Origin of the sequence: Streptomyces sp. NPDC093065 (genome assembly GCF_044754585.1) — a bacterium.
In the GTDB taxonomy this organism is placed as follows: Bacteria; Actinomycetota; Actinomycetes; order Streptomycetales; family Streptomycetaceae; genus Streptomyces.
The window spans coordinates 1-57671 of record NZ_JBIVPJ010000006.1 but is presented as its reverse complement, the minus strand read 5'-3'; the positions used below and the strand labels follow the sequence as shown (position 1 = coordinate 57671).

The 57671-nt window shown below is 70.8% G+C and carries 35 protein-coding genes and 2 pseudogenes; 21 read left to right on the top strand and 16 right to left on the bottom strand.

Translation table 11 applies throughout. The features are described from left to right. Positions 1–132 precede the first annotated feature (132 nt). Both ACIQFU_RS12805 and ACIQFU_RS12800 read left to right on the top strand, forming a co-directional pair. Positions 133–1407 carry a PQQ-binding-like beta-propeller repeat protein gene (locus tag ACIQFU_RS12805; protein WP_402550988.1) on the top strand — a complete coding sequence of 425 codons (1275 nt, stop codon included), beginning with the start codon at positions 133–135 and terminating at the stop codon, positions 1405–1407. Positions 1408–1683: 276 nt separating this feature from the next. Next, on the top strand, positions 1684–3309 hold the full coding sequence (locus tag ACIQFU_RS12800) for a class I SAM-dependent DNA methyltransferase (protein ID WP_402551390.1): 1626 nt from the start codon (positions 1684–1686) through the stop codon (positions 3307–3309). Positions 3310–3316: 7 nt separating this feature from the next. Here ACIQFU_RS12800 and ACIQFU_RS12795 read toward each other — a convergent pair whose 3' ends face one another. The 5 genes from ACIQFU_RS12795 to ACIQFU_RS12775 all read right to left on the bottom strand — a co-directional run bounded on the left by ACIQFU_RS12795 (position 3317) and on the right by ACIQFU_RS12775 (position 10721). After that, positions 3317–5455, bottom strand: coding sequence for a UvrD-helicase domain-containing protein (locus ACIQFU_RS12795; RefSeq protein WP_402550987.1), 2139 nt, complete (start codon positions 5453–5455; stop codon positions 3317–3319). Positions 5456–5536: 81 nt separating this feature from the next. Then, complete coding sequence (locus ACIQFU_RS12790; protein WP_402550985.1) at positions 5537–6793, bottom strand: McrC family protein; 1257 nt, start codon at positions 6791–6793, stop codon at positions 5537–5539. Next, entirely contained in the window at positions 6790–8586 is a 1797-nt protein-coding gene (locus ACIQFU_RS12785; RefSeq protein ID WP_402550984.1) for a DUF4357 domain-containing protein, read from the bottom strand. Before ACIQFU_RS12785 ends, ACIQFU_RS12790 begins: the two co-directional genes overlap by 4 nt. Positions 8587–8805: 219 nt before the next feature. Then, positions 8806–10095, bottom strand: a complete 1290-nt coding sequence (locus tag ACIQFU_RS12780) for a PIN-like domain-containing protein (protein WP_402550982.1) — start codon at positions 10093–10095, stop codon at positions 8806–8808. 119 nt (positions 10096–10214) lie between these two features. Continuing rightward, on the bottom strand, positions 10215–10721 hold the full coding sequence (locus tag ACIQFU_RS12775; protein WP_402550980.1) for an ATP-binding protein: 507 nt from the start codon (positions 10719–10721) through the stop codon (positions 10215–10217). 320 nt (positions 10722–11041) lie between these two features. Between ACIQFU_RS12775 and tgmA the strand changes: the two genes are divergently transcribed. Genes tgmA through tgmC form a run of 3 tightly spaced genes read left to right on the top strand, consistent with a single transcriptional unit; the run spans position 11042 to position 13391 of the window. After that, entirely contained in the window at positions 11042–11293 is a 252-nt protein-coding gene (gene tgmA, locus ACIQFU_RS12770; protein WP_402550978.1) for a putative ATP-grasp-modified RiPP, read from the top strand. Next, the gene (gene tgmB / locus ACIQFU_RS12765; RefSeq protein WP_402550976.1) at positions 11290–12261 is read left to right on the top strand and encodes an ATP-grasp ribosomal peptide maturase; all 972 of its coding nucleotides are present in this window, start codon (positions 11290–11292) and stop codon (positions 12259–12261) included. The genes tgmA and tgmB overlap by 4 nt, the downstream gene beginning before the upstream one ends. Next, positions 12258–13391 (top strand): ATP-grasp peptide maturase system methyltransferase, encoded by a 1134-nt coding sequence (gene tgmC, locus ACIQFU_RS12760; RefSeq protein WP_402550974.1) that lies wholly within the window; start codon positions 12258–12260, stop codon positions 13389–13391. Before tgmB ends, tgmC begins: the two co-directional genes overlap by 4 nt. 345 nt (positions 13392–13736) lie before the next feature. Here the strand turns inward: tgmC and ACIQFU_RS12755 are convergent, their stop codons facing one another. Continuing rightward, positions 13737–14828, bottom strand: coding sequence for a PASTA domain-containing protein (locus tag ACIQFU_RS12755; RefSeq protein WP_402550972.1), 1092 nt, complete (start codon positions 14826–14828; stop codon positions 13737–13739). A 235-nt stretch (positions 14829–15063) separates the two neighbouring features. Here ACIQFU_RS12755 and ACIQFU_RS12750 point away from each other — a divergent pair, with 235 nt between their 5' ends. Next, on the top strand, positions 15064–15927 hold the full coding sequence (locus ACIQFU_RS12750) for a Scr1 family TA system antitoxin-like transcriptional regulator (RefSeq protein WP_402550971.1): 864 nt from the start codon (positions 15064–15066) through the stop codon (positions 15925–15927). Continuing rightward, positions 15924–16109, top strand: a complete 186-nt coding sequence (locus ACIQFU_RS12745) for a DUF397 domain-containing protein (RefSeq protein WP_402550969.1) — start codon at positions 15924–15926, stop codon at positions 16107–16109. Before ACIQFU_RS12750 ends, ACIQFU_RS12745 begins: the two co-directional genes overlap by 4 nt. 52 nt (positions 16110–16161) lie before the next feature. On the opposite strand, the gene ACIQFU_RS12740 is transcribed toward ACIQFU_RS12745, so the two are convergent. From ACIQFU_RS12740 to ACIQFU_RS12725, 4 genes are read right to left on the bottom strand one after another with little or no spacing between them, the layout of a single operon-like run. Continuing rightward, positions 16162–17295, bottom strand: coding sequence for an EcsC family protein (locus ACIQFU_RS12740; RefSeq protein ID WP_402550967.1), 1134 nt, complete (start codon positions 17293–17295; stop codon positions 16162–16164). 44 nt (positions 17296–17339) lie between these two features. Then, positions 17340–21437, bottom strand: a complete 4098-nt coding sequence (locus tag ACIQFU_RS12735; RefSeq protein WP_402550966.1) for an Eco57I restriction-modification methylase domain-containing protein — start codon at positions 21435–21437, stop codon at positions 17340–17342. Beyond that, a complete protein-coding gene (locus ACIQFU_RS12730; protein WP_402550964.1) occupies positions 21437–24385 on the bottom strand; it encodes a DEAD/DEAH box helicase in 2949 nt (982 codons plus the stop codon). Before ACIQFU_RS12730 ends, ACIQFU_RS12735 begins: the two co-directional genes overlap by 1 nt. A 38-nt stretch (positions 24386–24423) precedes the next feature. Further along, complete coding sequence (locus ACIQFU_RS12725; protein ID WP_402550963.1) at positions 24424–30756, bottom strand: protein kinase; 6333 nt, start codon at positions 30754–30756, stop codon at positions 24424–24426. 243 nt (positions 30757–30999) lie between these two features. On the opposite strand from ACIQFU_RS12725, the gene ACIQFU_RS12720 reads away from it, so the two are divergent. From ACIQFU_RS12720 to ACIQFU_RS12685, 8 genes are all read left to right on the top strand, one after another. Further along, the gene (locus ACIQFU_RS12720) at positions 31000–34647 is read left to right on the top strand and encodes a sigma-70 family RNA polymerase sigma factor (RefSeq protein ID WP_402550962.1); all 3648 of its coding nucleotides are present in this window, start codon (positions 31000–31002) and stop codon (positions 34645–34647) included. 65 nt (positions 34648–34712) lie between these two features. Then, positions 34713–37850, top strand: coding sequence for a helicase-related protein (locus ACIQFU_RS12715; protein ID WP_402550961.1), 3138 nt, complete (start codon positions 34713–34715; stop codon positions 37848–37850). Then, the gene (gene drmB / locus ACIQFU_RS12710; RefSeq protein WP_402550960.1) at positions 37847–39709 is read left to right on the top strand and encodes a DrmB family protein; all 1863 of its coding nucleotides are present in this window, start codon (positions 37847–37849) and stop codon (positions 39707–39709) included. Before ACIQFU_RS12715 ends, drmB begins: the two co-directional genes overlap by 4 nt. Beyond that, on the top strand, positions 39706–40791 hold the full coding sequence (locus ACIQFU_RS12705) for a DNA helicase (RefSeq protein ID WP_402550959.1): 1086 nt from the start codon (positions 39706–39708) through the stop codon (positions 40789–40791). Before drmB ends, ACIQFU_RS12705 begins: the two co-directional genes overlap by 4 nt. A gap of 68 nt (positions 40792–40859) precedes the next feature. Next, positions 40860–41396 carry a GNAT family N-acetyltransferase gene (locus ACIQFU_RS12700; protein ID WP_402550957.1) on the top strand — a complete coding sequence of 179 codons (537 nt, stop codon included), beginning with the start codon at positions 40860–40862 and terminating at the stop codon, positions 41394–41396. Between the two features lie 110 nt (positions 41397–41506). Further along, complete coding sequence (locus ACIQFU_RS12695; protein WP_402550955.1) at positions 41507–43021, top strand: ABC transporter substrate-binding protein; 1515 nt, start codon at positions 41507–41509, stop codon at positions 43019–43021. A 3-nt stretch (positions 43022–43024) separates the two neighbouring features. Next, positions 43025–44836: an ABC transporter permease subunit gene (locus tag ACIQFU_RS12690; protein ID WP_402550953.1), complete on the top strand. Its 1812-nt coding sequence runs from the start codon at positions 43025–43027 to the stop codon at positions 44834–44836. Position 44837: 1 nt separating this feature from the next. Further along, entirely contained in the window at positions 44838–46124 is a 1287-nt protein-coding gene (locus tag ACIQFU_RS12685; protein WP_402550952.1) for an MDR family MFS transporter, read from the top strand. Between the two features lie 241 nt (positions 46125–46365). On the opposite strand, the gene ACIQFU_RS12680 is transcribed toward ACIQFU_RS12685, so the two are convergent. Then, entirely contained in the window at positions 46366–47160 is a 795-nt protein-coding gene (locus tag ACIQFU_RS12680; protein WP_402550950.1) for a CDP-alcohol phosphatidyltransferase family protein, read from the bottom strand. 107 nt (positions 47161–47267) lie between these two features. Between ACIQFU_RS12680 and ACIQFU_RS12675 the strand changes: the two genes are divergently transcribed. From ACIQFU_RS12675 to ACIQFU_RS12655, 5 genes and pseudogenes are all read left to right on the top strand, one after another. After that, on the top strand, positions 47268–48278 hold the full coding sequence (locus ACIQFU_RS12675; protein WP_402550948.1) for a zinc-binding alcohol dehydrogenase: 1011 nt from the start codon (positions 47268–47270) through the stop codon (positions 48276–48278). A 115-nt stretch (positions 48279–48393) separates the two neighbouring features. After that, entirely contained in the window at positions 48394–48792 is a 399-nt protein-coding gene (locus ACIQFU_RS12670; RefSeq protein ID WP_402550946.1) for a 6-pyruvoyl trahydropterin synthase family protein, read from the top strand. Beyond that, positions 48789–50012 (top strand): glycosyltransferase family 4 protein, encoded by a 1224-nt coding sequence (locus tag ACIQFU_RS12665; protein WP_402550945.1) that lies wholly within the window; start codon positions 48789–48791, stop codon positions 50010–50012. The genes ACIQFU_RS12670 and ACIQFU_RS12665 overlap by 4 nt, the downstream gene beginning before the upstream one ends. Beyond that, the gene (locus tag ACIQFU_RS12660) at positions 50009–51076 is read left to right on the top strand and encodes a trans-aconitate methyltransferase (protein ID WP_402550944.1); all 1068 of its coding nucleotides are present in this window, start codon (positions 50009–50011) and stop codon (positions 51074–51076) included. Before ACIQFU_RS12665 ends, ACIQFU_RS12660 begins: the two co-directional genes overlap by 4 nt. Beyond that, positions 51049–51930: pseudogene (locus ACIQFU_RS12655) on the top strand (lysylphosphatidylglycerol synthase transmembrane domain-containing protein); the annotation flags it as partial. The gene ACIQFU_RS12660 and the pseudogene ACIQFU_RS12655, both read left to right, overlap by 28 nt. Positions 51931–52031: 101 nt before the next feature. Here ACIQFU_RS12655 and ACIQFU_RS12650 read toward each other — a convergent pair. Then, complete coding sequence (locus ACIQFU_RS12650) at positions 52032–52787, bottom strand: creatininase family protein (RefSeq protein WP_402550943.1); 756 nt, start codon at positions 52785–52787, stop codon at positions 52032–52034. A gap of 53 nt (positions 52788–52840) precedes the next feature. Between ACIQFU_RS12650 and ribA the strand changes: the two genes are divergently transcribed. Next, positions 52841–53503, top strand: coding sequence for a GTP cyclohydrolase II (gene ribA / locus ACIQFU_RS12645; RefSeq protein ID WP_402550941.1), 663 nt, complete (start codon positions 52841–52843; stop codon positions 53501–53503). 18 nt (positions 53504–53521) lie between these two features. Here ribA and ACIQFU_RS12640 read toward each other — a convergent pair whose 3' ends face one another. The 4 genes and pseudogenes from ACIQFU_RS12640 to ACIQFU_RS12625 all read right to left on the bottom strand — a co-directional run. Beyond that, positions 53522–54751: a serine hydrolase domain-containing protein gene (locus tag ACIQFU_RS12640; RefSeq protein ID WP_402551388.1), complete on the bottom strand. Its 1230-nt coding sequence runs from the start codon at positions 54749–54751 to the stop codon at positions 53522–53524. Positions 54752–54915: 164 nt separating this feature from the next. Next, positions 54916–56376 (bottom strand): membrane-associated oxidoreductase, encoded by a 1461-nt coding sequence (locus ACIQFU_RS12635; RefSeq protein WP_402550939.1) that lies wholly within the window; start codon positions 56374–56376, stop codon positions 54916–54918. A gap of 56 nt (positions 56377–56432) precedes the next feature. Beyond that, a complete protein-coding gene (gene gnd / locus ACIQFU_RS12630) occupies positions 56433–57314 on the bottom strand; it encodes a phosphogluconate dehydrogenase (NAD(+)-dependent, decarboxylating) (RefSeq protein WP_402550938.1) in 882 nt (293 codons plus the stop codon). A gap of 1 nt (position 57315) precedes the next feature. Continuing rightward, positions 57316–57671: pseudogene (locus ACIQFU_RS12625) on the bottom strand (glucose-6-phosphate isomerase); the annotation flags it as partial.

Sequence of the window (57671 nt, the reverse complement as noted above, 5' to 3'; positions counted from 1 at the left end):
GCGATCCGGCGGTGTGGGCGTCACGGGAGTCCGGCTAACGTTCCTGGTCGCAGAGGCGTACGTGCGTGTGTTCGGTACGGCGTGGGCCTCCTGCTCGGGTTCCTGCACCGACGAATCACGGGGGTACGGCACATGACCATGCGGGACAGCACGTCGGACGACAGAACACCTGAGGCGGTCCCCTCTTCGTCCCGACGGCGTGTACTGCGGTGGGCCGGCGGCGGTCTCGCACTGGTGGCGCTGACCGCCGGTACGGTCGGCTGCGAAGACGACGCCGTGGACGTCGAGGAACCGGGAAGCGCCGGCGGTGACGAGCCGAAGGGCGACGGCAAGGGCTCCGACGACGGTGGCGGCACCGGCAAGAAGGGCCAGGCTCCCGAACCTCTGTGGACGAAGTCGACCTCGGCCGAAACCTACGGGGACAACGACGAACTGGTGGCCGCGGGCGGCGTCGTGATCGCCAGTGGCAGTCCGCTGGCCGCCCTCGACGCCGCGACCGGCGGGCAGAAGTGGTCCCTGCCGGGCGGTGCGGTCCCCGGCGCACCCCTGCTGCTCAGCGCGGACACCCTGTACCTGGCCAGCAGCGAGTACGACGGCTCCGTCATCGGATACGCCCCGGCCTCCGGCAAGGAGACCTGGCGCAGCCGGCTGGGCAAGGAGTACCGGCAGCCGCGGCCGATCGCGGTGGACGGCGAGCAGGTGTACGTGATCGCCGAGATCCTGGAGGACGACGGTTCGTCCAGGACCAACGTCATCGCCGCCCTCAACAGCACCACCGGCAGGGTCGCCTGGAAGGAGCAGCGCGATCTCGGCACCGAGCAGAACGGCATCCACGCCGCCGTCCGGGGCCGCCACCTCGTCTACACCGACTTCAAGAAGAACCTCACCGTGCGCGACACCGCGAGCGGCGGGCAGGTGTGGACACACAAGACGACCAAGACGAACTACGGCTTCTTCACCGTCCACCAGGACCTGGTCATCGTCCCCCAGGGGAACGCACTCCAGGCATTCGACCTGGCCGACGGCAAGGAGAAGTGGTCCCTGGACGCGTCGGACGGGTCCCTCTTCAGGGAACCGGCGGTACTGGAGGACGTCCTCTACATCGCCGACAGCGCCAGAACCATGTGGGCCGTCGACCCACGGACCGGCAAACAGCTCTGGAAGTCCGAAGCCCTGGCGGACGCGGGGCTCCAGGTACCGCGCCAGTACGTCAAGGCGGGCGACACCCTCTACGGCGCAACGGACCTGGACAAGCAGGGCGGCATCATCGCCATGGACGCGAAAACCGGTGCGGTGCGCTGGACGTTCAACGACAAGACGGGCGACTATCACGCCTGGCTGGTGGCGACCGACGGCAGGCGCGTCTTCGCCCTGCACGGGAAGAAGCTGCATGCGCTGCCGGTGTGACGCGGGTCGAGCGGCAGCGGAACAGTGGCGGACGCCAGGCCCCGCCCGTAACGGCCACCGTGCGCTGTGGGGATGCATCGACTCGATGCCTGAGTCTCGAAGCGAACGGGCTAGCATCCCAATCGTTCCGCTGCCTGTGCAGTCCGGCACGTGTTTTACGAGTGGATCGCCCCAATGTGCCGTTAGCGCAGTCAACGAAAGGTTCATTGAATCGGCGGTAGGCGGTGTGTACGGTTACGGACTATGGTAGACACTCCCGCGGTCCCGGACGCCCCCATGGTCACCGGCTCCGAGATCGCTCGGCTCGCAGGCGTCACCCGTGCCGCGGTCTCCAATTGGAGGCGGCGGTACGAGGACTTTCCCGCGCCTGCCGGTGGAAGTGTGAACAGCCCGCTCTTCGCTCTGGCTGATGTGCAGACGTGGTTGAGCAAGCAGCGGAAGGGCCAGGACGTATCCGAGGAGGTACAGCTCTGGCAGGCGTTGCGGGCGACGTACGGCGAGGACATGGTCCAGGGACTCGCGGCGGTTGCGCAGGTTCTCGCCGAGGGGAAGGCGCCGGAATCGTGCGAGCTGCCGGCAGAAGCCGTTCGCCTGGCGCATGTCCTCGCCGAGAGGGGACCGGCAAGCGACGTGGCGGAGGCTCTGGCGGAGCGCTTCACGGACTCCGTACGCAGGGCCGGGTCGGACCAGGTCACCTCGCCGCGCATCGTCCGGGCCCTGCGCCACTTCGCGGGCGAGGTGGCCTCCGACGCCACCGTCCTCGATCCGGCGTGCGGCATCGGTACTCTGCTGCTCGCCGTCGGTCCGGACCGCGGGCCGCGACGGCGAGGCCAGGAGAGTGAGCCCCACAGTGCTCGGTTCGCCCAGTTGCGCGCGGATCTCACGGGACGTACCGACGTGGACGTCGTTGCCGGAGACTCCCTGCGCGACGACAAGTGGCCGAGCCTCAAGGCGGACCTCGTTGTCTGCGACCCCCCGGTGGGAGACGCAGACTGGGGTCGGGAGGAACTGCTTCTCGACTCCCGCTGGGAGCTCGGAACACCCTCGCGCGCCGAAGGCGAGCTCGCCTGGCTCCAGCACGCGTACGCCCACACCGCCCTCGGTGGTCGGGTCGTCGTGGTCATGCCCGCGTCGGTCGCATACCGCAAGGCGGGCCGGCGCATCCGCGCCGAGCTGGTACGCCGCGGCGTCCTCACCCAGGTGGTCTCCCTGCCGGCGGGCAGCGCGGCCTCGCACGCCCTCCCCGTGCACCTGTGGCACCTGCGCCGCCCATCGACCGTCGGCGACGCCGCGACGAGCGTGCGCATGATCGACCTGACCGCCAACGACCCGGACGGAGATCTGGAGCCGGCACCCGAGCAGATCGCGGACGTCCCGCTCATCGATCTCCTCGACGACACGGTCGACCTCACGCCCGGCCGCTATGTGGAGGAGTCGCACCGCGACTACGCGACCGAGTACGGGGCCATTAGGCAGGAACTGAGTGAGCAGGTGCGCCTGCTGGCCGAGTTGCTGCCGGAGCTGATCGCGGGCGAGGGCCCCGGTGCTCTGGACGGCTCCTCCGTGAGCGTGTCCGACCTGGCCCGCGCCGGTCTCGTCGAGTACGGCGGCCTGGAGCCCGTCTCGACCAGCGACCAGCTCGACACGGACTTCCTACGGGGTTTCCTGCGCAGCACGTCCAACACCCGGCGTTCCACGAGCGCCAGCGGGACCTTCCGGCTTGACGGAAAGGGAGCCCGCATTCCGCAGATGGACATTGCCGAGCAGCGCCATTACGGAACCGCGTTCCGCAGGCTGCAGGAGTTCGAGGAACGGGCGCGCCGGGTTGCCGAGCTGAGCAGGCAGGCCGCCGAACTGGCCCGCGACGGCATCGGCAACGGCGCGCTCCAACCGCGAGGGTGATGCCCCGTCACGACCTGCTGTCCGGTACGAACTGACTCCCGGCCCCGCTCCACGAGACCGCCAGCGCCTCACGCGCCCTGGTGCAGGCGACGAACAGAAGGCAGCGTTCCCGCAGCAGGTCGGAGTCGTGCTGCAACGCGTCCACGGCCGCGGGAGTCACCTCGCGGGCGAACGGCACTGCTCCCGCGGTCACTCCGAGCACGGCGACACAGCGGAACTCCAGCCCCTTCATGGCGTGCATCGTGGCCAGGCGCACCCCGTCCGCGCCGGGCGCCGGCTGGTCCTTGACCCGAACCACGGGAACGCCGGCCGCCGTCAGCTTGTCGTAGGCCTTGTCCAGGAGCACGTTGAACCGGGCGCACACGCCGATCTCGGAGGGCTTGATGCCCTGTGCGATCCACCTGCGGACCTGCTCGACGAGCGCCGCGATCTCCGCGTGCTCCGAGCCGTGCCCTCCGACCTGTGGCCTGCGCCCGTGCAGCAGCGAACGGTAGCCAGCGAGCGTGTCGCTGCCCTCACCGCCCAGGTCGTCGACGGAGACAGGGCTGAGGATGCCCGTGGACCAGGCCAGGATCTCCTCGGTGCTGCGGTAGTTGATACGCAGCCGGTGGGTGCGTCCCGCCACCGCGATGCCGAGCGAACCGAGCGAGACCCTCGAATCGTAGATCCGCTGATGCGGGTCCCCGGTGAGGAACAGATCGTCACTGCCCGGTGCCACCGCGCCACGCAGCACACGCCACTGAGCCGGATGCAGGTCCTGCGCCTCGTCGACCACCACGTGGTCGTGCGTCGGCGCCGACGCCGCGAGCAGTTCGGCCGCCCGGGCACACACTTTGAGATGCGTCGTCGCCCTCTGGTCGCGCAACATCGATTCGAACATCTCGACGGCGGGCCACAATTGCTCCCTGCGGATCGGCGACAGCGCACTGCCACGACCACGGCGGGAGGCGGCTCGGTACGCGTCCAGAGTGCGCAGGTCCTGGGCGAGGACGACATGCCGGTACTCCTGCGCCAGGAACTGCCCCGTCCACGGAAGCCCGAGCTTCTTGACGACCCGCTGCCACACCTGCCGCTCCTCCCGGTCACCGATGGGGGAGGGCACCTTGCCGTCGTGACGGGCCACCACACCGTGCGCGTACGCGTTGACGGTCGTGACCTCGACCCGGCCGAGCAACGACTCGTCACCGTCCAGGAGGAGGGCCAGGTTCTCGCGCAGCGAGGCGGCCAGCGCGTTGGTGTACGTGGTGAGCAGGACCCGGGTGTCGGGCGACCGGGTCAGCAGGTGCTTGACCCGATGCAGGGCGGCGACGGTCTTGCCGGTCCCGGGACCGCCGGTGACCTGCACCGGACCGCCGTAGGACACCCGGTAGGCGACCCGGCGCTGTGAGGGATGCAGGAACACCCGCCAGGCCGCGAACGGCTTCTCCAGAATGTCGGCAAGTTCGTCCGGCCCGCTGACCAGCGTGATCCGGCTGGTCGTGTTCACGATGGCAGCGGCGAGGGTCTCGTCCGGGTCGGGCCCGGCGTCGACGGGACGACGTACGGCGACCACGTCCCGGTACACCTCCTCGGGCGGGAACCCCTCGGCGAGGTACTGCAACGCCTCGAACTGGTCCTCCGGCAGTAGCGTCCCGAACGCCTCCAGCTGAGCCTTGTCGACAATCGTCCGCACCGCCCGCAGCACCTGATCGTCGATGCCCAGCTCGCGCAACACGGTGTCCGAGTACTTGGCGAACAGCAGCGACTCGGCCGCGGCGGCCGCCTTCTCGAGCTGTGGGGTCAGTTGCTCGATCGCCCTCACGTTGCGGACTTCCAGGGCCCGCGTCGCGGAGTTCGTCGTGTACAGCCGCTTGGCCGCCCATGTGTAGGCGTCGTCGTGCGCCACCACGTTGACCAGCAGGAAAACATCACTGCCGTCGTCAGGGGCAAGTACGACGCCCCGCCAGAAGTCGTTGATGCGGATGGTGCGCATGCGGCGGTCGGCGGCCTTCTCGACCGACTCCAGGTGCAGTCCCTTGTCCTGCTGCAACTCAGGAACGGTGAGTTGCTGGAACTTCTGCATCGCCTTGCGCACGCCATTCCTGACCGGCTTCTCGAGAGCGTCGTAGCTCTCCCAGAAACTGTTGGCAAACGCAAGCTGCGGCACGATGCGCACTCCCCACCCCGGACTGACACTGCGTGGTCGATCATACGGGCGCTGTGGCGGCGGGGACCCGGCGCGGTTGCGTCAGCCGGCCCCCATCCGCCGTGCGACACCAGCGATGTCTTCGAGCAGTCCCGCCGGGCTCTGGTCCAGGTCGAGCGCGTGCTGGTGGATCAGGATGCCGGCGTGACGCACCCGGTGGGCGGCGTGCGAGGCGTTGCCCTTCGCGTAGACCAGGTGCCCCTCACCCAAGCCGAGCGCGGTGCAGTAGGCCAGCATCTGGTAGAGGTCGGCATCCGGGTAGCCACCCCGCTTCTCCACCTTGTACTTGGCGTCCGCCACCGCACACGGGGCGCCGTCCGGCCCGTACAGCACGAAGTCCGGCCGCATGCGGATGGCCGAGGCCTCGTCGAGGTGGTGGCTGTCCTGGAGCCGGCCCAACCGGCCCGAACCACGCAGGGCCTCGCGCAGCGCGACGGTCACGAAGTCCTCGAAGAGCTGGTTCATGTCGAACAGGAACCCGTCGACGCGCAGCCCGCCGGGAGCGTGCTCGACCGAAGCACCGCCGAGGAGGACCCCGGCGAGACGCAGGGCGCTCTGATACCGGGCGTTGAGCCGGGTCGGCTGCCAGCCGGGCATGGGCTGCCCCCGTACGACGGGCGTGACCTCGGCGAGCCGGGCACGCTGGTGCAGCAGCCGGCGCCGCACCTCGCGCGGGACACCGGGCAGCCGGAGCAACCGCTCGACGGCCGTGCGCAGGATGCGGTTCTCGGCGATGTCGGTGGTGAACTCGTCGTGCGCCACCTCCACCGGCAGCATCGCACCGAACCGCCGCCGGATCTGCTCCGCCTCCCTGATCCGGCCGCGGACGACCAGGGAGCTCTCCTCGGCAGCCCGGTACCCTTGAAGCAGCCCCCGGCGCAGTGCACGGTCGACCCGTCGCTCCACGGCATGGGCGAGGGCGGGCACCACGTCCCGGTGCTCGGCCACGTCCACTTCCCTGTCACGCCATCCGCCCGTGGGGTCGAGGCTGTAGCCGAGCAGGAAGAAGAGCCGGGCGATGGGCACCTTGGATCTCACTCGTACGGTGAAGGGTTCCCGCATGCCCGGCAGGGCGATGTTCACAGCCCCGACCTTGCTGCCGGCCCGCACCGTCCAGCGGCCGGGCGTGTACGGGTCGGGCGCCGCGTCGACGACGTCTCCGGCGGCCAGCACCTGCCCCACACCGTCGGGCAGGGCGAGGCCGGCCGCAGCAACGTACTCGACCAGCTCGACGCTGGACAGCACCTCCGCTGTCGCGGGTTCCGCTTCCGCGCGAGCACCGTCTCCGGCGGTCGTCATGCCAGTGACTCTCGCAACGCGGCCAGCCCGTACCGCGCCTCGACGTCCACACCCTCGCCGTAGTGGTGCTCCTCCAGCAGCGGAAGGATCTTCGTCCGCCAGGTCCGCTCCAGGCCGCCTTCCCGGAAGACGCCCTTCTTCATCAGATACGAGGGCCCGATGCGGAAGTCGAGCTCGTCGATACGGGAGTTGAGCGCTTCGAGCAGATCGGCGGGCTCAGGCTCCCTGCCCTCCCGCTCCAGCCAGCGACGCAGCAGCCCACTCGTCGGCTCGGTACGCGGCGACAACTCCACGAACGCGAACCGTCGTCGCATGGCCGCGTCGACGAGGGCGATCGAGCGGTCCGCGGTGTTCATCGTGCCGATGACGAACAGGTTGGGCGGCAGCGAGAAGTCGTCCCCGGAGTACGTCAGGCGTACCGACTTTTTGCGGTACTCCAGGAGGAAGTACAGCTCGCCGAAGACCTTGGCCAGGTTGGCGCGGTTGATCTCGTCGATGATCAGGAAGTGCGGGATGTGCCCGTTGCCCTCGCGGGAGGCGAGGTCGGCGAGTTCGCGCAGGGGGCCGGCGGTCAGCCGGAAGGCCACCTGCCGGGTCTCCGTGTCCTCCTGCGGCCGGAACCCTTCGAAGAAGTCCTCGTAGGCGTACGACGGATGGAACTGCACCAGCTTGACCTGCTCCGGGCCGCCCCCCAGAAACTCGGCGAGCTTCAGTGCGAGGTAGGTCTTGCCGGTGCCTGGAGGTCCGTAGAACACCAACTGCCGCTCGTCGGCGAGCAGGTCACGCACCTCACGCAGCCACGCCGTATCGTGGACGAGCAGTTCGGTGGCCAGTTCGTCCGTGGGCTCGGGCAATTCCGGGTCACGGCGGGCGACGATCGCCGGTACCTCCGTGGTGGGGTCCCGGTCTTCGGCCTCGGCCTCCTCGGCCAGCTCCTCGTCGCTTCGCCCGAGCCCGTCGATGAGGGGAAGCACGGTGGTGAGGTCCACGACGTCATGTTGCACGGACAGCTTCTGCTGGAGGGCCTCCGGCAACTCGTCGTAGGGCACATCACGCAGCCAGGTCACCTTCCGGCGCAGATTGGTGAGCCCGCCCTCGGACTCGACCTGCTCGGCCGTGCTGTCGACGAGTCCGACGTGGAGGCGTCCGCCGGAGATGGTGCAGACGGTGTCGCCGGTACGCATCTGGGTGAGGAAGTAGTGCAGTTCGTCGACCATCACCTGCTTCTGACTGTAGGAGGCGCTGGCGTCGTAGCCCTCTTGCACGTATCGGCGCAGGGCACTCTTGGTGGGGTCGTCCTCGCCGACCGGCGGCAGGTGTGTCGCCGCGAGCGTGACCAGCCCGTCGGGCAGCCACAGCCGTCTCACCAGGTCGCGCCCCGCCACGTTCGATCCGCGCACCAGCCACGCCTTGCGGGGCAGACGCCACGAATGCCCCAGATAGTCGACGAGCGGGAAGTCCTCCTCCGTACGCCACTCGGTGAGAGCGTCCGAGCCACGCCCGGCCACGATCGATGCCGCGGCCGACGGCGAGTTGCACTCGATGTCCCGGCCGGTCTCCAGATGGCCGGGCCACCGCTCCGACTCCCGGATGGCCCCTTCCTCGATCAAAGCCTCCCGCTGCGCCGTCGCGTACGGCCCCGCGCCCGGTAGGACCTCCCGGCGTACCGGCGAACCGGCCAGCACCAGAAACTTCGGACTCCCGTTCATCCCCTTCGAGGGCAACACACGCCCCCGCGCGTAGGGCCCGCCGTTCGGCAGCCGCAGCCGGAACTCGGGATACTCGTCGGCCATGTGCCCCTCACCTGCTGATCCGATCCTTCTCGCAGCGTACTGGCAGGCACCGACAGCGAGCTCCGAAACTCTTGTCCCCGTCCGCGACGGGCCTGGCCCCTGACAGTGCCAGTGCGGCGTCGGGGGCCAGGGGGATTGGAACCACTGCGGCGTCCATACGACGAGGCGGGCGCCGCAAATCGGTGGGGGCCGGTGTCGGCCTGATACAAGGAACCAGAGTCACACCTCTTCGTCGGTGTCCGTGAGACCTTGGATAACAGGGACGAGAAGTGGATGGACCTTGAATCCGGTGGCGCGGCCCGGGCCGTTCTCGTATTCGGCTTTGAGGACAGGGACTGCTGTGTCCGGGACGACTCCCTGTTCCATCAACTTCCTACTGATCCGCGTGATCGGCTTTGTGAAGCCCCGCAGGCTGCGGTCGTCGTCGTAGTCGCAGATTTCGTACACCGACGTCGCTTCGACGGGCCCGTCCATGTCGGCCGCGAAGCGAATGACGTCCACGCGATTGCCGTAACCCTCGTAGGCAAGTCCGTTGAAGAGGGCTTCGAGCGCCGCAGCGGTCCAGCCGCCGTTGGAAGAGTCGGCCTCTATGCGATCCACCCGCTCGATGTCCTCGACGGAACCGGCCTGGACGTTGAGTTGCAGAATCGGCGCGGCGACCTTCAGGAAGTCGTTGGGGGAGAGTAGGAACAGGCGCCCCCCTCCTCGTACGCGGAGTTCCCCCGTCAGCTCCGGGCGAGGACCGCGGTTCAGACCGCGTTCCTTGCGCCACCAGTCTTCCTTCGCGTCTGCGGTCACGAAAAGCACGTCGCATTGCCGGCCGGTAGCTTCGCGGAGCAACTGCTCCCAGACGAGGAAGTCACCGACCGCTCCATCGCCGTCCTTCTTGGCATCCATGTAACCCGGTGGCACGCGGTCTTTGACACGCTGCTGCCCGCGTGCGACGAGTTGGACGAGTTCTTCGGCGTCGAAGGGCGTGCCTACACGACCGGCCAGTGCGGTCTCCAAAGCGGCGATCACCGGGTCGGCGTTGGTGTCAGGAGTGATCTGTTGCCACTCGCCCTGACCGACTTCGTTGATCTTCTTCTCCACCTCGCCGAAAACCTCCGTCAGGCGATGGCGGAGGTCTTCGACTGCCTCTTCGCTCAGGGCCACACGGTTGCTCCAGGTTCGCAACGTCCTGACGGCGGAATCGGCGTGCTTGCTCATGTCTTGGGCCGCGCTCTCGCTGGTCGACCGAGCATCGCCGATGACACCCTCGCGGTTACGCCAGAACTCCTCGAGCACCTGATGGGGGACCCAGAGGCGTTCCCCGAGTGCGCTGAGCGCTCCGAGGAGGTCGGTGCGTGCCTGCTCGGTGTAACGGTAGAGGTTGAGCAGCACGTTCGCGTCAGGGGAGACGAGACCCCTCGCAAGCACGGAGGCGTAATCCGCTCTCGTCGGGGTCCGGAAGGCCCCGAAGTCATCAAAGAGCCCTCGCCCGCCCTCGGAGATCGGCACACTGCTCATCACGGCCCCCAGCCCCTCCGCCCGAGCTCTATCGCCAAGGCGCCCGGTTGTGACCCTAGCGTTACGTGTGGAGCGGCGGAGGCGAATGTCGGAGGTTACTTGCGTCCTATGTCGGTTGCTCATTCCGGCATGTTTCGCAGGGCGCCTGTGACGAACACCGTGGGATGCGACAGCACGGTGCTCGCCGACCGGTGGGACACCTCTGCCCAGACGGTCTTGCCGCCGGGTGGATACGGTTCCGTACCCCAGCTGTCGGCGAGGGCGGCGACGATGAGCAGGCCGCGGCCCGACTCGTTGTGGAGGGGAGTGACAAAGTCCGTCACAGGAGAGGGAAGCACGTCCCCGCGGGCGTCGGTCACGGCGATGCGGAGAACGCTGGCGGCGGCCAGGTCGTGAGTGAGGGAGAGGCGGAAGTCCCGCCCTTGGACCCGGCCGTGCAGAGCCGCGTTGGCCGCGAGCTCCGCCACGATCTGCTCCGCACGGTCAGCGACGTCGGGTGACATCTGCCAGGTACACAGCTGCTCGTAGGTGAGCAGCCGGGCGAGGCGGGCGCCGCGACGAGTGGACGAGAACTGCTGCGTGAATGTCCGCACGGTGGCAGGAGACTGGGGCGTGGTTGCGCTCATGGGGCCACGATGACCGGCGAGCGGGGGCGCAATCCAGGAGTGCGGACCGTACGCAGAGTAAGCGTACGCGCGGAATTTGTAGGCGGTACGCGGGCCGGGCGTCACGCTGGGTACAGATCAGCGGCCGCTGCGGGCACGGATCGCGGCCTCGCAGAGACGTCCACGTACGGTGCGTCACCGTACGGGCACTTTCGGTGGACTACGCGGGTTCGCATCGGTGACGCTGGGTGCCGGCGATCGCTGGGAGACGGGGCGGGCACGAGGTGTGCTTTTGCGCCCACGGTGGTTGCCGCAGTGTTCCCATGAAAGGGGTGCTCTTGATGACGACGCCGATTCCGAGGCCGTGGGGCCTGACCCGGATGAAGCCGTTTCCCGTGACGGCCCTACTGGCCGCGGCGACGGCCGTACTGGACGCGGACCGCCAGGTCGGGCGGTGGATCGGACCGGACGGCCTGGACGTTCCGGCTCTGGACCGGCACAAGCGCAGCGAGACCTCCAAGGAGACGAAGACGAAGACGTCCATGGACGGCACGCAGGACGAGGGAAGCGACCAGTCGGGAGACAGCGATTGAGCGCGGCATCGCCCGTCCTCGTCGTCACGCGGCTGGACGACGCGACGGCGGACGTCGTCGTCGAGGAACTGGGCAGGCGTTCGGTGCCGGTCGTCCGACTCGCCCCGGGCGACTTCCCGGCGACGACGACCGTGGCGGCGCGCGCGGAAGGCCCGCGGCTCACCGGTGAGGTGCTGACGGGAACCCGGAGCGTGGCGCTGGACGCAGTCCGATCCGTGTACTGGCGCCGTCCGCGCCCCTACTCCGCGCCCGACGGCCTGAAGGGACCGGACGCAGACTGGTGCGCACAGCAGGCACACCACGGCCTCGGCGGGATTCTGACCACTCTTCCGGGAGCGCACTACGTCAACCACCCGTGGCGCAATCGGGCTGCCGAGTACAAGCCGGCTCAGCTCACGGTCGCCGCACGGTGCGGGCTGCACGTACCGCCGACACTGCTCACCAACGATGTCGAGCGGGCACGGCAGTTCATCCGTGATCACGGCCCGGCCATCTACAAGCCGCTGTACAACGGCGAATACGTCGGCCCGGACGGTCAGGGCCTGACGGTGTGGGTCGAAGAAGTCGCGATGGCCGACGTCGACACGGGTGTCGCCCACACGATGCACCTCTTCCAGACCCGCGTGGACAAAGTCGTCGACGTACGGCTCACAGCGGTGGGGAACCAGCTGTTCGCCGTGCGGATCGACGGGTCCCCGGGACTGGACTGGCGCCGCCACTACGACGACCTTCACTACAGCCTCATCGACACGCCGCCCGACGTGGCGAAGGGCGTACACGAGTACCTTGCCGCGTTCGGCCTGGCTTATGGCGCCTTCGACTTCGGGCTCGACGCTGCCGGGCGGTGGCACTGGTACGAGTGCAATCCCAACGGGCAGTTCGCATGGTTCCCTGACCCCATCACGGGCCGGATCACCGCAGCGCTCGCCGACCAGCTTCAGTACTCCTCAGACCGGGACGGCCGATGACCAGCACAACCCATCTCCGCCACGGCCTCGCCCGCGAACTCGCCGCACGCGGCCTGCTCACTGACCCGGCACGGCGCGCCGCCGTCGAGGCGGTGCCCCGCGAACTGTTCCTGGGAGACGCCGTATTCCGCTCCAACGGCACCCACTGGGAGCCTGCACGTCGTGAGCAACTCGGCGAGGACGAGTGGCTCAGGATGGTCTGCTCGGACACCACCTGGGTGACGCAGGTCGACGGCATCAGCGCCCAGGAAGCCGCAGGCCCCGTCTCAGGGCGGCCGACCTCCTCCAGCACGCTTCCGTCGCTCGTCGTGCGGATGCTCGAACTCGCTGATGTCCGCGAGGGCGACATGGTCCTTGAGATCGGCACGGGAACGGGCTACTCCACCGCCGTCCTCTGCCACCTCCTCGGAGACGGGACGGTGTACTCCGTCGAGTACGACCAGGAGCTGGCAGCCACTGCCGCGCAGCACCTGCGAGCCGCCGGCCGCTCCCCGCATCTCGTCGTCGGTGAGGGCCTGGGCGGTCACCAGGACGGCGCCGACTACGACGCGGTGATCGCGACGTGTGCTGTGCGCACCATCCCTCCGTCGTGGCTGTGGCAGCTCCGCGACGGGGGCAGCATCACCACCACGATCAGCGGCTGGATCCTCGGCTCGGGCCTGATCCGCCTCGTCCTCGACGAAGAGGGCGTCGCACGCGGTCGCTTCGCCGCCGACCCGGTGTCGTACATGCTCGCCCGTCCGCACGAGCGGCCGCCCCGCCCCACCTTCTACGCCCACCCGGGCAGTAGGCGAAAGGCTCGGGTGAGCCCGGACCTGCTGGACGACTGGACCGGCCTCTTCGTCGCGCAGCTCGGCGCGCCGTCCGCCGAGTTGGTTCGTACGGAGGCCGGTCCCGCCCTGGTCGACGCGGCGACCGGCTCCCAGGCCTGGGCCGAGCCGGACGGCAACGGTTGGACGGTGCACCAGGACGGGCCGCTGAGGCTGTGGGACCAGGTCGAGGACGCGCTTGACGCGTGGCAGCAGGCGGGGGCGCCTGATCAGACGGCGTTCGGTATGACCGTCACGGAGTGGGACCAGGTTGTCTGGCTGGGCGACCCGGAGGGCCCCTGCTGGCGGCTGCCGGTCTGAAGGGCCCCCGATCACGTGCCTGGTCGTCGGCGCTGGGGAGCGACCTCGCCGCCGAATGTGCGGTTCCCGAACCCGGAGAGGGCGACGTACCACCGGGCGATGGTTCGGTTCACCGAGTCGGTTGCCCACCGCGTGTAAGGCCCTCGACGAGCCCTGCATTCAGAGGGGGAGCCTTGTCGCCGGACCCGGTTGGCGAACCCTTCGCCGGTCAATGATTGCGCAGTTTGTCCCGGGAGAGACGCTGCGCGGGCGGCGTTTCGCCGGGACAAGCTGTCCAATCCTGTTGCCGGGCTCAACGGCGCGGTGGTGTCCGGCCGTCGCGGTGGCGTTTGCGGGTCCCACGGTTCACGAGTGCCAGCGGTCGCGGCCGTCACGGCCGGGTCCGCAGACCATCGGGGTGCCCTTCTTGGTCACACCGGTCGCGCCGGGCGGGGAGCAGAACGAGCCGGGATGCACGACTCCGACGCCGCCGCCACCGGTGGAGCCACCTGACGACGTGGAGGAATCGCCGCCGGTGGTGCTGTTGTCGTCGCTGTCACTGTGGCCCTCGTAGTTGGGGTCGCCGGCGGGGATTTTGTATGTCGTGTCTTTCTTCGACGGGCACTTCTGGACGACATCGGCGTCGGTCCACTCGCCCAGGTCGAGGTGAACCGTGGTGGTGGGGGTGACTTCGCTGTTCTCGTCGGGGCGTTGGAAACACACGCGCCACTCGTCGCCTTCCTCGGCGGCCTCGTCGGCCGTGGGCGCGTCGAGGTCCAGGTAGACGTCGTCGAGTGTGACGCTGTCGAGGTCGATGCCGGCCCGGTCCAGCGCCTTGACGGCCGTGTTGTAGGTGTCACCGACGACATCCGGCATCGTCGGCCAGGGGAGCGGGGCGCCGTCCTTCGTGGGGCAGGGCTCGCCGTCCTTCACGGCGGCGAAGACGACGGACTTTGCAGCGGTGTCGGTCGTCTGGAAACACACCGTCCACGCCGACCGTACGACGATCGCGCGGTCTTCCGGGGACGCGTCATGCCGGCCGGGTGTGAAGTCGGCCGCACGGGCGCCCTTCTCCGCCTCGGCGAGTGACTTGCCCGTGTAGTCGGTGAGCTCAGGGACCTTCGCCTGGGTCGGGGAAGGTGTGGCTCCGACGGCCTTGTCGTCCGTGTCCTGTGGGCCGGCCACGGACTTGTCCGGCCCACTGTCGTCGAGTTGCCCGCTGACGCCCGCGCTGATCAGCATCAGGAAGAAGGCACCGAACGTGGCGCCGAGTTTGGCGTACCAGCGCCATGCGGGCAGCACCCACACGGCCACCATGGCGCCGATCATCACGAGGAAGCCGAGCGGGAAGCTCACCGCACTGAGCAGGGCCACGAGGGCCAGGAGGCCGAGCAGGGCGGGGGTGGTCTTCCACCAGGGCCGGGAGGACGGGGGTGGAGTGGTGTTGTACGGGTTCACGGGTGTTCTCTTGCTCCGGTGTTCAATCTGGGTCGGGTGGACCTTGACTCACGTCAGGGGCAAGGCGTTCAACAGCCGTGGCCGCGTTGTTGTTACGCGAGCAACCTGATCCGTACGCTACGTAAGCGTACGGGCACATTGCGTGGACGGTACGTCGTCGGATCCGTCAAGCTGGGCTTCTGTCGATCGTGGGGGCCGACGGGCGACGTACAGAGGCAAGCGGAGGTGGGCGCGTATGGCAGCTGGCGCGGGTGTGGGCGGCGAGACGGCGGCCTGCGAGGCGGAACGGGAGCCGGACCCGTCGGACAGTCTCCGGACGTTCGGGGCCGTCGTCCAGGCGCTGCGCGAGCACGCGGGGCTGAGCAGGGCGCAGTTCGGGGACCTGGTGCGGTTCTCCAAGCACACGGTCGAGTCGGTGGAGTTGGGGCGGCGGATGCCGGATGCGTCCTTCGTGGAGCGGGCGGAGGAGGCGTTGGGGAACACGGGGGCGCTGCGGCATTCGGCGCGGTTTCTGACGCGGGGGGAGGCGGGGCTGGCGGCTTGGTTTCGGAGGTGGGCTCGGCTGGAGCGGGAGGCGGTGAGTCTCGCCACCTATGAGTGCCGGTTGGTGCCGGGGCTGTTGCAGTCGGAGGGCTATGCGCGGGCGGCCTTCGAAACCCGCATTCCACCCCTCTGTGACGAACAGATGGAGGCTCAGGTGGCGGCCCGGATGGAAAGGCAGGGGCTCATCCGGGAATTGCCCAACACCAGCTTCAGCTTCGTGATGGAGGAGAGCATCGTGCAGCGCCCTCTTGGAGGTGAGCGCGTGCTGCGCGACCAGTTGGACCACACCTTGGATCTCGCCAGGCTCCGCAATGTATCCGTGCAGGTCATGCCTACCCGCACTGTGTCTCATGCGGGTCTGGATGGCCCTCTGGCCTTGCTGGAGACCCCGGAGGGGAGACTCTTGGCATACTCCGAAGGGCAGGAGAGCGGCCGATTGATTGCTGATCCGAAGCAGGCTGCCGTCCTCCACCGGAGGTATGCGACACTCCGCGCACAGGCCCTCAGCCCACACGACTCCGTGGGCCTGCTGGAGCGGATCAGAGGAGAACTATGAGCGGCACGCAACTGGCCTGGTTCAAGTCCAGTTACAGCGGTACGTCTGGTGACAACTGTGTTGAGGTTGCTGTCACCGAACAGACCATTCACGTGCGGGACTCCAAGGATGTGACACGACGCCCGTTCGCCGTGAGGCGCGAATGCTGGTCATACTTCGTTGGCTTCGCAGTGGAGTCTTGAGCCACCCCGTCCCGGCGGTTGCATAGGTAGCGCTCACCGCCGGGACACCAGGTCAGCGGAGGTCGGGGCCGCCTGCCTCGGCGAGCTGGTCGAGCACGCTGATCTCCTCGTCGGCGTCGTCCGCGGCGTCCGTGCTGGTGTCAGTGAACGCTTCGGGCGCCTCCTCGTCGGCGAGATGCGGGTACTTCTCCAGAAGGAACCGGCGCCGGTACGCCATCTCGGCCGCGTCGACGACTCCCTCCAACGTGGCCCAGTTCAGGGTGCCGCCCATGACGATCCCAAGGGCGGGTACAGCCTTGCCGAGCCCCTTCTTGGTCAGACGGAAGTGGAACGCCTTCGCGAACTGGGAGGAGACCTTGGCGAGAAGCGTCTCGTTCAGCACCTCCCACGTCTTGCCCTTGAAGAGTGCTTGCGTGAGCTTCGAGAGGTCGGCCATCGCAGCGTTCTTGGCGGTGGCCGAACTGGCCGTACCGACGTTGACGACTGACATCACGAAGAGCTTCTCGGCAGGGTCTTCGGGGTCGTAACCGTAGGCCAGCGAGACTTGGCCAACGGCGCGGGACGCGAGTCCTAGGACGAGTGCGGCATCGGCGAGGAAGGCACCGGCGATCGCCCCTCCAGTTGGCGCAGCCGCGGCCCCGGCGGAGGCGGCGATGACCAACTCTCCTCCGGAGATCGCGAATGCCGAGCCCGCTCCGGAGAGCGCGGCGGCGGCAGGGTAGTACCAGCTCGCCGCCCGGCCGTGGACCGTGTCGACCTGTTCGAGGTCTAGGCGGCGCAGGTCGGAGAGCGAGGTGACGTCATGCCCGCGCTTGTTGTGGAGCGCCACCACTCGCTTGGGAGAGAGCCCCGCTCGCGATACTCGTCCCACGGTCTTCCGTACGGACTGCACGGCGGTGCGGCCCCAGTCCGGCATGGCATCGGCGGCAACGCGCGCGCCGGCGCCGATCTTGGAAGCGCCCTTTGCGGCGAATTCCTGTCCACGTGCAACCGCAGCCGCAGCCCGCGGCCGCTTCTCCAGTTGCTTCGCGGCACGCTTCCCGAGTTGTGCGGCGCCGTTCGCCATTCGCTCGCCGGCGTTCTGCATGCCTTGTGACAGCGGGCGGCCCTTGAACTGCTGGATGGACTTCCATGCCGCGAGTTCGTACTCCGACGGAAGCGGATTGGGCGGCTCCGGCTTGCTCATGTTTCCCCCTGAGGTGTGGATGGTGATGCGCGAGTGGTGGCTTGTCATGTCGTCGAGGGCTGCAGAGCGGGGTGACGGGGGCCGTGGCCAGGGGCCGGGGTGAGGCTGGAGGTGTAGTTCTCGCCGTCGACGAGGGGATTCTCCAGGGTGAGGCCGGTGGCTGTCATGCGGTCGTACTCGGCGAGGATCAGTTCCTTGGTGCGGTACGTGTTGTACTTGGCCTCGTCCTTGCGGCGGACGATGAGGAAGGTATCGAGGATGTAGTCGACGTCGTCACGGGAGATTCCGTAGAGGTGGAAGAAGAGGGCGTCGAGTTCGGCGCGGATTTGCCTGCGGCGGTCCGGGCTCCAGCGGAAGGGTGCGCCGGTGTCGCCGAGGTGCTCGGCAAAACCGTTCATGTCATTGGCCGTGTAAGCGAGTTCCAGGATGCGAGGAGTGATGAAGGGGGCGTGAGCTGAAAGCTGGACAGGTGTGGGGGTGGGGAGCTGCTTGACGATGAAGAAGCTCATCGACGTGCCGCCAATGCTCTGCCGTGCCGCGTAATCAAAGGCGAACGACGACCACACGGCCCCCAAAAGCTCGGGAAGCTGGCACATAGCCAGAAGAAATTTGTGGCCGACGCCGACTGCGGGGAGCCATGAGCTGATCATACTTCGCTCATCGGTTGCTCGACAGATGTCCCGCCAGCCGAGGAGGAAGCTATGCGGCCAGTCCTTGTCGGCCAAACGCTTTCGGATTCCCGGAATGGGAATGTCCTCGCCATGCTTATCGAGCTTGCCCGACGGCGTGTCCTCCTCGGCAACCCAGTACTGGGGCACCACGAGCGTGTTGGGGTTGTTCTTGTCTGCGGGCGACAGGGAGTGGGCGCTACCCGCGTCGTCGTACGTGGCCCATCGGTGGTCGTAGTGGTGAAGCATCTTTGCCTCGTACAAGGGGAGCATTCGCTTCCCGTTCCTGGTGAAGATGTTCTCTTCCAGGGTCCAGCCGGTTTCCTCAAGTTCCTTGCGTGGATGCATGAGAGCCGAGTTGTGTCCCATGTTGAGAAGCCCTTGTGAGAACGACACCCGCCACGGATTGCCATCAGGGTCACCTTCTCTCCATAGAACCGAAAGCCGTCGATACATACCGAGCGTGATCTCCGCATCCTGCCTCGACCTAAACACGGGGAGCGTGCCTGTGTTCGGGTTTAGCAGTGCGATCTCTTCCGGCGTCAGCGTGAATGTCTTGTCCGCGTCGTCCAGTTCAGCGGGGTCGTGCAAGAAGAAGGCGAATTGGGCTTCTGGTTCGCGCAGGGATGGGCCGACCAAGGACAGAATGCTGAACTTGAATGAGCGGTGAACTCCAGGAAAGAGAGGCGCTGCGTTCTCGAAATCGTACAGCGCCGCAATCGCCCCACTCCGCACCAGATCCCCGGAGAAATGCTGCGTGCGCGCGTCCGTCGCGATCCCCGTTGGGACGATCACGCCCGCCCGGCCCTTCGGTCCGAGCAGTATCCGGTCCGTCTCCGTGAACACCGCGTAGGTGTTGAGGTTGCCTTGCCCGGTCAACGGGACCCGCCCTGAGCGTCGCAGGAAGTGGCTTTCCGCGTACACTCTCCGCTTGCCTGCCTCGAACTCCTTATACAGGGGAAGTGTGTCCGGGGAGCCCTTGAGCGCGTCGATCATCCTCTTGCGCACCGCCGTGCGGGACGCCTCCGCGATCTCCGGGGCCCGCTGTGCGAAGAACTCCTGCTCGCGGAAGTCCACGCTGTCCCACGGCGGATTCCCCACCACGCAGTCGAAGCCCCCGGCCCACCCGGTCGCCGCCGACACGTCCTGGTCGTCCTCGGGCACGGAGAACACCTCGGGGAACTCCAAGTGCCAGTGGAAGAAGGAGAACCGCATCCGTAGCTTGCTGATTTCGGCCTCGGTCTCCGCTGGCACGTTCTGGGCGTCCGGGTCCTCCAGGGCCTTGAACAGGGCGTGCGTCACCGGTCGCGGTGCTTCCGGCGTCTTCAGCCATACGAACGCGGCGCACCAGGCGTCCGCGACGAGCTGAGCACGCTGGTAGTCGGAGGACGTCGTCCAGGCCCCGTACGCATCCTCCTGTCGGCGTACGTCGGTGAGTTCCCCGGCCTCGACGAGCGTGATGGACCGCAGACGCTTGGCGAACGTCGTGTTGGCGACCTTGACCGACTCGCTGCCCAGGTCGAACAGGCTGCCCTGGCCGACCCGCTCCTGCTGGTTGATCTTCTCCAGGGCCTTCGCGTGCTTTTTGTCGTCGCCCTCGGTCGGGATGAACGCCTCGTCGGGGATGCCGCCCTGGAGCAGCTTGGGCGTGGTTCCGATCAGACCGTTGCCCTGCTTTACATGTGCGTCCAGGAAGCTCAGTGGTTTGCCCGGCTCCAACGCCTCAAGCCACAGAGAGACCTTGGCCAGGTCCACTGCCATCGGGTTGAGATCTACTCCGTAGATGCACCGGGCCACAACCTCGTGCAGCGCGTGGCGGACCGCGTCGAGCGTCGGCTCGGGGTTGCGTTCCCGTACCGCCGCCACCTTCTTGGCGATACGACGAGCCGCAGCCACCAGGAAGTGTCCGGATCCGCACGCCGGGTCGCAGACCGTCAGCGAGAGCAACTCGTTCACGATTGCGTCCGCCGGATCGGCAGCGCCCGCTTGCGCACCCGCCTCTTCACCGCGCTTCACCGCATCCTCGATCACCGGGTCCAGGCTGGAGTTCAGCAGACACTCGATGAGCGACGACGGGGTGTAATAGCTGCCTGTCGTCTTACGGGTGTTGCCCGCGACCTCGACGAGTGCGAAGGTGCGGTCGGCCGCACTGTGTTTCGGTTCCAGCTCAAGCAGGGACTCGTACACCGACCCCAGCTCCTCGGCGTCGAGGTGCCGGTAGTCCACCGCACGCCAGCGGCCCGAGCTGCCGTCCCGTACCTGGGACAGGTGGCGTACGGCCGTCAGCAGGGCCTCGTTGGAGAGCTTCAGGTCGTGCAGAGGGGCGTCTGTGTCTGTGTCGTTGAACAGGCCGCCGAGCCCGGGGAGGGCCAATTCGGGGCGGCCCTTCTCGTCGCCGAGGGCTGCCAGGACGATGCGCAGGGCCTCGTACAGGTCACCGTGGGCCGTTCCGCGCCGCTTCCGGGCGTGGGCGCGGAGCCGGGCCGACGAGAAGTAGTTCGCGTACCGCTCGCGCGCGATCCCGTCAGCACCCGGCGACAGCAGCGCGTCCCGGTCCTCTGCCACGAAGACGAACAGGAGCCGGTACACCAAGCGCAGCAGCGCCTTCTGCAAGGGCTTCGGACGGACGTCCTCGCGGAGTGATCCGTTCTCCGGATGCCGCAGGAAACCCGTGCCCAGCGCCGTGATGGCCTCCTGCACCCCCTTCCGCAACTGGTCCAGGGCACGCGTCCCGGACGCGATAGCCTCCCTGCGCCACTTCTCCAGCCAGCACGAAGACGGCGCCGCCCCCTCCGTCACCTCGACCCGCGACACATGCAGCAGCCGGTACAGCAGCACGAACTCGCTGAACAGTTCCCCGTCGAAGATCGCCTCCAGGTCGAACTCGACGTACGACGCCGTGGCCAGCGCGCTGGAGTCGCGCAGGAGGCGGACCTGGCGGCCGTTCGTCAGGACGCCCCACAAGTGGGTCTCCGTCCGGTTCAGGCACTCCTGGAGCATTGACTGGGGCGGGACCGTGCCCGCGCCGCCCGGGCGCTTGTCCAGCTCGGCGTTCCACGGCGTCTGGTGGATCAGGACGTGGCCCCAGCGGTGTGAGACCGGGAACTTCTTCTCCGCGTCCGAGTCGGCCGTGATGCCCGCGGGGCCCACCGGCGTCAGCCGGCCGAAGCCCAGTTCCTGCCACAGTGGCGCCAGCCAGTCGGTGTCGGCGCGGCCGGTCGGGTCGCTGGCCGGGACGCCCGTCTCCGGGTTCTCGGGCAGGTGCTTGCGCAGGTCGCGCCAGAGGGGCTTCAGGTACTCCCAGCTGCGCTCGGCCTCGTCCCGTACCGAGCGCGACGACGGCATGCCGTAGTCGGCGGGCTTGGAGCCGGGGACGTCCTTGCCCTCGGAGATGCGGACCAGCATGTCGGCCGGCAGTAGGCCGCCGACGGTGTGGACGGCGGTGAACACCTGGTTGCGGGTGGTGGCGGACATCAGGCGGACACTCCAGCGGAAGCAGAGACAGTGGAGGAAGCTGCGGGCAGGTAGACGTAGGTGCCGAGGATGTCGGCGGGCTTCTGGGCCGTGACCGACAGGCCGCGGACGATCTCGCCGGAGGCGGTCCGTACCCGGCGGTGGGAGGCGTCCAGCTCGGCGGCCAGTTCGTCGCCGTAGGACTCCAAGTGGGCTGTCGCGTCACCCAGTTCACCGAGAATGCGCTTCATCGTGCGCTCCCCGGACGCCGCCGCCGTGTTCTCCGTCGCCCGCGCCTCCAGCAGCTCCACCGCCCGCTCCTGCGGCAACCACACCGCGTTCCTCGGGGCGCCCTCGAAGGCCAGCAGGCGGGCGTCCTCCGCCACCACCTGCTTCTCACCGTTCCGGGACGGCAACGTCAGGTGGAAGCGGTAGCGGACCAGCAGCAGCGTCGTACGCGTCGTCACCGCGTCCGTCGTGACCACGCCGCAGCGGCGGGCGGGGCGGGCGCCGTCCGCCTGGGTGTCCAGGGCGGCGTTCAGTACGTGCGACGCCAGCGCGCCCACCACCGGGTCCGTCCGGACCAGCGCGGCCTCGCCTCGCGCCACCGCCGAGGTCGAGCGAAACGGGATCGGACGGTCCCGGTCGATCGTCTCTGCGCCCACGACCGGCGCCAGCGCATCCTGCAAGCTCAGCGGCGTGCCCCTGACCTGCGCCGTGAAGTCCTCACCGGAGTCACGGAGCACCGCGCCCAGCGCGTTCAGCGACTCCCGTACGAACGTATCGATCTCGCCCGCGCTGCCCAGCGCATCCCGAACGGCTGCGACCTCCCTCGCCACCTCCTCCGGATGGATGGAGCGCTGTGCGAAGCGCGACCGGGACGCCTTCTCCCTGTCGGCCGCCGAGTTCCAGTCCTGCTCCAGGTCCGCGAAGCTCTGCTGGAAGGAGTCCGACTCGAACAGCGCCTCCTGTTCGCCCTGCCTGCCGCGCAGCAGCAGCCACTCCACGATCGCGTCCGTCACGCCCGTCGACATCTCGTCCGGAACCGAGACCGAGATGCCCAGGTCCTTCTTGATCTGGCGGTGCTTCTTGATCAGCACCTCCAGGACCTTGCCGTCGATGCCGTTGTCGTCGCCGTAGAGGGTGATGACGCGGACCTCGTCGCGCTTCTGGCCGTAGCGGTCGACGCGGCCTTCGCGCTGGTCGTGGCGGGTGGGGTTCCAGGCCAGGTCGTAGTGGAGGACGGCGTCGAAGTGGTGCTGGAGGTTCACGCCCTCCGAGAGGCAGTCGGTGGCGATCAGGACGCGGCGGGCGGCGGTGTCCTCGCCGGCCTCTGCCGCCAACTCCTCGATGCGCTCGATGCGCTGCTGGGGAGAGAGCGTGCCCGTTACCGCCTTCACCACCGTCTTCGCCCCGAGCGGGCCGCGCTTCTTCGTCTCCGGGTCGTTGCCGAGCTGCTCGGCCAGGTACTCGGCGGTCGGGATGTAGCGGCAGAAGACGATCGGGTTGTAGCCGTCGGCCAGCAGGGCCTTGAGATGCCTGATGAGCGCCTTCAGTTTCAGGTCCTGTGCCGGGCCCTCCAATGCCTGCGCCCGCTCCGCGAGTTCCGCCAGGCGCGAGCCCGCGTTCTCCTCCGTCTCCGCGCCCGGGGCCACGTCCATTCCCTCCAGCGCGTCACTGTCCGCCGAGTCGCTGGTCAGCGGGGCGCCGAGCCGGTCCGCCTCCTCCGCCGACGCGGCCACCGCCGCCGCCGACCTGGTGCGTAGGGTCTGCGCCGCCGCCCTCGGTGACGACACCATGGAGCGCAGCAGCGCGATCGCCGACCACCAGGCGATACGGGCCTCGCGTCGGCCCTGGCCGTCCGCCTCCTCGACGCGCTCACTCGCGTAGGCGATCGCGTCGTCGAGCAGTGCCCGGTACTCGGGGGACAGCTTGTACGTCTCGTCCTTGAAGTAGCGGTCGGACGGGAACGCCGTGCGCTCGGCGAGCGAGTCGTCCGCCAGGCCGTCCTCCTTCGTCAGGTACTGGCGTACGTCCGCCCGCTTGCGGGCCACGAAGTGTTGGGCCAGGAGCTTGCGGCCCTTCTCCGAGTCGAGGTCCACCTGGGCCAGTTCCGGCTTGACCAGGCCCAGCAGGTTCCGGAACGCCGACTCCTTGCCGCTGTGCGGGGTAGCCGTCACCAGGAGCAGGTGCCGGTCGGCGTTCTCCGCGACGCGGCGCAGCAGCTCGTAGCGCAGTTGGTTCTGCGTGCTCACCTTCGTGTCGTCGGAGGTCACGCACGTGTGCGCCTCGTCGACGATCACCAGGTCGGGGCAGTGGCGTACGAAGTCGTCGCGGTGGCGGGTGGACTTGATGAAGTCCGTCGACACGATCACGTGCGGGTACTTGTCGAACAGCGACTGGCCCAGGTCCAGGCCCCGTTCCAGGCGCGACACCGTCGACGACAACACCAGCTCCGCGTCGATGCCGAACTTCGTGCGCAGCTCCTGCTGCCACTGCTCGGCCAGCGCGGGCGAGCACAGCACCGCCAACCCCGTCGCCTCGCCCTGCGCCAGCAACTCGCTCGCGACCAGGCCCGCTTCCACCGTCTTGCCGATGCCCACGTCGTCGGAGATCAGCATGCGTACTGTCTTCTGGCGCAGCGCCATCAGCAGCGGGACGAGTTGGTACGCGCGCGGTTCGACCGCGATGCCCGCCAGCGAGCGGAACGGGCCCGCGCCCGAGCGGAAGCCGACGCGCAGCGCCGTGCGCAGCAGGCCGGCGGCCCGCTGGTCGCCGAGGTCGCCGGGCTCCGGGGGTGCGAACTCGGCGCCCTTCACCGTCTCGAAGGCCGGGAACACCGCCGCGATGTCGTCGTCGGAGCCGCCCAGCGGGCGCAGCACCAGCAGATCGGGCTCGCTCTCGGGGAGCACGACCCATTCCCGGCCGCGTGCGGTGACCAGCGAGCCTGCGGAGTACGTGAGTGCCATGTCAGTCGTCAGATCCTCGAAAAGGCCTAGGCAAGCGGTCAGTTGGTCGTGGGGGAGCCGAAGCAGTCGGCGTAGGACTCGGCGAGTGCGTCCCAGTCGTCGCCGGGGCGGAAGCGGACGTACTCCCAGCCGGCGTCGAGGAGTCGTTCCCCGGCGTCCTCGTCGCGCAGGGCGGTCTGCTCCGTGTCGGGAAGGTCGACGAAGACGGCCAGGCGCATGCCCGGCTGCCGGTAGACGTAGTCGGGCGCGGCGTTGGCCTCGGTGAGGAAGGCGGCCGTTTCCGTCGGCAGGTTCAGGCCCTTGGCCTTCACCCAGCCCAGGAAGTCGCCCGCACCCGCCAGTTCCGTCGTTGCCGCGGCCTCCACCGGGGTCGGCTTCGTCGGGGATGGGGCGGCGGTCTGGGCGATCAGCCGCCGGTACTGCTCCGACCGGGACTCCCCGCGGGCCTCCCGCGTCGCCGTCGCCGACGCGAAGCGGACCAGGAGGGCGGCCACCGTGTGGCGGTTGATCCGGGCGTGGTCCAGCTGGTTGCCGTACGTCAGCAGGCACTCGTAGCAGCCCAGGGCGCAGGCGCGGTCGCCCCGGTGGGCTTCGTCGCCCTCGTCGGTGCCGTCGGCGGCGAAGTGGCAGATCTCCAGGGCGCGGCGGGCCGCCTTGGCCACCGCGTCGGTCTCCGCCTGGAGGCGACGCAGTACGCCCGCGCCGCCCTCCGCGGCCTCCATGAACAGCATGCGGCGGCGCGGACCGTCGTCCGGCGGGAGGAGCTCGGCGGTCAGCTCGGCGTCCTCCAGCTCGAACGCCGCCTCGATACCCCGCTCCAGCGCGTACATCAGCGTCAGCGCGATCGGCTCGGGCAGCGCCTCGTCGAGGGTGACGACGAGGATGTTGCGGCGGTCCTCCACGAAGGGGATGACCCGCTTCTTGCGGCGCCGTTCGTTGCCTTCGGCGTCGATGACCGGGAGCTCGCTGGAGTCGCCGGAGGCTTCAGAGGCGTCCTTGTCGTTCATCCAGCGGCCGTCGGCCAGGTCGAGCCAGTAGCCCGGTGGCTCGTCCTTCTTGGCGCGGACCCGGCCGGTGTTGGTGATGCGGACGGTCGCGGAGTCGCCGTACGCGATGTCGGCGAGCCTGCCGCCTGCCGCGTCGTCGACCGTCGCGTTCAGGCGGCCCCTGCGGGCGCCGTGGTCGTGGAAGCGGTACGACGTCTCCAGCTTGAAGCCGGCGCGGCGCCGCTCCTCTTCGTCGGACGAGATCCGCTCGCGGCGGGTGGTGTACACCGTGTGGAGGTGGAGGAGGCCGTACGTCGCCGAGCTCAGCGGCTCGTCGCAGAAGCCGCAGCGGTCCTCGCGCTCCTTCGGGTCGTGGTGGTAGCCGCAGTGGGCGCAGCGGCGGGCCTCACCCGTCGTGAGCTCGCCGGAGGAGTCCGGGGGCAGCTGGATGCGGGTGACCTGGTAGCGGGCGCCCTCGTGGTAGATCAGCGAGCCGGGACCGAACTCGCGGATGGCGAGGAAGCGGGGCCGCTGGAGGTAGTCGCCGTCTCCGCGGCGGCGGCCGATCGTCGGGATGTACGCGGCCAGCGGCAGTCGCGGGAAGCTGTAGCCGGGAAGGAAGCCCTCGGAGGCCAGGTAGCGGTACGGGTTGAAGTCCGACAACACCGACTTGCTGTCCACGCTCTCGTTCATCAGTAGGTTGAGCTGCGTTTCGGCCTCACGGCGGCGGGCGTTGGCGCGGATGCGGTCGCCCTCGGTGAGGCTGTAGTCCAGACGGCGCTTGTTCTGGACGTACTGGTCGTCCAGGGCGGCGCGGAACAGGCTGCGCCAGCGGTCGAAGGCGCGGTCGAAACGCTCCGGGACCGTGCGTACCTTGTCCTGGATCCAGTCGTCGTGCCACCAGGTGGTGTCGACGAAGTCGGGGAGGAGCGGGCCGAGGACGCGCAGGGCCGCGTCGACCGTGCGGCGCTGGGCGCCGTCGTCGTACGAGGCCGCCTGGATGTCGGGGAGCAGTTCCAGAGCGGGGTTGGGGCGGTCGCCGGTGTCCGGGTGGGAGACGTCCAGGACGTCGGGGATGGCGCGGCCCAGGCGCAGGCCGGCCTCGGCGATCCAGATGCCCTGGAGGTGGGAGAGGACCAGGTCCTCGTTGGCGAGGTCCAGGCGGGGCGGGGCGACCGCGCCCGCGACCATGCGGTGGGAGCGACGGAAGTAGTACTGGTCGTGGCTGTTGCCCGTCGCACAGTACGTCGTCACCAGTGCCGGCTGGCCGCTGCGGCCCGCGCGGCCCGAGCGCTGGGCGTAGTTGGCGGGTGTGGGCGGGACGTTGCGCATCATCACGGCGTTCAACGAGGAGATGTCGACGCCCAGCTCCATCGTGGGGGAGCAGTACAGGAGCTTCAGCTCCGCCTTGCGGAAGGCCTCCTCGCGCTTCTCGCGGTCCGCCGGTGCGACCTGCGCGGTGTGCTCGCGGGCGAACAGGCCGGACAGTGCGTCGGCGGTCTCCCGGTACAGCTTGAGGAAGAAGGTGTTGATGCGCGGGCCGTCGCCGCTCTGGTAGGTGCGGGTGAGGGGGTCGTGCGCGCCCGACTCGCCCTTGCCGGCCCGCCAGACAAGAGACTGGGCGGCCACCCGGTATCCCGTCGTCGTCGGGCCGGACGCACGGCGGTAGCGGCCGGGGCGCTGTGGGGCGGTCTCGACCTCCTTGACCAGGCCCGCCTTGGCGAGGACGGTCAGCAACTGGGCGATGATCAGCTGGAGGTCGTCCTGGTCCAGCTCCGCGAAGGAGCTGTCCGCGCGCTTCAGGTACTTGCCGTACTTGCCGCGGGCCGACAGGAACAGGCTGGACCGGTCGGCGCCCGGGCGGGAGGGGTGCGGGTAGGCCGTGCCGATCCGCGGCTTGTCTCCGGCGGAGAGGACCCAGGGGTCCACCAGCCGTTCCTCTGTGGCGCGTTGCAGCGACTCGAAGGTGTCGTCGCGGAAGTAGGAGACGTCGATCGCCAGGGAGCGGCGCATCTCGTCCAGCAGCGCCTTGACGACCTCGGCGCGGAGTGCGGGGTCGGCGTCCCGCAGCGCCGGGTGGGCGGTCTCCCAGCGGTCCTGTTTGCCGGCCACCCAGTGCAGGTCCTCGTAGTCGATCTCCAGCAGGCCGGTCTGCTCCAGGTTGGGCATGGTGATGCGCCAGCCGCGCTCCAGGTCCAGGTAGAGCCGGAAAGCGATCACGTCGCGCAGTGTGCGGGCCGCGTTGCGGGCCAGGCCGGGGGCGAGGTCGGCGTCGCCGGTGTATTCGCCGGGGGCGAGGGCCAGGGCGTTCGTCACCGCCGAGGCGAGTTCCTCGTGGTGCACGCCGTCCTCGCCCGCGTCCAGGGCCGCCCGGTACAGCGCCCCGCGCAACTGGGTGATCTGGACGAAGTCGTTGAAGTGGCCGGCCTGGAGAGAGGCGTCCTGCCGGTTGTCGACGAAGGTGAGGAGCTTGCGGGCCTCCTTGTCCAGGGCCTCCTCGGGCACCGACTTCAGCGAGCGCACGATGGACGCCGAGACGAGAGAGGTTGCCGACGAGCGGCCCTCCTGGTCCAGCGTGGCGAGCTTGGCGAAGTCCTTGCCGCGTGTCTGCTCGTACGCCACCCCGCAGTGCAGGCAGAAGAGGAAGGGGGACGGGACGAACGCGGCCTTGAGGTCGCCCTGGCCTCCCCGTCCCTCCTGTCCGTACGGGTCGACGGTGACCGCGCGCGGTACCCGGTCGCGGTAGGTCCGCTTGACGACTTCCTGGCCCCGGTCGTCCAGCTCCAGCCAGGACTCGGGAAGTCGGCGGTCGTCTACGGCGTACTGGACGTTCGACGGCCACTCCCGCTCGTGGTCGACGTAGAGGTAGCCGTCGCCCTGCCGGCCGCCGGTCGCTGAGGTGTCGCGGCGGGCCTCGTAGCGGACCTCGCCGTCCTTCTCGGTGCGCCACACCGTCAGGTACTCCTGGCCGCACTCGCGGCAGAAGGCCAACGGCATCAGCAACTTGCCGCCGCTTCCGGGCTGTTCGAGCTGGTAGGAGCGGGTGAGGTGCCGGGAGAGCTTGTCCTCCAGGGTGACGTACACGGTGTCGCCCTTGGAGAGGAACTGGTGCAGCCGGAACGCGAACAGCGGGCGCTCGGTCACCGGGTGGAGGGCCTGTGAACCGGCCTCCAGGGTCGCGCGGATGGCGGCGACGCAGTCCGTCGCGGGGACGCCCGACCGCTCACTAAGCTCCCTCGCCGCGACCTCGATCTTCGCCGGCCGCTGCCGTACCAGGCGACCCGACTCCTCGTCCTCGACCAGCCCGAAGCGGCTCTCGATCCAGCGGGCCAACGGGTCGCGTACGAGGTCGTCGTAGGCGCGCGGGGCGGCGGGGGAGGTCAGGCGCTCCGCGGGTACGGCATCGGGTGCCTCGCCGGTCGCGCGGACCAGGGTCTCGCCGATGACGTGCTGGGGGCGCACCTTCGTGCCGAACAGGGTGCTCGCCACCTCGGCGACCACGTCGCGCTGGTCGTCCAGCGTGCCTTCGGTCGACATGGTGGCCGAGGTGCCGATGCACTGCAGGTCCGCGGCCTGGCAGGCCTCGCGGACTCGGCGGATGAGCAGGGCCACGTCGGCGCCCTGGCGGCCGCGGTAGGTGTGGAGTTCGTCGAAGACCAGGAACTCCAGGCCCCGCGCCATCCGGATCAGGCTCGCCCGGTCGGCGGGGCGGGTCAGCATCAGCTCCAGCATCACGTAGTTGGTGAGCAGGATGTCCGGTGGGTTGTCGCGGATCTCCCGGCGTTTCTCGTCGTCCTCCTGGCCCGTGTAGCGGGCGAAGGTGACCGGCTCTTTGCCGGCGCCGTAGCCGTCGCGCAGGTACTTCTCCAGCTCGCGCAGCTGACTGTTGGCGAGCGCGTTCATGGGATAGACGATGATCGCCCGTACGCGCTTGGTGGCGTCGGGGCCCTCCTGGTCGCGCTCGCGCAGCACCTTGTCGACGATCGGCACGATGTACGCGAGCGACTTGCCGGAGCCGGTCCCGGTCGTCAGGACGTACGAGGCCTTTGAGGCGGCGGCGTCGATGGCGTCGCGCTGGTGGCGATGGAGGGTGAGCGGGCGACCGTCGCAGACGGTGCCGCCCTCGGTCTTCTTCGCCTGGAAGATGCGGGCGCACTCGGCGTGCAGCACCTTCTGCTGGGCGAGTTCGACCACGGTGCCGCCGCCCTGGAAGAACGGGTTGAGCGACAGCCACGGGTCCGGCCACTGAGACTTGGCGTCGAGGTCCTTCTCGACGTGGTCCGCGATGCGGTCGTCGCGGATGACGGTGCCGCCCTCGGTGAAGGAGCGGTAGTCCTTGATGAGCGCGCGGTGCACGCCGAAGACGTCCATGACGGCGCCCGGGGCGGACCTCGTCTGCGGGACGACCTCTTCCGGGGCGGCGGGGGTCGCCGGCGCCGGTGCGGCGTTCCGCAGCGGGACCGTCGGGTCCAGGGCACCCCAGTGCGGAATCAGGCCCTCGGCGCCGGACAGGGCGAGCGGGACGAGCGCGTCCCGGACGGTCACCGCGTCGGCGGGACGGTCCGCCGGGTCCTTGGCCAGCAGGCGTTCCACGAGGCGGGCGAGCTCGACGGGAACCTCGCTGCGGATCACCCGGACGGGAGCGGGCTGCTGGTTGACGTGCCGGTCGGCGAGCTCGTACGCGGACTCGCTGGTGAACGGTGGAACGCCGACGAGCATCTCGTAGAGCACGCAGCCCAGCGCGTAGAGGTCGGCGGCCTGGGTGACCTGTTTGGCCAGGCACTGCTCGGGGGCCATGTAGCGGGCGGTGCCCACACTGACGCCCGTGCTGGTCAGCCGGGTCTGGTCCGGATCGTCGACGATGCTGCCCATGCCGAAGTCGAGGACCTTGACCGTGCCGCCCTGGGTGAGCATCACGTTGGCGGGCTTCAGGTCGCGGTGCACGATTCCCGCGGCGTGCGCGGTCGCGAGGCCGGCGGCGACCTGCGCGCCGATGGCGGCGGCCCATGAGACGGGCAGCTGCGGTTCCTCCTCGACGAGGTCGCGCAGGGTCTCCCCGTCCAGGAACTCCATGGCCAGGTAGAGCAGGCCACCGGGAGCGGCGGAGTCCTGTTCGATGCCGCCGGCCACGAGACGGGTGAGGTTCGGATGCAGGAGTCGGCGCATGATCCGCACTTCGCGTTTGAACCGCTGCACGGCCTTCGCGTCGCCGCCGGTGTCGATCTGCGCGCCAGTGCGGCGGCGCAGGATGGTCTTGACGGCGACGCTGCGCTCCGGCGACCCCTCCGGGACCTGGAGGTCCTCCGCCTGGTGAACCTCCCCCATGTTGCCCCTGCCGATGACGCGCCCGACGCGGAATCTGCCGTCGACCAGCCCGTGGCTCACTGCCGCTCCCTCAGTCCTAGTCCCGCGTTGCCGGACGAATCCGCCCGCGGGAAGCCCCCTGACCCGCTGCCGCACGCACGTCCCTCACGGGGCCTTGTCGATCGTCGTGGTCATGGTGGCAGAGGAACGGTGCGGCGAACGTCACCGTACACGAACCGCCGGTAATGTTGATAGTTGTATGCCTGTTGACATCATCAACATGCCATTCTAGCGTCGTCTGTGAAATGCCTTGGGGGTGGCGGGATGGTGCTGCGAACAGCGGGCGAGGCGGGCTCGCCCGGCATGAAGGCCGTGCTGGGTCAGTTGCTGGCCGGGCTGCGACAGGCGGCTGTGCAGGGCGTTGTCCCGGAGAGCGCCTTCCTGGAGGGCGTGCGTGCGCTCTCGCTCGGCGACGGGGAGCGGGAGCGGCTGCGTACCGAGCTGGGCCGGCTGGGTCTGCCCGTGCGGGACATGTCTGTGCACACAGAGAGCGACAAGCGGAATGGTGAAAAGGTTGCACCGAACTGTGAGGAAAATGTGTCCCCGCGGCTTCGGTCCGTTCGGCATCTGCTAGAGCGATACGCGGACTCCGACGGCTGCGTCACCATGTCCGCGGTGGACGGCGTGGCCCGGCTGGCGGGGCTCACCACAAGGGAGGCCGCGGTGCTGCGCGCGGAGGCGCCGGTGCGCGGCCGTGACCTGCACAGTGAGGGGAGCGGCGCGACCGACGCGTCGGAGGGCGCCGCTGCGGATCCACGGTCCTCCCAGGAAGCGGAATCCGCCGGGGACGATCTTTCCGGGGCCCTGGAGGTCGGTGCGGAACACGAAGAATCGGACCCGGAGCTCACGCCTGACCTGCCGCGCGGAGACCTCGCCGACGCCGTGGCCGCCGCGCATGCCGTGCTGGCCCGGGACCGGCGTGAACGGCGTCCCGGCGCCCGCCTGCTGGACGCGCAGGCAGAGGTAGGCCTCGCCGTACTGCTGAGGGGCGGGCCGGACCGGATTGCCGAGGAGCCGACCGACGACGACCTGAGGGCGCTGGCGCCGGAGGACCTCAGGATCCGCGCCCGTGACTGTCTGGTCGTACACAACCAGCGCCTCGTGCACTCCCTGGTCCGGCCCCATCTGGAACAGGGACTCGACTACGACGACCTGCTCCAGCACGGCTTCCTGGGCCTGCTGAGGGCGGCGCGCAAGTTCGACGCAACCAAGGGCTTCAAGTTCTCGACCTACGCCACCTGGTGGATCCGTCAGGCCATCACCCGTGCCATCGCGGACGAGGGTGCACTGATCCGCATCCCGGTCCACATGCACGAGCAGATGCGCAAGGTGGCCCGGGCGGAACGGAACCTGGCAGGCGAGGGTCGGCCGGCGACCGCTGCCGACGTGGCGGTGGCGTGCGACATGGCCCTGCAGAAGGTGGAGGAGATCCGGCGCCTCACCCGCCGCACGGACTCCCTCGACCGCGTCATCGGCGACGGTGCGACCCTGGCCGACTTCGTGGGGCGCACGCACACCGTGCCGTCCGTGGAGCAGCAGGTGGTGGGAGACCAGTACATGCGGGACGTGCTGGGCGTGGTGGACACGTTCACCGAACGGGAGGCGCGCATTCTCGTGCGACGCCTCGGGCTCGACGGGGACGATCCCCTGACGCTGGACGAACTCGGACGCGAGTTCGGTGTCACGCGGGAGCGTATCCGGCAGATCGAGGGCAAGGCGCGCCCGGCGTTGCGGGAGCGTCTGCGCCAGGCGGGCCTCGCCGGTGGGGACGCCGTGTCCGAGGCGGCCGAGCGCAGGGCGGCGGAGGCGGCCGAGGCCGTGCGTCTGGCCCGGTTCGAACGTGCCACCCGTGCGGCGCGGGCCACACGCGCCCGACTCGCCCTCCGCAAGGTCAGGGCGCAGCGGCTGGCACGGACTGACGAGGAGCGGCGCCAGGACGTCGCGGTTGCGGCGTGGACGGGAACTGCGGAGGAGCGCGAAGAGGACGGCGGCGCGCCGATCGACGTCGCAGGGCCGGAGATCCACGGTGTCGTGGCGGAAGAAGACAGTGCGCGGGGTGAGACCGCGGGCGAGACCGGGGAGACGGGCGGCGCCGAGGCGTCGGACTTGGTCGTCGCCGACTGGGAACAGGCATGTCGGCTGGCGCAGGCGCCCGTCGACCAGATCTCGTGGCTCGCGAACTACGCACGAGTGGCTGTCGGCGACGAGGGCCTCGTCGACTTGCTGGGGCAGCCAGCCGCCGAGATCGTGACGCGGTACGCCGGGGACGGCGCGCCTCTCCCGCGTCCGGTGCTGACGGCGCTGGAGGTGCTCCGCCGTGTCTTCGACGCCGTGGCGATGGCGGGGCAGCGCCCGGAGGACTTCTTCGACCGTCCTGCTGAGGCGCTCCGTGGGGCGGTGCCCCGGACGTACTTGAAGGGCAGCCCGTTGGTGAGCGGCGAGTCGCGACTGGCGGTGCGCGACGCTCTTCGGGAGTTCCTCGCAGTCGCGACGCCGCGCGCGGAGCCGGAGCCCTTGGCGGAAGGCCGGGACACGGAGCCTTCGGCCGAAGGCGGGGACGCGGAGCCCTTGGCAGGGGACCGCGACGCGGAGCCGTCGACCGAAGGCCGGGGCTCTGTGCAGAAGACGGAAGGACGGCCCGCGGAGCAGGAGTCGAGGACACCGGGCACGGAGCGCCCGGTCGGGCAACCGCAGAGCACCGCCGACTGGGACATGGCCCGGATGCTGACGCAGCCGCCTCTCGGCGGGGGAGTGGCCTGGCTTGCCGAGTACGCCTTGTTGGCCTTGGGGCACCTGCAACTTTCCGTGCTGCTCGGCCCGTCCGTCACGGAATCCGTGGTACGGGCCGCACGGCAACGGGGAGTGCTCGACCGCCCCGTGGTCGAGGCCCTCGAAGTGCTCAAGGAAGTCCTCGACACCGTCAAGCGGTGGGAACTCCGGCCCGAGCACTTCTTCGAGTGGCCCGCCAACGCGTTGGCCGGCGTGACACCCCGGGCGTACCTGGCAACGAAGCCCTTGGTGCGTGCCGTGTCCCGCCTCGCCGTCCGTGACGCCCTGGGGGAGTTCGTCGCGGTACGTCCCGGGACCGGGTCTGTGCTCGGGCGCAGTCCGGACAAGACGAGTGAGTCGTCCGCGCAGGCGCCGACCGACGCCGAGGAGCCACTCGCCTCGGCGGAGATCCGGCACCAGGCCGAACTCGCCCAGTTGGCACAGGAACACGAACGCCGACTGGGAGGGGTGCGCAGCGCCGCCGACGAGCGGGTCGCGGCTGTCCGGGCGGACGCCGAGCGACGGCTCGACGCGCTCGAGGAGGAACTGCTGCATCGCGCGGACCGGGCCCTGGACCGACGCGAGGCGCATGTCCGGAGCCTGGCCGAGGCCCGCGTCGCGCACCTCAAGGAGCAACACCGTGAGGCGCATGAGGCGTTGCTGCGCAGGGCCGAACGAGCCGAGGAGGCCGCGCGGGAGGCGGCCGTCAGGGACCGGCGGGCAGCCGAGCTGGAGCATCGGCTGCGCGAGTACCGGGAGAGCGCCGAGGCCCGCATCCGGGACCTTGAGGCAAGGCTCAGGAAGACGGAGGAAGAGTCTGCCGAGCGGGAACGAGCCGCGGCGTCGTCCCGGCAGGAGTACCGCCAGGGTGTGCAGGTACGGGTCACGGAGATGGAGACGAGGCTGGGGGAAGCGGAGGCGGCCGTCGCACAGCGGGACCTGTTCGTCGCCGCGGCGCGCAAAAGCGCGGAAGAGACCGAGCAGCAGGCGGCGCAGCGCATCGCACAGAGCGAGCACGACGCCTGGCTTCGCATCACCGATCTGCAGACGCAGCTCAGCACCGTCCAGGCAGAGCTGGCCGCCGCACAGGAGGAGGCTGCCCAGAGTCGCACGTCGCTCCGGGACCGCTGGCGTCGGTCATGAAGCGTGCGTCCGCCCCTCCCGTCCATTCGTCCGAGCACTCCACAGCCCCGACCACCAGGAACACCATGGATCCCCGACAGGAACTCGTCTCCTACCTCCGACGGCAACTCGTCGGTCCGGCCGACGGCGAACACGAGACGCTCGACGCGCCGCCCGACCGGCAGTACCTCATGGGCACCCTCTACCCGAAAGAGGCGGACCTGCAGCGGCAGTTGAACGTCGCGGCCGAGGAACTGGAGGGCATCGGCACCGAGGGGCACGCCGAAGACACCGCTCCCGCCACCGACCCGGTTCCCGAGTCCAACTCCTGGCTGCCGTCCTCACTCGGTTTCAGCTTCTACACCGACGCGGAGAGCGTGGAGGTCGAGTGCTCGGCCGCCCGCTACGAGACTCGCGCCCGCACCGGCGAGCGCGGCCGGAACTGGCAGCGGATTCCGCTGCCCGCCGAGACCCATCGGCTGACCCCAGAACAGGACAAGGTCACGGTCCTGGACGGGCGTGCCGAACTCCGTGTCCGGCGACGCACCTTTGGTACCGGCCGGCTCGTCACCGTCGCACTGGTCAACACCGCCGACCACGAACCCGGCCTCGGCACGGCCGCCCAGTGGGACCGGATGCTGTTCCAGGTCGAGCTGTGGGCCAGACCGGTGGACGGACGGGTGCTCCAGTACCCGAGCGTCAGGCTGGCCAGCCGCGACCCGGAGGAGCAGGAACTCCGCCTCCAGTACCGGCACGTTCGCACGCACGCCGTCGGCCACGGATGCGCGGTCGAGGAGCGGTACGACGACGCCGGCGAGCAGGTGACGGAGCTGAGCGCCGCCGTCATGCCGGAGGCCGAAGTGACCGGCGTACGGGCCGCCGGACTCAGAGGATCGCCGGTGCTCAACCTCCTCCACCTCTCCGATCCGGACGTCCCGGTCGAGCAGCTTCGGGAAGAGCTGACAGAGTTCGCCGCGGACTACCGGGCGTGGTACGTCGGGCAGCTCAACACGGACGTTCCCGCTTGGGGGCGCGAGGCAGCCGACCGCGTCCTCGACCGCATTGGCACCGCCGTCACCCGTATCGAGGCCGGCGTCCGCACCCTCTGCGACCCACGCCGCCCCGAGCTGCTGCACGCCTTCCGGGCCGCCAACCGCGCGATGGCCCTGCAGATGCGTCACTCCGCATCCGACCTGGCGGGCACCCGGCGCTCGCCCCGGGAGGCAGTGCCGCCCGATCCTGAGCCGTACCCCGGGGCCAACTGGCGCCCTTTCCAGCTGGCGTTCTTCCTGCTCGCCGTGGACGGCACAGCCGACCCGCAGCACGCGGACCGCGCCGTGACGGACCTGATCTGGTTCCCGACCGGCGGTGGCAAGACCGAGGCCTACCTGCTGCTGGCGGCCTTCGTGATGGTGCTGCGGCGGGGCGAACCGGACGGCGGAGGCACCGCAGTGCTCAGCCGATACACCCTGAGCCTGCTCACCACCCAGCAGTTCCAGCGAGCCGCCACCACCGTCTGCGCCCTGGAGACACTGCGCCGCGCAGACCGTCGGGCATACGGCGCGGAGCCGTTCTCCATCGGCCTGTGGGTGGGCGAGACCACCACCCCGAACACGTACGACAAGGCGCGCACCGCTTTCGAGAGCGCCCGTCAGGCCGCCCAGCCCGACGACGTCTTCATCCTCGACCGCTGCCCGTGGTGCGGCACGCGCATCCTGCCCGCGCACAAGTCGCCGGACATGGGTGACTACGGCGTGCGCGCCACGGCCGACTCCTTCGCCTTCTTCTGCCCGAGACAAGAGTGCGTCTTCCACGACGAACTGCCCGTCGCCGTCGTCGACGAACACCTCTACGACCGGCCGCCCACGTTCGTCCTCGCAACCGTGGACAAGTTCGCCCGACTCGCCTGGGAACCGCGCGCGGGAGCGCTGTTCGGTGTGGGCGGTGCGAAGGGCGCCCGGAAAATGCCGCCGTCTCTCGTCATCCAGGACGAGTTGCACCTGCTCACCGGCCCGCTCGGTACCACCGTCGGCCTGTACGAATCGGCGGTTCTCGGGCTGTGCGCCGGACCGGACGGCATCGGTCCCAAGGTCGTGGCGTCCACAGCGACCATCCGCCGTTCCGGGGAGCAGGTCCGCGCGCTGTACGGCGGGGATGTCCAGCTCTTCCCACCGGCCGGACTCGACGCGCGCCACTCCTACTTCGCCGAGCCCGACACCTCCAGACCCGGCCGCCGGTACCTCGGCGTCATGGCCCAGGGGCACACCGCCGGCCGCGCCGCCGTGGCCACCGCCGCAGCCCTGCTCCAGGGGGCATGGGAACTGCCCGAGGAACACCGGGACGCCTACTGGACCCTGGTCGCCTACCACCACAGCCTGCGCGAGCTCGGCCGTACGGTCACCGCCGCGGCCGACGACATCCCCGCCCAGCTCGCCGGACTCGACACGGGCAGAGGGGTACGGGCACTGGCGGACCACCAGGTGCAGGAACTGACCAGCAACCTTCCGCGCGCCGAACAGCCGGTCCTGCTGGACCGGCTGGAGAAGGACTGGGACGATCCGCAGTCGGTGTCCTTCCTGCCCTGCACGAACATGCTGTCCGTCGGCGTCGACGTCAAACGGCTCGCCCTGATGCTGATGCAGGGACAGCCCAAGACGACCGCCGAGTACATCCAGGCCACCAGCCGCGTCGGCCGGCACACCGTCCCCGGACTCGTCGTGACCTTCTTCAACGCCACCCGGCCCAGGGACCGTTCGCACTACGAGACCTTCGACGTGTACCACCGGTCCCTGTACCGGCACGTCGAACCGACCAGCGTCACCCCCTGGTCCGTGGCCTCCCGCCGACGCGCCCTGCACGCCGCACTCGTCGTCCTCGTACGGCACCGGCTCGGTCTCGCCGCCGAGAACCAGGCCGGGCACGTCTTGGACCGCCTTGCGGAAGTGGAGTCGCTCGCCGACGAGTTGGCCGTACGGGCCGAGGCCGCCGAACCGGCCGTCGGCGATGCGGTCCGCAAGGAACTCGAGGGCCTGATCGCCGACTGGGAGGACGCGGCGCGCGAGGCCCGCAAGGACGGCCGCGAGCTGTACTACCGCAGCCAGGGCAAGGGCCAGTCCAACCTGATCAAGAGCTTCGAACAGAAATACGGTCTGTGGGAGACGCCGAACTCCATGCGCAACGTGGACAGGGAATGCCAGGTGACGGTGAAGGGAGCCGACCTGTGAGCCGCACACTTCGGGTACGCCAGTCGCAGACGGTGGTGCCGTTCGGCGTCGGCGCCGTCTTCGACATCCAGGGCGAGTCCTTCGTGGCCACCGGCATCGGGGACTGGCCCCCCAGGGGCAGGCAGAAGCTGGAGTCCCCGCGTCTCGCCTCCCGGCTGGGCGTGTCCGGCTTCTACGCCGCCCCGGCAACTGCCAACGACCGTTACGACCTTCCCGACGCACCCGGGGCGCCGTACATCCGCTTTCCGTCCTGGCTGTTCTGCGGCTCGTGCCGCCGGATGAAGCGTTGGCGGATCGCCGACGAGAAGCCCGGGCAGCCGCCGCGCTGTCCGTCCTGCTCACCGGCGCGGATGATGGCGCCCATGCGGTTCGTGCAGATCTGCCAGGCCGGGCACCTCAGCGACGTCGACTGGTGGTTCTGGGCCCACTCGCGGCGCGACGCCGGCGAACGGCGACGCTGCGAGGAGCGCGACCGACTGCGCTTCCTGGTCTCCGAGCGGGCCTCCGGCCTTGAGGCACTCTCCGTCGCCTGCACCGCCAAGGGCTGCGGCGCGTCGCGGGACCTTCTCGACATCCTCGGCACGCACGGCATGCGCTGCTCGGGCCGCAACCCGTGGCAGCGCGCCAACGAGCGGGTGGACTGCCCCCGGCCGGTGCAGATCGTGCAGCGCACGGCCGGTAATCTGTACTACCCGAGCGTCCACTCCGCCCTCGACATCCCCGAGACCGACGTCCCGGCCGGCCACGGAGACGAGGCCCTCGCGGCCAAGGTGCGGGAACACGACCTGTGGGTGTCGCTGTGCCGGGTGGCCGCCACGCCGCGCGCCGCGGTGTTCCGGACGATGATCCAGGAGGACACCGACGCCGACGACGCCCTCCTGGACGCGCTCATCGCAGAGGAGACGGGACAGCCCCTGCCCTCCCCGGACGCGTCGTCGACCGATGTACAGGCCGGGCCCGCCCGCCCCGACCTCAGCCGCGAGGAATGGGCCGCCTTCACCGCACCCACCCCGCCCGCCACCCGGGACTTCGCGCTGCGCGAGACCACCCTGGGGTCGTCCGGGGAGACCGTCGATCCGTGGGCCGCCCTCAACCGCCGTTTCGGCAGGGTCGTCCTGGCCGACCGGCTCCGCGAGGTGCGCGCTTTGTCCGGCTTCAGTCGGGTCTCCCCGGACGCCACCGTCGTACCGGCCGACACCACCCGCCGCCTGAAGTGGCTGCCTGCCGTGGAGGTGTTCGGCGAGGGTGTCTTCCTCACCTTGGACCGGGCCGAACTCGCGAGTTGGGAGGGGGACACGGACGTACTCAGACGCGTCACCGGTATGCGGGCCGACCTGGACCGCTCCTTCCAACGGGACCGCCTGGAGGCGCTCACCGGCCCCGAACTCGCCCCACGCTTCGTCCTCCTCCACACGCTCGCGCACCTGCTGATCCGCCAGCTCTCCTTCGAGTCCGGATACACCACCGCGAGCCTGCGCGAGCGGATCTACGCCCGCCCCGAGCAGGACCAGTACGGCATCCTCGTCTACACCGCCGCGGGCGACGCCCAAGGCACCCTCGGCGGGCTGGTCCGCCAGGGCGAGCTCCCGCGACTGGCGGAGACACTACTGCGCATGACGGAGGCCGCCGCCTGGTGCTCGGCCGACCCGCTCTGCGCCGAGCACACCGGCCAAGGCTTCGGCAACCTCAACCGTGCGGCCTGTCATGCCTGCGCTTTGCTGCCTGAAACCAGCTGCGAGACCGGCAACACCCTCCTGGACCGTGCCCTTGTCGTCGGTGGCGAGCACGTGCCCGGCTATCTGGAGTCCATCGTGACCGCCGCACGCGCCGCCGCGGCCGACGCACTGGAGCAGACATGACCCTCGGCTACCTCGACCTCACCCCGGAACAGCGCACCAGCCTCGACGAGCTGCCCTTCGACGGCAGCCACCTGGTCAGCGGCCCGCCGGGCAGCGGCAAGAGCCTGCTGGCGGCGCAGCGGGCCGTCATGCTCGCCCTCACCGGGACCTCGGTCGCGCTGCTCACCCGCTCCAACCTGCTGCGCCAGTCACTGGCCGCCACGGTCCACGTGCTGGGCCCCGCCGACCGCAGTGTGCGCGTCACCACCGCGCACCGCTGGCTCGCCGAGTGGTACGGCGACGGGGCCCCGCGCAGTGAGGACGGCTGGTACGACTGGAACGCGCTGTTCGACCGCGCTGCCGACACCGGCCCGGTCCCCGGGCTCACCCTGGTCGTCGACGAGGGGCAGGACCTGCCACCCGAGTTCTACTTGCTGTGCCGGATGCTCGGGGCCCGTACGACCGTCTTCGCGGACGAGTGCCAACGTCTCACCGACACCAACTCCACCCTGGCCGAGATCTCGCGCAACCTCGGCCGTTGCAGCCTCCACGAACTCGAAGGCAACCATCGCAACACGCAGCAGATCGCATCCTTCGCCGCCAACTTCCACACGGGCGCCGGTGCGCCGGTTCTGCCCGAGCGGCAGGGGCCGTCGCCGCGTCTGCACCGGTTCCCCGAGCGTGGCGCCGCCGACCTGCTCGCGCTGCTGGCGGAGCGGCAACCGAGGGACACCATCGGCGTGATCGTGGGGTCCAAGCACACCCAGTTCTCGCTGCTCGGCAGCCTGTCCCGTCGGGCGCCGCGACTGAAGCCGCAGCTGTACACGTCCGAGGCGAAAGGCGGCCAGTACCGCAACCTCGACCTCGGCCGCCCGGGGATCGTCATCGTCCACCGTGCCAGTGCGAAGGGGCTCGGCTTCGACACGGTCGTCATCCCCGACACCCACACGGACACGGCCGATGATCCCTCCTCCGCCGCCCTGCGCATGACGTACTACGTCCTGGCGACCAGAGCCCGGCGTGAGCTGCACCTCGGTTATGAGGGCGAAGCGGAACCACCGCTGATGTCCCAGGTGGGCAGGGGCGAGTTGCTGCGCGGCTGACGGAGGGGGCGGGGCGTAGCCCAGGGGGACGCTGATCGAAGATTCCGCTTAATGCCTATGATGTGCAAGTGCGCACTCCGGACTACAGCATCAGGACAGCAACCCCCGCCGACCTGGCCCCCGCCCGAGCCGTCATGCTCGACACCGTCTACCGGGACTTCGGTACGGGCTACGTCCCCCGCTGGCACGGCGACGTCATCGACCCGGCCGGGGCGTATCTCACGCCCGCCCGGCACACCCTCCTCGTCGCCGTCGACGTGGCCGGTGAGGTCGTCGCCACCGGTGCTCTCGACGCCCGCGGGCCCGCGCACCCCCCGAACCCCGCGCACGTCGCCGAGCGGTACCCCTCCGGTGTGACCGCGCAGCTGCGGCGGGTGTATGTGCGGCCCGAGCATCGGCGGCGTGGGCTCGCGCGTCGGCTTGTTGAGGAGTTGCTGGCGTTCGCCGTCGCGGACGGGGGATACCGGGCGGTCTATCTGCATACCGACCCCGCCGTCACCGGGGCCGAGCCCTTCTGGCGTTCGCTGGCCAAGGTGGTGCACGACGAGCGGGAGGATGCGGGAGGCGGGCAGGGGATCGTGCACTTCGAAGTTCCCCTGGGCTGATTTCGTTGTGAAAATCGTTCTCATGTAGGGTCCGGTTCGCTGCCTCGTGCCCTCCTGGCCTCCTGCTGTCCCGTCTGCCCGCCCCGCCCCGACCGATCGATCCGAGGACCATGCGCTCCCTCCGCCGCCCCCGGCTGCTCGCCCCCTTCCTGCTCGTCCCGCTCATAGCCGGCTGCTTCGCCTCCGGAGGCGGCGGAGACGACGCGTCCGGTGACGGGAGCGGCGGCGACGGCGCCCGTCTGCGTGTCGGCCTCGCCTTCCCTCCCGCCGAGAACCTGTCCCCGTACGGCGCCGACGCCACCCTGCTCAGCCGGCTCGGGGTCACCGAGGGACTCACCGCCCTCGACGCCAACGGCTCCGCCGCGCCCGCGCTGGCCGAGTCCTGGCGCCGGGACGGGGACAAGGTCTGGGAGTTCACCCTCCGCGTCGCCACCTTCCAGGACGGCGGCGACGTGACCCCCGCCGCGGTCGCCGCATCCCTCACCCGTGCCACCGACGCCAAGCCCGCGCCCGCCGCACTCGCCGGTGTCAGCCTCAGTGCCAAGGCGGGCGGCGGCGACCGGGTCGTCCGCGTCACCACCGCCGAGCCCGACCCCGTACTGCCGCTGCGGCTGTCCAGTCCCAGCCTCGCCATCCTGTCCAAGGACGCCTACGGGAAGAGCGACCGCGTCGACCCCGTCGGTCACGCCACCGGGCCCTTCGCGCTGACCAAGGTCAACGGCGCCGCCTCCGCCTCCCTCGACCGGTTCGACGACTACTGGGGCGGTCGCGCCCAGGCCTCCGGCATCGACGCCCGCTTCATCGCCGACGGCACCGCCCGCGCCAACGCCCTGCGGACCGGCGAACTCGACATCGCCGAGGCCGTTCCCGTCGCGCAGGCGGCCTCCCTCGACGAGAAGACCCGGCGCGACACCGCCACCACCCGGACCACCAGCCTGCTGCTCAACGCCTCGTCGGGGACTTTCAAGGACGCCGGGCTGCGGGCCGCCGCCAGGTCCGCCCTGGACACCTCCGTGTTCGCCAAGGACGTCTACGAGGGGTACGGCGATCCCGGTGCCGGTGTCTACGGGCCCGCCGTCACCTGGGCGGAAGGCAAGCGGACCGCGCCCGTCGGGCGGGCGGCGGCCAAGAAGCCCCGGGACGGTGACACCGTCAACCTCGCCACCTACGACAACCGGCCCGAGCTGCCCGAGGTCGCCCAGGTCGTCAAGCAGCAGTTGGAGAAGGCGGGGTTCACCGTCGAGCTCACCGTGCGGGAGTACTCGCGGCTCGAAGGCGACGCGCTGGACGGGAAGTTCGACGGCTTCGTGCTCGCCCGGAACACGCTGCTCGACACGGGTGATCCCGTCGCCGTTCTCGCCAGCGACTACACCTGCGACGGCGGGTTCAACATCGCCCAGCTCTGCGACAAGGGCGTCGACCGCGCCGTCGCGGACGCCGAGAAGATCGCCGACACGGCCGAGCGCCAGGACGCCGCCATGGCCGCCGAGGCGCGCATCCTCGGCAGTGACGCCGTCGTGCCGCTCGTGCACCAGCGCATCATCACCGGCGTCGCCGGCTCCGTGCAGGGCGTGATCCTCGACCCGTACGAGCGCACCCTCGTCGGCACCGGCACCCGGCACTGAACCATGTGGCAGCGGGTGGCCGGCGCCGGATGGCGGATCCTCCTCGGGGTCGGGCTGGTGTGCGGGATCGGCCTGCTGCCCTGGCTCACGCACACCGACCCCGCGTACACCGTCCTCAAGGCACGGTCCGCCGAACGCGAGCCCACGCCCGAGGTGCTCGCCGACATCCGGCGGCAGCTCGGGGTCGACGGCGGGCCTCTGCACGTGCTGGCCCGCTGGCTGGGCGGGCTCGTGCGCGGGGACGGCGGGCAGTCGTGGATCTCCGGCGCGGACGTCCTTCCCGACGTGATGCGGGCGCTCGGTGCCTCGCTGCTGCTCATGGGTGTCGCGCTGGTCGTCGCCGTGCTCACCGCCGTGGTGATCTGCGCCCGCACCCTGCGGCTGGGGGCCCGGCGGCGGCTCGGGGGGCGGCGCAGCGGCGGGAGCGGGTCCGCCGTGCTCGCCTCGCTGCCCGAGTTCCTCGTCGCCTCCGTGCTCGCCACCGTCGTCGGGGTGCAGCTGGGGTGGCTGCCCGCGCTGGGGTGGTACGGGCCCCAGTGGACCGTGCTGCCCGCACTCGCCCTCGGGCTGCCCGCGGGCGCCGTGCTGGGGCGGCTGCTCGACGATCTGCTGCCCGGTGCCTTCGGGGAGCCGTGGGCGCTGGCCGCCGCGGCCCGTGGGCTGACGGGACGGTCCATCGCCCGCCAGGCTCTTCGGCGGTGCGTGCCCGCGCTGCTGCCCAACCTCGGGCTTTTCGTCGTGGGGCTGACCGGCGGGGCCGTCGCCGTCGAGCAGGTCTTCGACATTCCGGGGCTCGGGCGCACCACCCTCCAGGCCGCCCTCGCCCAGGACCTTCCCGTCCTCCAGGCCGGCACCCTCGCCCTCGTCCTCCTCGCCGCGCTCGCCACCGCCGCCACCCGCGTCGCCGCCCGGCTGCTGACCGGGCCCGCGCTGCGGGACGGCGCCCTGTCCTCGCTGCACCGGCCCGCCCCGCCCGCCGGGGGAGTGCTGCCGCTCCTCTACGGTGGCGTCCTGATCGCCGTCGTCGGGGTCGGGCTGGCCCGTGATCCGCTCGCCCTCGACACGGGGGACCGGCTGCGGGCGCCTTCCCTCGAGCATCCCTTCGGGACCGACGCCCTCGGGCGCGATCTGCTCGCCCGTGTCGGCCACGGGGCGCTGGACACGCTGCTCCTCGCCGCCGCGATCAGCGCCGCCGCCCTGCTCCTGGGCGTGCTGCTCGGGCTCCTGCCCCGGGTCTCCGCGCCGCTCGTCGACACCGTCAACGCCGTACCGCCCGTGCTCGTCGCCCTCCTCGTCACCGCCGTCGCGGGCAGCGGTGGGGCCACCCCCGCGCTCGCCGTGGGCGCCGTCGCCTGGGCGCCGCTCGCCGCCCACACCGCCTCGCTGCTGCGGCAGGAGCGCGCCACCCTGCACATCACCGCCAGCAAGGGGCTGGGCGCGGGGCCGGCCCATCTGCTGCGGCACGAGTTGCTGCCCGCCGTGATGCCGCCGGTCCTGCGGCACGCCCTGCTGCGGCTGCCCGGTGTCGCCCTCGCGCTCGCCTCGCTCGGGTTCCTCGGACTCGGTGCCCAGCCGCCGTCCCCCGAGTGGGGGCTGCTCCTCGCCGAGAACCAGCCCTACGCCGAGCGCGCGCCCTGGGCCGTACTCGCCCCCGCCGCCGTACTCGCCCTGCTCGGCGCGCTGGCGGTCAGCGCGGCGGGCGGGCTGCGCCGGCCGGTGCCGCGACGCCCGTCACGTGCCGGCACGGAGGGAACGGGCGAGGCTGAGCGGCGGTCCGCCGCGGCGCCGCAGAAGGAACCGGCCGGAGCCCGATGACATGACCTCCGCATCCTCCAGCTCCGGTTCAAGCTCCACCTCCACCTCCACCTCCGCCGGGCGGTCCGTGCCGGCGTCCGGCCGACGCACCGCACGGCTCTCCTCCCTCTCCCCACTGCTCCGGCTGCTCATCCTCACCCAACTCGCCTTCAACCTCGGCTTCTTCGCCGTCCTGCCCTTCCTCTCCGAGCACCTGGGGCAGTCCATCGGCATGGCGGGGTGGCTGGTCGGGTTCGTGCTCGGGCTGCGGACCTTCAGCCAGCAGGGGCTGTTCGTGGTCGGCGGGGCGCTCGCCGACCGGTACGGCATCCGGCCCGTCGTGCTCGCCGGGTGCGTGCTGCGCATCGCCGGGTTCGGGTGGCTCGGGTTCGCCGAGCGGACCTGGGCCGTCGTCGGCGCCGTACTGCTGATCGGATTCGCCGCCGCTCTCTTCTCGCCGGCCGTCGAGTCCGAGGTTGCCCGGCAGGCGGTCCTGTGGGAGGAGGAAGGGGACGGCGACCGCACCCGGGTGCTCGCGCTGTTCACCGTCGCCGGGCAGGCCGGCGCCTTCGTCGGGCCGCTGCTGGGTGCGCTGCTGCTCGCCGTCGACTTCCGTACGGCCTGCCTCGCCGGGGCCGGTGTCTTCGTGCTGGTCCTCGCCGGGCACGCCCGGCTGCTGCCGCAGCGCGTCCCCGGGCGGGTCCAGGTCCGGGTCAAGGGCGGAGCACGGCTGGTCCTGCGCAACCGGCGCTTCCTCGCGCTGTGCTGCGCCTACGGTGCCTATCTGCTCGCCTACAACCAGCTCTACCTCGCCCTGCCCGCCGAGGTGGAGCGGGCCGCCGGCTCACAGGCGCCGCTGGCCTGGCTGTTCGCCCTGTCGTCGCTCCTGGTGGTGACCGCGCAGCTGTCGGTGACCCGGTGGGCGGGGGAGCGGCTGGCGCCGCGCCGGTCGATGGTGGCGGGGCTGGTGCTGATCGCCGTCGGGTTCGCCGTCGTCGGGCTGGCGCGGCCCGCGGGGTGGACGGGTACGGGTGGGCTGGTGCCCGCCGCCGGGTTCGTCGTCCTGCTCACCCTCGGGCAGATGCTCGTCGCGCCCGTCGCCCGCGCCTGGGTGCCGGATCTCGCCGAGGAGGGGCGCCTCGGGCTGTACACGGGAGCGCTGTCCTCGGTCTCCGGGCTCGTCGTGCTGGCCGGCAGTTCCGCCACCGGCCTCCTGCTCGACACCGGCCTGCCGGTCGCCGTGCCGTGGCTGGTGCTGGCCGTCGTACCGCTGGTGGCGGTGGGGGCGCTGCCCCGGGTGGGGCACTGATCCGCCGCCCCCGACCGTCCGCCGCGCCGGTCTCGTTGCCGTTCGGGCGCTCCGCACGTCACGCAGTGCCGCGTGCGGCGTGTCACCGGACAGCGCCCCGTTCATGCGGCGCAGCATCGGGAGGTCCCGTACCCGGCGGGGAGTGGCGCGGTCCGGCGAGCGGGCCGACCGCTGCTACGACGATCCCGTGGTCAGGAGGGCGCCTGCTCGGCGATTCGTGGTCGCCGGCGCCCCCGGTGCCTCAGCGGGCGACGAGCTCCGGCAGTGCTCCGGCAGCGGCGGCGGGCACCCGGGACCGCCGCCACAGCCACCGCACGTCCCGTCCGAACGACCACACCAGCAGACCCAGCGCCACGGCCACCACCCCGGCGTTCGCCGCACGCGGCAGCAGGTCGGCGCCCGCCAGGAGCAGCAGCACGCCCTGCAGCGCGGCCACCGTCTTGCGGGCCGTGCTCGGCGGCAGCGGGGCGGTCAGCCACGGCCACACCCGGGCCGCTGCCACGAACACGTACCGCATGCCGCCGATCAGGAGTACCCACGGGCCCAGGTCCGTCGCGACGTACACGCTGAGCACCAGGATGAGGAACGCGTCGACCTCCATGTCGAAGCGCGCGCCCAGTGGTGTGCTCGTGCCGGTCCGGCGTGCGACCTTGCCGTCCACACCGTCCAGGAGCAGGGCCACGGCCGTCAGGCCGACGAGGAGCGAGGCGGGCGGCGCGTCGCGGAAGGAGTCCGCGACCAGGGCGGTGACCCCGCCGACCAGCGTGGCCCGGCCGAGGGTGACCCGGTTGGCCGGACCGAACGACGGCAGCCGTGAGCGGTGCAGGGCACGGGAGAGCACCGCCCAGCCCGCGAACGCGAAGGCGAGGCCGGTCAGCCAGCCCGCCGTGCCCATGCCGAGCGCGGTGCCGAGCAGCGCCAGGAGCAGGAGCTGCGCGCCCGCACCCACCGCCGTCTCCTGCTGGACGGACCTCGCGGCACAGACGTCGTAGGCGTCGTACGCGTCGTCCGTGTGGTTCAGGTTGATCAGGGCCACCGAACATCCTCCGGCCGTGTGACAGAGTCGATCAACGCCGCTACCTTGTGCGCGGCTTGTGCACCTCGGTACGTGGGTGGCTTCCCGATCGTTCAGGAGGAGTGACGATGACACGCAGGGCACGTGCGTTCTGGGTCGAGGCGCCGGGCGCGGGCGCGATCCGTGAGGTGGAGCTGCCGGCACCGGGTCCGGACGACGTGCTCGTGCGGACGCTCTTCAGCGGCGTGAGCCGGGGCACCGAGACCCTCGTCTTCGGTGGCCGGGTGCCCGAGAACCAGTACACGGCCATGCGGGCGCCGTTCCAGGACGGCGACTTCCCCGGGCCGGTGAAATACGGCTACCTCAACGTCGGTGTGGTGGAGGAGGGGCCCGAACGCCTCGCCGGACGCACCGTGTTCTGCCTCTACCCGCACCAGACGCGGTACGTCGTCCCCGCCGCGGCCGTGACGCCGGTGCCGCCCTCCGTCCCCGCCGGGCGGGCGGTGCTCGCCGGCACCGTCGAGACCGCCGTCAACGCCCTGTGGGACGCGGCGCCGCTGATCGGTGACCGGGTCACCGTGGTCGGCGGCGGCATGGTCGGCTGCTCGGTGGCCGCCCTGCTGACCCGATTCCCGGGCGTCCGCGTCGAGTTGGTCGACGCCGATCCGGCCCGCGCGAAGGTCGCCGCGGCGCTCGGCGCCGGCTTCGCGTCCCCGGCCGGCGCCGCGGGTGAGCGGGATCTCGTCGTGCACGCCAGCGCGACGGAGGCGGGGCTCGCGCGGTCGCTGGAGCTGCTGCGGCCCGAGGGCACCGTCGTCGAACTGAGCTGGTACGGCGACCGGCGCGTCGCGCTCCCGCTCGGCGAGGCCTTCCACTCACGGCGCCTGACCCTGCGCGGCAGCCAGGTCGGCACCGTCTCGCCGGCCCGCGCCGCCACCCGCGGCTACGCCGACCGGCTGGCCCTCGCACTCGAACTGCTCGCCGACCCGGCCCTCGACTCACTCGTCACCGGAGAGACCGCGTTCGCCGAACTGCCGGACCTGATGCCGCGGTTGGCCTCCGGCGAGATCCCCGCACTGTGCCACCGGATCCGCTACGACGGGGAGGAGACCGGGGCGGGCGCGCCCGGCGGCGCCTGACCTTGAGGAAAGACGTACGGCCCACTGAACAGTGGAAGGCATCCAGCCGTAATAGACGGCACCCCGCGCAGCGATCGGCGGGGGACCAGACGTGCCACACCTGGAGGGTCGTCCGTTGTTCAGCATCACCGTCCGCGATCACATCATGGTCGCCCACAGCTTCCGCGGCGACGTCTTCGGGCCCGCGCAGCGCCTGCACGGAGCGACGTTCCTGGTGGACGCCACCTTCCGGCGCGAGCAGCTGGACGAGGACAACATCGTCGTCGACATCGGCCTCGCCACCCAGGAACTGGGCGCCGTCGTCGCCGGACTGAACTACCGCAACCTCGACAACGAACCCGACTTCGCCGGCGTCAACACCTCCACCGAGTTCCTCGCCAAGGTCGTCGCCGACCGGCTCGCCGAGCGTGTGCACAAGGGGGCGCTCGGGGAAGGCGCCAGGGGCCTGGCCGGGCTCACCGTCACGCTGCACGAGTCGCACGTGGCCTGGGCGAGTTACGAGCGTGCGCTGTGACCGGCACGACCGCCGCCGGGCGGACCCGGCTCGACTACGTCCCCGCACAGACCTCCGCGACACAGCAGTCCCTACCGGTCCCGGTCTCTGCCCCGGCCCCGAGGAACGGGGGGATCGTCCCCATGTCCCTGCGCTCCGTGCACTTCGTCATGCCGGGCGGGGTCGACGACCCCGCCGCGCCCAGCGGCGGCAACGCCTACGACCGGCGGGTCCGGCTCGACCTGCCCGGCTTCGGCTGGCGGGTGCGGGGGCTGCCCGTGCCCGGCGACTGGCCCCGGCCCGACGACGCGGCCCGCACGGAACTCGCCCGTGTGCTGCGGCGGTTGCCGGACAGTGCGGTCGTCCTCCTCGACGGCCTGGTCGCCTGCGGGGTGCCGGAGATCGTCGTACCGGAGGCCGAGCGGCTGCGCATGGCCGTCCTCGTGCACCTTCCGCTCGGCGACGAGACCGGCCTCGACCCCGCCGTGGCCGCCGAACTGGACGCCCGCGAACGCACGGTACTGCGCGCCGTCCCCGCCGTCGTCGCCACCAGCGACTGGGCGGTGCGCCGCCTCGTCTCCCACCACGGCCTCGACCCGGCCCGCGTCCACGTCGCCGCGCCCGGCGCCGACATCGCGCCCCTCGCCCCCGGCACCGACGGCGTCTCCCGGCTGGTGTGCGTCGCCGCGGTCACGCCCCGCAAGGGGCAGCACCGGCTGGTGGAGGCGCTGGCAGCCGTGGCCGACCTGCCGTGGAGCTGCGTGTGCGTGGGGGGGCTCGGCCAGGACCCGGAGTACGTCGGCCGGCTGCGGTCCCTGATCGCGCGGCACGGTCTCGACGAGCGGCTGGTACTGGCCGGACCGCGGGCCGGCGCCGAACTGGATGCCACCTACGCCACCGCCGATCTGATGGTCCTCACCTCGTACGCCGAGACGTACGGCATGGCGGTGACCGAGGCCCTCGCGCGCGGCGTCCCCGTGCTGGCGACCGACGTCGGCGGCCTCCCGGAGGCGGTCGGACGCGCGCCCGACGGAGGGGTGCCCGGCATCCTCGTCCCGCCGGAGGACCCCGCCGCGCTCGCCGCGGAACTGCGCGGCTGGTTCGGCGAGGCCGACGTACGACGCCGGCTGAAGGCCGCCGCCCGCGGCCGCCGCGCCGCCCTGAACGGCTGGGCGAGCACGGCCCAGCACCTGGCCGGTGTACTGCACCGGCTGCCGGGCGAACCGAGGAGGGCGGCATGAGCACGCGGAAGCCTCCCGCCCCGGCCGCGAGCGTCATCCCGGCCCAGCCCGGTCCCCAGGACGCGCCCGACGCCGTGGCCGCCACCGACGCCGTGGCCGCCGCCGGGGCCACCGGCGCCACCGGCTCCGCGAGCACCGTCGTCCCCGGGGCAGGCCCGGCCGGACGGTGGTCCGCCGCGGAGGGTGCCACCGTCCGCCTCCGGGAGGCCGCGGTGCGCGAGCAGCCCGACGACCCCCCGCGCTACGCCCCCGAGTGGCTGCGCCTGCGGGAGCCCGCCGACGCCGCCGCGCGGGCGCACGACCTGCTCGACCCGTTGCGGATCAGGCTCGCCAACCTGCCGAGGCGGGCGGGCGGGCTCGTGGTGCACGACGTGGGCTGCGGCACCGGGTCGATGGGACGCTGGCTCGCCCCGCTGCTCGACGGCGCCCAGCACTGGGTGCTGCACGACCGCGACCCCTACCTCCTGCACTTCGCGGCTGTCGCCGCCCCGCGCACCGCCGCCGACGGCAGCCGCGTCACCGTCGAGACCCGGCGCGGGGACCTCGCCCGTCTCACCCCGGACGCGCTGACCGGCGCCGCGCTGGTGACCGCGTCCGCGCTGCTCGACGTCCTCACCACCGAGGAGGTCGGCAATCTCGCCGCCGCCTGTGCCGCGGCCGGCTGTCCGGCGCTGCTGACCCTGTCCGTCGCCGGCCGCGTCGACCTCGACCCCGCGCACCCCCTGGACGCCGAGATCACCGAGGCGTTCAACGACCACCAGCGGCGCACCGGCATGCTCGGCCCGGACGCGGTCACCGCGGCCGCCGAGGCCTTCGCCGGGCACGGCGCCACCGTGCGTACGCACCCCAGTCCCTGGCGGCTGGGCCCCGACGAGGCCGAACTCACCGCCCAGTGGCTGCGGGGCTGGATCGGCGCGGCCGTCGAGCAGCGCCCGGACCTGCGTGAGCGGGCCGCCCGGTACCTGGACGAACGCCTCGCGGCCTGCGCGGCCGGTCAGTTGCGCGTGGTCGTCCACCACACCGACCTGCTGGCGCTGTGCCGGCCGACGGGCGGGACCTCGTGAGCGCCCTGCGCACCCGCCTCGGCACCCTCGCCGGCACCGCCGTCCTCGCCGTGCTCCTGTGGCGGCTCGGCACCGGCGCCTTCCTGGACGGGCTGCGCCGGATCGACGCGGCCACGGTGCTGGCGGCGCTCGGGATCGGGCTGGTCACCACGGTGTTCAGCGCCTGGCGCTGGGCCCTGGTGGCCCGGGGGCTGCGCATCCGGCTGCCGCTCGGACCGGCCGTCGCCGACTACTACCGCGCGCTCTTCCTCAACGCGGCCCTCCCCGGCGGCGTCCTCGGCGACGTGCACCGCGCGGTGCGGCACGGGCGGAGCACCGGCGACCTCGGGCGCGGCGTGCGGGCCGTCGTCCTGGAACGGGCCGCCGGGCAACTCGCGTTGGTCGGGGTCGGGGTCGGCGTGCTGCTCACGATGCCGTCCCCGGTGCTGGCCGGGGCCCGGCAACTCGCCCCCGTCGTGGCCCTGGCCCTGCTCGGCGCGCTCGCCGTCGTCCTCGCCCTGCGCATGAACCGGGCGCCCGCACGCCGCAGTACACCCGTACGCCGCGGGGCATCCGGAGACCGGACGCCCCCACGCCGGGTTCGGGCCCTGCGGGCGGCGCTCGACGAGGCCCGGGAGGGGCTGCTGTCCCGGCGGAACCTGCCGGGCGTCGCGGGCTCATCCGTCGTCGTACTCGCCGGGCACCTCGCGATGTTCGTGCTCGCCGCCCGGGTGGCCGGCAGCGGTGCCTCCGTCGCCGTGCTCACGCCGCTGGCCGTGCTGGCGCTGCTCGCCATGGGGCTGCCGCTGAACGTCGGCGGCTGGGGCCCGCGGGAGGGCGTCACCGCCTGGGCGTTCGGCGCGGCGGGGCTCGGCGCGGGCACCGGGCTGGGCGTGGCGGTGGTGTACGGCGTGCTCAGCCTCGCCGCGAGCCTGCCCGGCGCCGTCGTCCTCGTCGCCCGCCGGCGCACCGTGCGCTATGCGCGTTCCTCGTGCTCCTCGTCGGACACGGTGACCGTCGCCGCCGTCAGCAGCGCGAAACATTCCGCGAAGGAATCCGCGAGGCCCGCCAGCAGTTCCTTCCCCTTTTCCGCCGATCCCAGTGAAGGACGCCCGATGACACCGGAAGCGGTATAGGCGGACATACCGAGGGAGAGCAGATGACGCCGGTCGTCCGCGACGAAATCGGCGGCCTCGTAACCGGGCCGGACCAATTCGGGGTGCGCGTGCAGAAGAATGGAGGTCTCGATTTCCCCCGCGTGCATGTCGGTGAGCAGCGAGGTGACCACCCCGGCCCGCCGCCGCGCCGTCTCCCAGTCCTCCGCGGCCGGAAACAGCGCCATCCGCTCACCGCGTGCCGAGGACTCCTGGACGACGTTGCCCAGTACGTAGTTCCCGCCGTGTCCGTTGACCACGACCAGGGCCCCGACCCCCGAGCGGCGCAGGGAGTCCGCTATGTCCCGCACCACCGCGTGCAGGGTCACGGAGGAGATGCTCACGGTCCCGGGCCAGTCCGCGTGCTCGTGCGAGCAGCCGATGGTCACCGGCGGCAGCAGGCGCACCGGATACGCCTGCGCCAACTGCCGGGCAACGGCGCACGCGACGAGCGTGTCGGTCGCCAGCGGCAGGTACGGGCCGTGCTGCTCGTAACTCCCGACCGGCAGCACCGCGACCTCGGAGCCGCGTTCGCGCACGTTTTCGCTCGTGTCCGCCGGCACCAGTGAAACATCCATTCCCGCACGGCCTTTCATCTCGGTTGAGCAATCTGTTGAGGGACGCGAGAATCATGACAGAAAAAATCGGTGTACTCGGCAAGAAGGCAGCGCAGCGCACGGACGTGGAGCGGATCGTGGTGACCCCGCTGCCCACCGTCCACGGTGAATTCCGGGCGTACGGCTATTTCGACCACGAACGCGGCGACGAGCAAGTGGCCCTCGTCCACGGCGACCTGGCCGCCGAAGGGGTGCTCACCCGGCTCCACTCGGAGTGCCTGACCGGTGACGCCTTCGGCTCCCAGCACTGCGAGTGCGGCGCCCAACTCGCCACCGCGCTCAGGCAGGTGGTCGACGCGGGCAGCGGCGTCGTGGTCTACCTGCGCGGCCACGAAGGGCGCGGCATCGGACTGCTCGCCAAACTGCGCGCCATGGCGTTGCAGGCGGAGGGCCTGGACACGGTGGAGGCGAACCTCGCCCTCGGCCTGCCCGTCGACGCCCGCGACTACGGAGTCGCCGCCCGGATCCTCGACGACCTCGGGGTGCGGTCCGTGCGGCTGATGTCCAACAACCCGCGCAAACGGGAGGCGTTGGTACGGCACGGCATCCACGTCGCCGAGCAGGTGCCGCTGCTGATACCGCCGTGCGAGTCCAACATCACGTACCTGCGCACCAAGCGGGAACGGCTCGACCACCACCTGCCCCACCTGGACGCGATGGCGCACGTGCCGTCGTGACCGCCGAGGGCGACGGGGTCAGTTGCTGACGGCCTCGTGCACGAGCCGCTTCAGGTCCGGATAGACCGCGTGCGAGGACCTGGGCCGCACCTGGGTCATGAACTGCACCGTCAGATCGCGGCCCGGGTCGACCCAGAAGGTGGTCGTCGCCACTCCGCTCCAGCCGTACGTGCCGAGCCCGGAGGGCGACCGCGTGCGGCTCGGGTCGGTCACCACCGAGACGCCGAGGCCGAAGCCGACGCCGTCGTTGCCGGGTTCGTCGTGCGCCGGACGGCTGCCGAAGGAGCGCAGGTCGGCGTCGCCGGGGAGGTGGTTGCGGGTCATGAGGTCCACCGTCGCCGGGGCCAGCAGACGCACGCCGTCGAGTTCGCCGCGGCGGCGCAGCAGCTCCGCGAAGCGGTGCACGTCGCGGGCGGACGAGACCAGGCCGCCGCTGCCCGACAGGAAGCGGGGGCGGCCCCGCAGCGGCAGCCCGGGGACCGGTGCGATGCCGCCGTCCTCCCTCTCGCCGTACAGCTCGGCCAGCCGGTCCGCCTGCGCGTCGGTGACGTGGAACCCGGTGTCCGTCATGCCGAGCGGCCCGAAGATCCGCTCGGCGCAGAACACGTCGAGCGGCTGCCCCGACACCACCTCCACCAGCCGTCCGAGCACATTGCTGGCGACCGAGTAGTTCCACTCGGTGCCCGGCTCGAACTGCAGGGGCAGGCGCGCGTACAGGTCGACCGTCTCCGCCAGGTCCGCACCCGGCCGCACCGACGACTCCACACCGGCCGCCCGGTACAGCGCGTCGACGGGGTGGGAGTGGTAGAAGCCGAACGTCAGCCCCGCCGTGTGGGTCATCAGGTGCCGAACGCGCACCGGACCGGCGGCCGGCCGGGTCACGACGTCCTCCCCGCTGCCCCCGGCGTAGACCCGCGGCTCGGCGAAGGCCGGCAGATACCGGTCCACGGGGTCGTCCAGCGACAGCCGGCCCTCCTCCACCAGGGTCAGCACGGCCACGGCCGTGACCGGCTTGGTCATGGAGTAGATCCGCCACAGCGTGTCGGCCGTCACCGGAAGCCCGGCCGCGACGTCCCGCAGACCGTGCACGGTCAGATGGGCGACGTGGCCGCCGCGCGCGACGGCGACCAGGAACCCCGGCAGCCGGCCCTCGTCGACCTGCCGTGCGAAGTGCCGGTCGAGCCGGTCCAGTGCCTCGGGGTCCAGCCCGGCCGCACCCGCGTCGACCTCCTGCCGCAGGGGTGGCATCACCATCGTTCTCCTTGATCGTTCGTCCAGGATGCGTCCGGCATACCCCGTGCTGCTCGTCGGAATCCATGATCGGCGGATTCCGGCGCCGCGCCGCCGGCCCCCGGTGACGCCCCGCTGGAGGCGGTCGCCGCACCCGGCGGCGCAGCACGCGGCCCGCGGCTTCACTGCCGGCTGACGGTGCGGGTCACACCGGCGACGACGGTGGTGGCCAGGATCCAGCCCATGAGGATCAGGACGTACGACAGGGCCTGGTACCCGCCCTCGGGCGCGAAGGCGCTCTCCTGGCCGAAGGAGATCACCGGCAGCAGCAGGTCCAGCGTGTAGAACACCGGGTTGAAGTCCGGGGCCTCGGCCGGCTTGAGCGGCGGCGGGTGGTGCAGGCCGTACGCGACCGAGCCGACCGCGAGCAGCGACAGCAGCCAGCCGCCCGCGCGCAGCGGACGGAAGCCGTAGCCGACGGCGACGTCCTGCAAGTGCCCCCACAGGCGGCCGTACCAGGGCAGCGTGCGCCGCTGCCGGCGCTGCTTGGCCAGCTGGACCAGCCGGGCCGCGTCGTCGTCGCCGATCCGGCGGTAGGAGGCGGTCAACTGCTCATAGGTGAAGGGGAGATAACTGTCGCCCTTCTCCAGCATCGGCAGCCGCCGCCCGGCGGGCTCGTGCGGGACCAGCGACGTGTAGGTGAGGTCGTTGAGCTGGACCCGGGCCGGCACCATCTCCGGCTGGAGGAACAGCACGTCCACCTGGGTGCGGCGCAGATTGAGCGCACCCCGCACCACCGGGCCCTCCCGCAGCCACAGTTCGCCGATCACGCAACTGCTGGCGCGCAGCGCGGTGCCCCCGGGGTTGGCCAGGCCGGCGTGCGACAGGTCCAGCCGACCGGGTATCCGCGCGCCGCGCAGCTCCAGACGGCCCCGCACGTCCGCGCGCCGCATCAGCACGTCGGCCTCGGCCGCGAGGGTCTCGGCCTGGAGAGCCGTGCCGCCCGGCCGGTCGAGCACCGCGTCGTTGAGACTGACCGTGCCGGCCACCCGGGCACCGGTGAGCCGGATTTCGCCGACCGCGCGCAGCCCCGGCGCCCACAGGTCGGCGCCCAGCACGGCCTGGTTGAGCTGGAGCACCGGGCCCTCGGTCTCCGGTGCCTCGATGCGGGTGCCCTCCAGGTACAGGCTGCCCGTGATCTCCGCCCCCGCGAGCCGCACCATGCCCTCGAACCGGGCCCGGGTCAGCCGCAGTACGCCCTCCACCCGGACCGCGTGCGAGATCAGCCCGGGCAGTACGGACTCGCTCAGGTTCAGCTCGCGCAGCCGGGCCCCGTAGAACCTCGGTGCCTCGTCGAAGTGGCAGTGCCGCAGCCGTACGGGGTGGTCGACCGTCGCGTACTGGAGGTCCAGCCGTCCGGTGACGCGAGCCCCGGCCAGGTTGAGCGCGGCCACCTCGCCGTCCTCACGGGGGCCGTCCAGGACCAGTGACCGCAGCACCCGCGCGCGCACGGTCCGTTCGGGGCCCCAGGCGCCGCCGTCGGCGCTGTCCTCGTCGTCCGCGGCGCGCCAGTCCACGGCCGCGCCCGAGGCGAACGCCTCCCGGACACGCGTCTCGGCCGGTGTCAGGTCGTTGGTCTCCATCAGGGAGGGACTCTGACCCGAACCGGCCGATCACGTCAACGTGCCGTGGGAACCGCCTACTTCTTCGTCGCCTCCACGGCGTGCCCGCCGAACTGGTTGCGCAGCGCCGCGATCATCTTCATCTGCGGCGAGTCGTCCTGCCGGGACGCGAACCGCGCGAAGAGGGAGGCCGTGATCGCGGGCAGCGGCACGGCGTTGTCGATCGCGGCCTCCACCGTCCAGCGGCCCTCGCCGGAGTCGTCCGCGTACCCGCGCAGCTTCTCCAGGTGGTGGTCCTCGTCGAGGGCGTTGACCGCCAGGTCGAGGAGCCAGGACCGGATGACGGTGCCGTCCTGCCAGGACCGGAAGACCTCGCGGACGTTGTCCACGGAGTCGACCTTCTCCAGCAGCTCCCAGCCCTCGGCGTAGGCCTGCATCATGGCGTACTCGATGCCGTTGTGGACCATCTTGGAGAAGTGGCCGGCACCGACCTTGCCCGCGTGGACGTAGCCGTAGGGGCCGTCGGGCTTGAGGGCGTCGAAGATCGGCTTGAGGTCGTCGACGTGCTCCTTCTCGCCGCCGACCATCAGCGCGTAGCCGTTCTTCAGCCCCCACACGCCGCCCGAGACACCCGCGTCGACGAAGTTGATGCCGCGCTTGCCCAGCTCCTCGGCGTGCTTCTCGTCGTCCGTCCAGCGGGAGTTGCCGCCGTCGACGACGGTGTCGCCGGGCTTGAGCAGCGTCGCCAGCTGGTCGACGACGTGCTGCGTGGCGGCGCCGGCCGGGACCATCACCCACACCGCACGCGGCCTCTCCAGCCGGTCGACCAGCTCCACCAGGCTGTCGACGTCGGCCCGCTCGGGATTGGTGTCGTATCCGACGACGGTGTGGCCGGCGTTGCGCAGGCGCTCGCGCATGTTGCCGCCCATCTTGCCGAGACCAACGAGACCGATCTGCATGTCAGTGCACTTCCTTCAGTTCACGGTAGGCGGCCACCAGGGCGGCCGTGGACGGATCGAGACCGGGCACGTCGGCGCCCTCGGTGAGCGCGGGTTCGACCCGCTTGGCGAGCACCTTGCCGAGCTCGACGCCCCACTGGTCGAAGGAGTCGATGTTCCAGATCGCGCCCTGGACGAAGACCTTGTGCTCGTAGAGGGCGATCAGCTGGCCGAGGACGGCGGGGGTCAGTTCGGCGGCCAGGATCGTCGTGGTGGGGTGGTTGCCGCGGAAGGTCTTGTGCGGGACCAGTTCCTCGGGCACTCCCTCGGCGCGTACCTCGTCCGGGGTCTTGCCGAAGGCGAGGGCCTGGGTCTGCG

Bases quoted from the DNA above. Each gene is read 5' to 3' on its own strand.
- ACIQFU_RS12805 (WP_402550988.1), top strand. From the start codon at position 133: ATGACCATGCGGGACAGCACGTCGGACGACAGAACACCTGAGGCGGTC.
- ACIQFU_RS12800 (WP_402551390.1), top strand. From the start codon at position 1,684: ATGGTCACCGGCTCCGAGATCGCTCGGCTCGCAGGCGTCACCCGTGCC.
- ACIQFU_RS12790 (WP_402550985.1), bottom strand. From the start codon at position 6,793: ATGACGACCGCCGGAGACGGTGCTCGCGCGGAAGCGGAACCCGCGACA.
- ACIQFU_RS12785 (WP_402550984.1), bottom strand. From the start codon at position 8,586: ATGGCCGACGAGTATCCCGAGTTCCGGCTGCGGCTGCCGAACGGCGGG.
- ACIQFU_RS12780 (WP_402550982.1), bottom strand. From the start codon at position 10,095: ATGAGCAGTGTGCCGATCTCCGAGGGCGGGCGAGGGCTCTTTGATGAC.
- ACIQFU_RS12775 (WP_402550980.1), bottom strand. From the start codon at position 10,721: ATGAGCGCAACCACGCCCCAGTCTCCTGCCACCGTGCGGACATTCACG.
- tgmA (WP_402550978.1), top strand. From the start codon at position 11,042: ATGACGACGCCGATTCCGAGGCCGTGGGGCCTGACCCGGATGAAGCCG.
- tgmC (WP_402550974.1), top strand. From the start codon at position 12,258: ATGACCAGCACAACCCATCTCCGCCACGGCCTCGCCCGCGAACTCGCC.
- ACIQFU_RS12750 (WP_402550971.1), top strand. From the start codon at position 15,064: ATGGCAGCTGGCGCGGGTGTGGGCGGCGAGACGGCGGCCTGCGAGGCG.
- ACIQFU_RS12745 (WP_402550969.1), top strand. From the start codon at position 15,924: ATGAGCGGCACGCAACTGGCCTGGTTCAAGTCCAGTTACAGCGGTACG.
- ACIQFU_RS12740 (WP_402550967.1), bottom strand. From the start codon at position 17,295: ATGAGCAAGCCGGAGCCGCCCAATCCGCTTCCGTCGGAGTACGAACTC.
- ACIQFU_RS12735 (WP_402550966.1), bottom strand. From the start codon at position 21,437: ATGTCCGCCACCACCCGCAACCAGGTGTTCACCGCCGTCCACACCGTC.
- ACIQFU_RS12730 (WP_402550964.1), bottom strand. From the start codon at position 24,385: ATGGCACTCACGTACTCCGCAGGCTCGCTGGTCACCGCACGCGGCCGG.
- ACIQFU_RS12720 (WP_402550962.1), top strand. From the start codon at position 31,000: ATGGTGCTGCGAACAGCGGGCGAGGCGGGCTCGCCCGGCATGAAGGCC.
- ACIQFU_RS12715 (WP_402550961.1), top strand. From the start codon at position 34,713: ATGGATCCCCGACAGGAACTCGTCTCCTACCTCCGACGGCAACTCGTC.
- ACIQFU_RS12705 (WP_402550959.1), top strand. From the start codon at position 39,706: ATGACCCTCGGCTACCTCGACCTCACCCCGGAACAGCGCACCAGCCTC.
- ACIQFU_RS12695 (WP_402550955.1), top strand. From the start codon at position 41,507: ATGCGCTCCCTCCGCCGCCCCCGGCTGCTCGCCCCCTTCCTGCTCGTC.
- ACIQFU_RS12690 (WP_402550953.1), top strand. From the start codon at position 43,025: ATGTGGCAGCGGGTGGCCGGCGCCGGATGGCGGATCCTCCTCGGGGTC.
- ACIQFU_RS12685 (WP_402550952.1), top strand. From the start codon at position 44,838: ATGACCTCCGCATCCTCCAGCTCCGGTTCAAGCTCCACCTCCACCTCC.
- ACIQFU_RS12675 (WP_402550948.1), top strand. From the start codon at position 47,268: ATGACACGCAGGGCACGTGCGTTCTGGGTCGAGGCGCCGGGCGCGGGC.
- ACIQFU_RS12660 (WP_402550944.1), top strand. From the start codon at position 50,009: ATGAGCACGCGGAAGCCTCCCGCCCCGGCCGCGAGCGTCATCCCGGCC.
- ACIQFU_RS12650 (WP_402550943.1), bottom strand. From the start codon at position 52,787: ATGGATGTTTCACTGGTGCCGGCGGACACGAGCGAAAACGTGCGCGAA.
- ribA (WP_402550941.1), top strand. From the start codon at position 52,841: ATGACAGAAAAAATCGGTGTACTCGGCAAGAAGGCAGCGCAGCGCACG.
- ACIQFU_RS12640 (WP_402551388.1), bottom strand. From the start codon at position 54,751: ATGCCACCCCTGCGGCAGGAGGTCGACGCGGGTGCGGCCGGGCTGGAC.
- ACIQFU_RS12635 (WP_402550939.1), bottom strand. From the start codon at position 56,376: ATGGAGACCAACGACCTGACACCGGCCGAGACGCGTGTCCGGGAGGCG.
- gnd (WP_402550938.1), bottom strand. From the start codon at position 57,314: ATGCAGATCGGTCTCGTTGGTCTCGGCAAGATGGGCGGCAACATGCGC.